This is a genomic window from Nocardia sp. NBC_01009 (genome assembly GCF_045208035.1).
Classification (GTDB): domain Bacteria; phylum Actinomycetota; class Actinomycetes; order Mycobacteriales; family Mycobacteriaceae; genus Nocardia.
This window is the reverse complement of sequence record NZ_CP108695.1, coordinates 6,668,051-6,725,470: the sequence shown is the minus strand read 5'-3', so window position 1 is coordinate 6,725,470 and position 57,420 is coordinate 6,668,051. Positions and strand designations below refer to the sequence as shown.

The window sequence follows — 57,420 nt, the reverse complement described above, 5'->3', positions numbered from 1 at the left end:
ACGGTGTCCGGAGTCGGCCCCCGGCTTGCCATGGCCGTGCTGGCCGTACTCGAACCGGAGGCGCTGCGCAAGGCGCTCGCGGAGAGCAATGTCGCCGCACTGACCCGCGTTCCCGGCATCGGCAAACGCGGCGCCGAACGCATGGTCGTCGAATTGCGTGACAAGGTGAATCTTGTTCCGGTGCAGGCAGGTCCGCCCGGGGCTACCCCGACCCCGGTGCTCACACCGGTGCGTGAGCAGGTTGTCGAGGCGCTGACCGGGCTCGGCTTCCCACTCAAGCAGGCCGAGCAGGCGGTCGACGCGGTGCTGGCCGAACAGCCCGCCGCCGACACCGCCATCGCGCTGCGCGCGGCCCTCGCCTCGCTCGGCAAGAACCGGTAGCGCGGCATGGACTACGACGACGTCGAATCCCACATCGATGACGAATCCCAGGTCACCGCAAGCTATCTCAGGTCCGACGGTGAGATCGAGGCCAGCCTGCGCCCGAAGTCGCTCGACGATTTCATCGGCCAGCCGCGCGTGCGTGAACAGCTCGCGCTGGTGCTGCGCGGCGCCAAACAGCGCGGCGGCACCCCCGATCACGTGCTGCTGTCCGGTCCGCCCGGCCTCGGCAAGACCAGCATGGCGATGATCATCGCGGGCGAACTGGGTACCGCACTGCGCATCACCTCCGGCCCCGCGCTGGAACGGGCGGGCGACCTCGCCGCCATGCTCAGCAACCTGGTCGAAGGCGATGTGCTGTTCATCGACGAGATCCACCGCATCGCGCGGCCCGCCGAGGAAATGTTGTACCTGGCCATGGAGGATTTCCGTGTCGACGTGGTGGTCGGCAAGGGCCCCGGCGCGACCTCGATCCCACTCGATATCGCCCCCTTCACCTTGGTCGGCGCCACCACCCGCTCGGGTGCACTCACCGGCCCGCTGCGTGACCGCTTCGGCTTCACCGGCCACATGGACTTTTACGAGCCCGGCGAGCTGCTGCGCATTCTGCTGCGCTCGGCGCATATCCTCGGTCTCACCATCGAACCCGAAGCGGCCGCCGAAATCGCGGGCCGTTCGCGCGGTACGCCCCGCATCGCGAATCGGCTGTTGCGCCGCGTCCGCGACTACGCCGAGGTGCGCGCCGACGGTCTGATCACCCTGCCGATCGCGCAGGCGGCACTCGAGGTCTACGACGTCGACGTGCTCGGCCTCGATCGCCTGGACCGCGCGGTGCTCGCCGCGTTGGTCCGCAGCTTCGGCGGTGGTCCGGTCGGTGTGTCGACGCTGGCCGTGGCGGTAGGGGAGGAAGCGGCCACCGTCGAGGAGGTCTGCGAGCCGTTTCTCGTCCGCGCGGGCATGGTCGCCCGCACGCCGCGAGGTCGTGTCGCCACTGCCGCGGCATGGGAGCACTTGGGCCTGGTCCCGCCACCGGACCTGGTCTTCGGCTCGATCGAAGTCCGCGGCCGCGAACCACAACCTATCTCGGATGCCGTCGACTGACCTTGTGGCGCAGCGTGATACGCCCCACGACCCGGCGCGGCGGGTAAATGTTCAACGGTGGTGGTGTGCCGTGTGCTCGAGTGCGGTGACGACGAGGTCGAGGAACGCGTCCACCTCGCCGTGCTCGTACCCGCGGGTGCTGAGCCTGGCTTCGGTGAACCGCACCGCACGCACATCGGTGACGGTGAGGCTGCTGGGTCCGCCGTGGGCGAGGGTCGCGGCGACGAGGTCGAGGAACGCGTCGACCTCGTCGGTGTCGTAGCCGCGGCGACCGATGGGCGCCTGGGTGAATCGCATCTGGTGGATGTCCTCGGGTGTCAGCAGTGGCCCGGAGCCGTTGCCGGACGCGGGTACCGGCCGGGTGCCGAGCTGCCGGAATTCCAGCTCTATCCGAATCTGATCGAGGAATTCGTCGACCTCGTCGGCCTGGTAGCCGCGCCCGCCGAACCGGGGTGCGTCGAAGGCCACGTTCCGGACGTCGTCGGCGGTGAGGGTGCCGCGTCCGTCGAGCGTAGCGGCGACGAGCTCCAGGAAGGCGTCGACCTCATCGGCGTGATAGCCGCGGTGTCCGACCGGTGGCATGGGGAAATGGGTCCGGCTCACGTCCTCGGGGGTCACGCGCGACATTCTGTCAGGGTCATTGCCGTGCTCTGGTCGAATGCCACTTCTTCGTACTCCGCGGTCTCTTGCGAACACGTGCGACCCCCATATGGACACCGTCGATCAGTGTTCACCCTAGCCTCCGAAATCGTGCTCGTATCCAGTGAAATTCGGCCAGCTGCCTGCCGATGACCGATGGCGGCCGAGTGTCTTTGCGCCACACCGCATCTGTGGTGTGGCGACCGCGATCATTCTTTGCGGACACCATCGATGAGTAGCCTGCGGATCGCCTCGTTGAGCCCGTCGACGGCAGCGGGGTCAGGGCTGCGCAGTCCGTGCACGATGCCTGCGATGAGCATGCCGGTGACGGCCTTTGCGGTGTTGGTGGTGTCCAGATCGGCCCGCAGATACCCGAGTTCGACGCCGTGCGAGAGGTAGCCGGCGGTCAGTGCGTCGGCCATGTCGAGCAGGCCGTAGAGGCGGGCGGTGAGTTCGTCGTCGATGCCGGTCGCGTGGAAGAGCAGCAGCTGGGCCACCCTGCGGTCCTCGACGAGGATGTGGTGCAGCGCTACGCCGATGCGGTCGAGTTGAGCGCGGTAGTCGTCGAGCGAGGTCGCGGCGTCCGGGGCGTTGTCGGTGCCGAGGGCGGCCACGATGCGCCCGGCGAGGTCGTCGATGACGTGATCGATGATGTCGCGCTTATTGCTGAAGTAGCGGTAGAAGGTGCCGTGCCCGATGCCGAGGACGCCGGCGATGTCCGCGATTCCGGTGCCGTGATAGCCCTTCTCCGCGAAACAGACGAAGGCAGTGTCGATGATGTCCTGGCGCAGTTCGGCTTTGCGTCGCTCAGCACGCGTGGATGGCTTCGTCACCCTCACGATGATACTGTGTTCACAAACGGAATGATGTGTCATTCCGTGAGGATTGATTCACATTCCATGAGGGAATGGTTCACTCAGCAGGAGGTTCGACGTGGCGCCTCAGTTCGATGCGGTCGTTGTCGGTGCAGGTTTCGGCGGAATGGGTGCGGGCATCGAGCTCGACCGGCTCGGTCTGAGCAATTTCGTCATCCTGGAACGCGAAGACGACCTCGGCGGCACCTGGCACGTCAATCACTATCCGGGTCTCGCGGTCGACATCGCCTCGGTGACCTACTCGTACTCGTTCGAGCCCAATCCCTACTGGACGCGCCTGTTCGCGCCCGGCCAGGAGCTCAAGAAATACGCCGAGTTCGTCGCCGACAAGTACGGCCTGCGCCGCCGGATGCGTTTCGGCACCGTGGTCGACGGCGCCCGCTGGGACGAGGAGCACCAGTACTGGGTGGTGTCCGTCGCGGGTGGTGAAACCATCACCGGCCGTTACCTTCTCACCGCCACCGGGTTCCTCTCCCAGCCCTACACCCCGCCGTTCCCCGGCATCGACTCCTTCGCGGGCAAGATCATCCACACCACCGCATGGGAGGACGACTTCGACCTCGCCGGTCGCAAGGCCGCGATCATCGGCACCGGTGCGACCGCCGTGCAGCTGGTGCCGGAGGCGGCCGAGAAGGTCGCGGAGCTCACCGTTTTCCAGCGCACCCCGATCTGGGTGGTGCCGAAGGTCGACACCGCAATCCCCGGCCCGGTGCAGAAGCTGTTCGCCCGAGTGCCAGCCACTCAGAAGGCGGCCCGGCTGGTGAACACCGGCATGCTCGAGGCGCTGATGGTAGTCGGTGTGCTGCATTTCAAGCAGGCCAAGCCGCTGAACAAGGCCGCGGGCCTGCTCGCGAAGGCGCACCTGCGTGCGCAGGTGCGCGACAAGGAAACGCGCAAGAAGCTGACACCGCACTACGACTTCGGCTGCAAGCGCCCGACTTTCTCCAACCTGTACTTCAAAACGTTCAACCGGCCGAACGTGCGCCTCGAGACCAACTCGATCGACCACGTCGAGGCCGACGGCATCGTGACCGCCGACGGACACAAGACCGAGATCGACACCCTGATCCTTGCCACCGGCTTCAATCTGTGGGATGTGAACTTCCCGGCCATCGAGATCATCGGCCGCGATGGCGTCGACCTCGGAAAGTTCTGGCGGGACAACCGTTTCCAGGCCTACGAGGGCATCACCGTGCCCAAGTTCCCGAACTTCATCAGCCTCAACAGCCCGTACTCCTACAGCGGCCTGTCGTACTTCACCACCATCGAGGCTCAGATGAAGCACATGGGCAGGCTGCTGAAGGAGACCTTCCGTCGTGGCGAGACAACCTTCGAGGTGACCGAGCAGGCCAACGCACACTTCCTGAACCGAGTGACAGACAAGCTCGGCTCCTCGGTGTTCTACGGCGGCGATTGCTCGACCGCGCGCAGCTACTACTTCAACCAGCACGGCGAGGCCGCGCTACTGCGCCCGACCAGCACCATCAACGCCCACCGTGAGGCAATCAGCTTTCCGCTCGACGACTACACCTATGGCAAGTCTGCCTAAAGACGCCCTTTGGGCGAGCCCGCGGTCGAATATGTCGGCCGCGGGCCCGCCTGCATCGCTACTCGGCGATCTTGCGCAGGATCCATTCCGCGAGTACCGGCGTTACTGCGGAGTGCTCCGAATTGGTGTCGTTGCACAAGGGCGTAGCGGGTGACCAGCCCACCCATGCTGACGCCGCCGGTGATCAGTGGCGCGTTGCCCTCGCGTTCGGGTTCGTCGCCGTCGCCCGGCAGCGCGCCGAACTGCCCGCCAGAGCGCGAATCGGGACGTCAAGGGTGTGCCGGTGTGGCAGTGGTGACACGAGCTGGCAGACTGTTGAGATACCTGTCCAAACCCACCCACAGACTAGGGACTGACTTCGACGATGGAACTTCTGTTTCCGCTAGTGCTGGTAGGCCTGTTCGTGTCGATGTACCTGATGTCTCGCCGCCAGAAGCGCGAGGCACAGAAGGTCACCGACATGCAGGGCAGCCTGAAGGTCGGCGATCAGGTCACCACCACGTCGGGGCTGTACGGCACCGTGGTCGATCTCGACGACACCACCGTCGACCTCGAGATTGCCGAAGAGGTCGTCACCACGTGGCTGCGCCTGGCCATCCGTGAGGTGCGCACCGAGGACGAGACCACGGATGAGGCCACGGACGAGACCGTGACCGACGAGGCCGTCGAAGAGTCCGCGGAACAGACCGAGACCCGGCTGACCAAGGACTGACCGGCCCGACCGGTTATCGGTGAGCCCGCGTGCCTGATGATGCCGCGGGCCGCACTCCCGGGTACCCGGCGCCGCTGGTGCGTGCCCGTCCGTTCCACCTCGACTTCCCGCCTAGGAGATGACGTACTGTGCCACCTTCCCAAGGATCGGCGCATCCGCTCCGGCTGCTCGGCGTCTACGCCGCGCTGCTGGCCGTGATCTATGCGTTGGTGTTCTTCACCGGTGACAAAGACCCGACCCCCAAGCTCGGCATCGACCTACAGGGTGGCACCCGGGTCACGCTGACCGCGCGCACCCCCGACGGCAGCAAGCCGGGCCAGGACAGCCTGCGGAAGGCGCAGGAGATCATCGAGAACCGGGTCAACGGACTCGGCGTCGGTGGCTCCGAGGTCGTGATCGACGGTGACAACATCGTCATCACGGTGCCGGGTGACGACGGCCAGCAGGCGCGTGCGCTGGCGACCACCGCCAAGCTCTACATCCGGCCGGTGCTCTCAGCCGAATCGGTGGCGAGCCGGGGCGTGCCGCAACAGCCGGCGCAGTCGCCCGCCGCAACACCGTCGAGCCCCGCACCGGAAACACCGGAAGAGGTGTCGCCGGAGCCCGCGCCGCAGCAGCGGGTGTTCCCCGCGCAGGCGCCGACCGAGCCGCCTGCGCCGCCCGGTTCCCCGCAGGAACAGGCACAGCAGGAAATTGCCACGGCCAAGGCCGTCCGGCAGAGCACCGACCCGACCATCCAGAAGGCCGCGATGGCCGCGCTGGATTGCAGCAAGCCCGACCCGCTGGCAGGCAATGACGATCCGAACCTGCCGCTGGTCGCCTGCTCCACCGACGGCACCGAGGTGTTGCTGCTCGACAAGAGCCGCATCGACGGCCAGGAGATCAAGAACGCGAGCTCGGGGCTCAATCAGCAGCAGGCGCGGCATGAGGTCAACCTCGAGTTCAAGTCCGGCGGCAGTGACGCTTGGGCCACGCTTACCGGCGAATACCTCTACAAGCGAGTCGCATTCGTCCTCGACTCGAAGGTCGTCAGCGCGCCCGTCGTGCAGGCGGGACCGCAGCAGGGCGGCCGCACCACCATCAGCGGCAATTTCAACGCCACCAGTGCGAAGGAACTCGCGAACACGCTGAAGTACGGTTCGCTGCCGCTGTCGTTCCAGATCTCGGAAGCCGAAACCGTCTCGGCGACGCTGGGCCTTTCCTCGTTGAAGGCGGGTCTGCTCGCGGGCGCGGTCGGTCTTGTCGTGGTCCTGCTCTACTGCCTGGCCTACTATCGGATGCTCGGTTTCCTGACCGGCTTGTCGCTGGTCGCCTCCGGTCTCGCCGTATACGGCATCATGGTCCTGCTCGGGCGGTGGATCGGCTTCACCCTCGACCTCGCCGGCATCGCCGGCCTGATCATCGGTATCGGCATGACCGCCGACTCGTTCGTGGTGTTCTTCGAACGCATCAAAGACGAGATGCGTGAGGGCCGCAGTTTCCGCTCGGCCGTGCCACGCGGCTGGCAGCGCGCACGCCGGACGGTCCTGTCCGGCAACGCGGTGAGCTTCATCGCGGCGGCGGTGCTCTACGCGCTGGCCGTCGGCCAGGTGCGCGGCTTCGCGTTCACCCTCGGTCTCACCACCGTGCTCGACGTGGTGGTGGTGTTCCTGGTGACGGCGCCGCTGGTGTTGCTGGCCTCCAGGACGGCCTTCTGGTCGAGCCCGTCGGTGAATGGTCTCGGTGCGATCCAGCAGGTCGCCCGTGAGCGCAAGGCGGCCGATGCCGCATTCGGGGAAAGCGTGAGGACGCGATGACCAACAGCCAGATCACGCCCTCGTTGCATGAGGACGATCCCGAAACCGATGACGTGCGGTACGCCGCACAGCCCAAGCACAGCTTCCTCAACCGGCTCTACACCGGCACCGGCGCCATCGACGTCATCGGCAAGCGCCGGATGTGGTACCTCATCACTGCGGCCATCGTGCTGATCTCGTTGGGCAGCATCGTTTTTCGCGGTTTCACCCTCGGCATCGATTTCGAGGGCGGCTCGCGGATCCAGTTCCCGGCGGGTAACGCGACCACCAGCCAGGTGGAGGACGTCTACCGCGGCGCCATCGGTACCGACCCGGTGTCGGTACAGACGGTGGGCACGGGCGCGTCGTCCACCATGTTGATCCGCTCCGAGGCGCTCGACAAGAATCAAGTGGAAGCGCTGAACAACGCGCTGTTCAGTAAGTTCCAGCCCAAGGACCGGGACGGGAATCCGAGCCGCGCCGCGATCAGCACCTCCGACGTGAGCGAAACCTGGGGCAGTCAGATCACCCGCAAGGCCCTCATCGCACTCGCGGTGTTCCTCGTGCTGGTCGCCATCTACATCACCATCCGGTTCGAGCGGGACATGGCGATCGCCGCCCTTGCCGCATTGGGCTTCGATGTCTCGGTGACGGCGGGCGTCTACTCGATCGTCGGCCTGGAGGTTACGCCGGCCACCGTGATCGGCATTCTCACCATTCTCGGGTTCTCGCTGTACGACTCGGTCGTCGTCTTCGACAAGGTCGAGGAGAACACCAGGGGCATCCTGCATTTGAACCGTCGGACCTACGGCGAGCAGGCCAACCTCGCGGTGAACCAGACGCTGATGCGTTCGATCAACACCGCGCTGATCGGTATTCTGCCGATCGTCGGCCTGATGGTGATCGCGGTGTGGATGCTCGGCGTCGGCACGCTCAAGGACCTGGCGCTCGTGCAGCTGGTCGGCCTGCTGGTCGGTACCTACTCCTCGATCTTCTTCGCCACCCCGTTGCTGGTGTCGATCAAGGAACGCTGGGGTCCGGTCGCGGCGCACACCAAGAAGGTGCAGAACAGGCGGTCCGGCGTGGCCGCGGCCCGTGCGGGCGCCGAGGCCGAGCGGCGCGCGGTGGCCGCGACCGGCCGGGATTACTCCGAAGCGCCGCGACGGGCGCGGGAACCGGGCGATGCTCCGCGGCCTGGCGCCCGGCCGAGCGGGAAACGGTACAAGAAGAGGCACTGACCTACAGGCAGGGGTTTCCTTCCATGCGCAAGCAGTCACTGGCGCGTCTGATCGGATCGGTGGCTGCGGGCACCCTGGCGGCCGGGATGGTCGCCGGGTGCTCCGGTCAGAACCAGGTGCCGTCGATCGGCTACGCCGTCGATGCTGTGATCGCCAGCTACAACGGTGGCAGCACGCTCGGTGCGAGCAGCGGCTCGGCGGCCGTGTTCGGGCGGGTGCTGACCGGGTTCTTCTACACCGGACCGGACGGTCAGCAGGTCGCCGACACCGACGCGGGTACCGCGAAAGAGGTTCCCGGCGAGGCCCAGACCGTGCAGTACCGGCTCAACCCGGATGGTGTGTACTCCGATGGCGTGCCCACCTCGTGCGACGACCTGGTGCTGGCCTGGGCCGCGCGCAGCGGTCGGTTCACCAAACCCGGTGACCGCGGCCCCGCGCCACTGTTCGACGCGGCCAACAGCGCCGGGTACGCCGACATCGAGCGGGTGGACTGTCAGCCCGGCTCCAAGGACGCCACCGTGGTGTTCCGGCCCGACCGGCATTTCCTGCCGTGGCGCACCCTGTTCACCGCAGGCGAGCTGATGCCCGCACACGTCGCGGCGCGGGTGGCCAATGTGCCGAATGCGGTGTCGGCCTTGCAAACCGGTGATCCCGGCGCGATCCAACGGCTGGCCGACTTCTGGAACAACGGCTGGGCCATGAGTTCGGGCAGTCTCGATTTGTCCCGCTTCCCGTCGTCCGGGCCCTACCGGATCGAATCCTATTCCGCCAAAGACGGTTTGGTGCTCGTCGCGAACGAGCGCTGGTGGGGCAACAAGCCCGAGACCGGGCGGATCGTGGTGTGGCCCAAGACCGTCGACGTGCAGGCCAAGGTCGCCGACAATGCTGTCGGTGTAGTCGATGTCGGCGCTGGATCGGTGAAAGATCTGAACCTGGACGGTTTTTCGGTACGGACCGTGCCGGGCCGCGGTGTCGAGCAGCTGGTGCTCGGGACCGGGGGAGTGTTCGGTTCGGTGGATGCGCGCCGTGCGTTCGCTCTGTGTGTGCCGAGGCAGGCGCTGTTCGACAAACTCGGCAAGGCGAAGGACGCGCCGAAGAGCGGTCTCGGCACCGCACCGCTGAATTCCCGCATCGTGCAGCAGGACTCGCTGTACTATCCGGCGGTCACCGGTCCGGCCGAGAAGTATCGCGGCACCGACGTCCCCGCCGCCACCGCGGCGCTGGCCTCCTCCGGCGCGGGCAAGCCCACCGTTCGCATCGGTTACCTGCAGCCCGATGAGCGTCGCGCACAGATCGTCGCGATGATCGCCGAGGCGTGCAAACCCGCCGGCCTCACCGTCCTCGACGCAGGCGCGGCCGATTTCACCCCCGCTCAGCTCACCGAGGGCAAGGTCGACGCCGTCCTCGCGAGCACCGCGTCGGCGCCGGGTCCGGCCGGATCACTGGCCGGGATTGCCGCGACCAGCGCGTTGCGCACAGGTAGCGGGCTCAATTTCGGTCGCTTCGGTAACGGGCGATACGATGCGATCACCGATCAGCTTGCGGCCGACGACAACTCGACCACAACGCTGAATCTGCTGACCGAGGCCGAAAACCTGCTGTGGTCGGAGATGCCGAGCGTCCCCCTGTTCGCCAATCCCCGCATCATCGCCTTCGGCATCGGTCTGCAGAACGGCATCGCCGGCCCCACGCAGGGCGGGACCGGCTGGAACATGGACCGCTGGGTGTTGAAGCGGTGACAAGGTGTTGTGGGTGATGGACCATGGAGAGGTGTCGATGAGCAAGCACGCGGCGGTCGAATCAGACGACCTGGCAACCGAGCGGACCACAAAGGCCGCCGAGCTGGTAGAGCGTCTTACCCGGTGGCGCGACGATTTCCCTACTCCTGGTGTTCGTTTTGCTGATCTCAGCCCCGTTTTTGCCGATCCGGAGGGCTTCCGTGCCGTCATCGACTGCCTCGCGGATTGTGCACCGCAGGCCGACCTGGTCGCCGGCGTCGATGCCCGCGGCTTCATTATCGGCGCGGGCGTCGCGGCCACCCTCGGCACCGGCGTCCTCGCGGTCCGCAAGGCGGGCAAGCTGCCCCCGCCCGTGATCACCCGCGAATACAGTCTCGAATATGGCACCGCGGCCCTGGAGATCCCCGCCGACGGCATCGATCTGAAGGGTCGCCGCGTGCTGCTCCTCGACGATGTCCTGGCCACTGGCGGCACCCTCGCGGCCGCCGCGGCCCTCTTCGCCGAGGCGGGCGCTGAAGTCGTCGCCGCCGCGGTGGTCCTCGAGCTCGGCTTCCTCGGCGGGCGCGAGCGGCAGGGCGACTACCCGTTGACCTCGGTGGTTCGCATCTAGTCATTTCGAAAGAATCCGTCAGGACGTTGCTCCGGCGCAGGCCGGGAGAATGCCGCGCATCATCAGCCTTCCGAGCTGATGGTGCGCGGTTTCCTTGGGCGCCCGGCCGCAGCCATGCTGCCGGGCAATACCGCTCCGAGGAGCCGACCGTCGAACAGGCGCGGGCGGGGTGAACAGGTGCGCCCGGAAGCGATCCGGCACTCGGCTGACGGCGTGCGCGGGGCTCGTGGAAGGTCGCGCAGACCGCAGACCTGCGGAGAAGATGTGATCCAAATATCACTGGCGCGATCGGTCCGGTTTGCCTAATCTGGACGAGTCTTGTTCCCGTTGATCGGAGTCATGCCGTTGCTCTCATGAGGTAGCCACTCGGGCGGCCCGCGTCTCGCGCGTCGCATTCCGTTGCAACCTCTGGGGTAGGTACATGACCAATCTTTCTATTTCCGATCTCACTTTCTCGTGGCCCGACGGGACTCCTGTCTTCGATGGGCTCGACGCTGTGCTCGGTCCCGGCCACCTCGGTCTGGTCGGCAGCAACGGCGTCGGCAAATCGACGCTGTTGCGGCTGATCGCTGGTGCACTGCCGCCGGCGCGTGGCTCGATCACGGTTTCCGGTCGCCTGGGCTATCTGCGGCAGGATCTCGGACTCGGCGATGGGCTGCGGGTGGACGAAGTGCTCGGCATCGCGGATGCGCGAAAAGCCTTGCATCGCATCGAATCCGGCACGGCAGCTGACGCCGACTTCGACATCGTCGGCGGCCAGTGGGACGTCGAGGAGAGCGCCGTCGCGCTGCTCGGCCGGCTCGGTCTGCACTATCTGGCCGATTCGACAGAGCAGCTCGATCGCCGACTGGAAACCCTGTCCGGCGGCGAGACGGTACTGCTGGGATTGGTGGCGCAGCTGCTGCGCGAGCCCGATGTGCTGTTGTTGGACGAACCGACGAACAACCTGGATCATGTTGCCAGGCAGCGGCTTTATGCCGTGGTCGCCCAGTTCTCCGGCACAGTGCTCACCGTAAGCCACGATCGTGAGCTGCTGGACCGGATGACCTCGATCGTCGAGCTGCGGCAGGGCGAATTGCGGTTGTTCGGAGGAAATTTCAGCGAGTACGAGCAAATCATCGAGGCCGAGCAGCAGGCCGCGCGGGCGGCGATCCGCGATGCGCGCAGCGATGTGCGCAAGCAGGCACGCGAACTCGTGGAGGCGCGGATCAAACTGGATCGACGACTGCGCTACGGGCAGAAAATGTGGGACACCAAGCGCGAACCGAAAATCGTGATGAACGAGCGGAAACGGCAAGCGCAGGTGTCGGCGGGCAAACTGCGCAACAACCACATCGAAAAGGTCGATACCGCAAAGGAACAGCTCCAGCAGGCGCAGGAGTTGTTGCGCGACGACAGGGAGATCCGTGTCGATCTGCCCGACACCCGGTTGTATCCGGGCCAGGACGTGATCGACCTCGACGGGGTCCGGCTGGCGTGTGGACCGAAGGTGACATTGCGGGTGACCGGCCCGGAGCGTATCGCGCTCACCGGCCGTAACGGCGTCGGCAAAACCACGTTGCTGCACCGGATCGTCGAGGAATCGCCGAAGGTCGCGTGGCGGATGCTGCCGCAACGTCTCGACGTCTTCGACGAGCCGTGTTCGGTGTTCGAGAACGTGGCGGCGGCGGCACCGCACGCGTCGGCGGAGCAGATCCGGGCTCAGTTGGCGCGGTTCCTGTTCCGGGGTGCCGACGCCGATGTCGCCGCCTCGGCACTGTCCGGTGGTGAACGTTTGCGTGCCGCGCTGGCCATGCTGCTGCTGGCCGACCCGGCGCCGAAGCTGTTGCTGCTCGACGAGCCGACCAACAATCTCGACCTGCCGAGCCTGGAGCATCTGACCCAGGCGCTCGCGAGTTTCGAGGGCGCGCTGATCGTGGTGAGCCACGACCCGCGGTTCCTCGACGACATCGGAGTGACCCGTCGGGTGGAACTCACCGCCGACGGCCTGGTCGAGACCCCAGTCGGCTGATGCGGCGGCGTGGGTCGCGCAGCGCCGCACATTCCTCGGTGTCGTTCACCCGCACTGCCCTGCGGGTGTCGCGCATCAAGGGGTGTGCGGCCGCGTGCCGGCGGCTCGCCGCATGACGCCGGGGTGCCGGATGAGCCGGGGGCCCAGCCTGACCGCGAGGAAGGTGAGGGCGGGCCACGGGCGGATGTGCGGGTTCAGCTTGCGGATGCGGCCGTCCTCGTCGAGCTCGATGACCATCGCCTCGGTCATTCGGAACGGTCCGATGGATGCCTCTCCCAACAGGACTCGGTGCGCGCCGTCGCCGATCTGATCGGTCCACTGCATCGCGGAGATGCCGCGGTACACCGCGGTCAGCAGGATCCGAAGATCGTCCTGCCCGCGGAATACCAGTCGCCCGGAGATCGGGGAGGCGAGCTCGGCGTCGGGTGCGAGGGTTTCCATCAGTGCGTCGATGTCGGCGGACTCGGTCGCTTTGCGGAACTGGGGCACTGCGTCTGTCATGGCCTCGATCGCCTCTCGTGCGTGGTGTCGGTCGAGGCGAATCCTTCCCCAGTCGCTTGCAAAAAGCAATGGACTAGGATGGTCGGGTGCCCAAGGCTGCTATGTCCGACATCGTCTGCTCGATCGCGCGCACCCTCGACGTGGTCGGCGAGCGGTGGACGCCGCTGATCCTGCGCGACCTGTTCGTCGGCCTGAACCGATTCGAAGACATCCGCCGCGACCTCGGCATCGCCACCAACGTCCTCACCGCCCGCCTGGAAACCCTCCAGCAGCACGGCATCGTCGAAACCCGCGCATACCAATCGAATCCGGTCCGCTACGAGTACGTGCTCACCGATCAGGGGCGCGACCTCTATCCGGTCCTGACGATGCTCATCACCTGGGGCGACAAATGGCTCGCCCCTGAAGGTCCTCCGGCCCTGGTCGTGCACGACGACTGCGGCCGAATCACCTCCGGCATCGTCACCTGCACCAACTGTCACACCCCCCTGACCGCCGACAACGTCCACTGGCTCCAAGGCCCCGGCGCCCACCGCGCCCCAGGCACCATGCTCGTCGGCGACTATCTCCAGCCCCCGCCACGTCGAGCCGGACATGACGGTGTTCCGACCTGACCTCTGCGGCCGCCATGTCCTGCTCACGCCCTGGCTGATCGGTGGTGGCGGAACCCGGGTGTGCTGCCCCGACTTTCGGCGTTGGACCGCGGACACAAGGATGTATCCATGGGAATCGAGCTGAATGTCGCGGGGGTGTGCCGCGCGCCCACTGAAGACTTTCTGCAACGGGTCGAGCGGTGGTTGCGGACCGGGCCCGCGGGGGCGCGGATCGATTGGACCTCGACGTCGGCACCGTTCCGCAATCCGGTCGAGGTATCCGGCGACCAGCTGCTTGCCGTGCTACATCCCGCGGCCGAGCCGGTCGATCTGCGGGCGGCCCACGGTCAGGTGGTGGTGACCGCGGGATGTGCGCCGGCCGGGCCCGGCTATCACCGGCACGTCGCCGCGGTCCTGCACGAAATGGGCAGGGAGTTCGACATCGTCTGGGACGAGGGGACCGATGATCCGCTCGGGCTTGCGGATAACCGCGCGGAGGTCGAACGGGACTATCTGACGTGGATTCGAACGCTCGCGCACACCGTGCTCAGCCAGGTGCCGACCGAAGGCAATGTGGTGTCGCTCGGATTGTCTCTCGGCAGTGACCAATTCGACTACGAGGGCTTGGCCGCGACCTGGCTCGGACCCCGTGACGTCGACTGGTTCCGCGCCGTCGCCGATGGCGACGAAGCCGCCGCCGTTCGATTCTTCCCTTGGTGGGAGGACGGCTGGACGGCGCGAACCTTCCGTGACACCGCACTCGGCATCATGTGGAACGACGTGCGCTGGCGGGTTCCCACCGACGAAGACGACGCGCCGGCATTGCGTCAGGCCGACACACTGCTCGCCGAGGCGAGTCGGCTCGACCACGCACTCGAATTGCCGTGGGCGGCCTGGCACGAGCTGCGCGGACTGCTCGGCACGTTGGAACCGGTTGTCGACGACGCGCCCGCGGACCTGGCTGAACGCGCCAGCCACGATTTCGGCGCACGTCCCGGGTATCGGCGCCGGCCGGTGTTCACCTCGCTGCTGCCCGGTTGGAGTTTGCGCATCCCCGGCGATTTCACCTACGGGTGGGATGGTGACCGCTGGTGGGCGTGGGACGGCGAGCGCCAGATCGACATCACGGTGCTCCGGGTAGACGACGAAAAGACCGGTCCACCGCCCGCGGCCATGCTGCAATACGGCGCGAATGCGACCGAAGGGCACCGCGGCGAGCCGGTGCTCGGCGGGCCCGGCGACGGCTGGTGGTTGCCCTCCAGTGACACCGACGAAGCCGGTGTCCAAGGCATCGCCAGCCACCGCAACGGCGAACTGCTCCTGGTCACCATCAGCGTTCCTGACGCGGAGATGAACTGGGCGATCGAAACGTGGCGTTCCCTGCGCTATTCGCCCCGCTGAGGATCCGCCGCCACGACGATGCCCCTCAGCGTCCATCCGTCGGTCGCCGATGTCGCGATCATCGCGTACCCGGACGAGGTGATGGGCGAAAAGTGTTGCGCTGTGGTGGTTCCCGCGTCAGGATCGGCGGTGACACTGCAGGAACCGGCCGAGCATCTCCGCGCTGTGGCGGTGGCCTCGGTCACACTTCCCGAACGCCTCGTGCTCGCCACCGAACTGCCGCGCAACCCGGTCGGTAAGCCGATGCGTCGCGACCTGCGCGCCGAGCTCCTCGACACCGAAGGTTGACCCCATGACCGATGCCCCGGTCGGACTACACCGCGCAACCCCGAACATCACCGACGGCGACGCCGCCGTCCAGCTCACCGCATTACTGCAGGGCCGACTGCCGGGACTGCTCGGCGTACGCGTGCTCACCGCCGACGCTGCCCGAGTGACCGCAGAAATGGAGGTCAGGGAGGAGCTCATGGCCCCCAACGGCTACCTGCACGCGGCCACCGTGGTGGCGCTCGCCGACACCGCCTGCGGCCTCGGCACCCGCCTCAGCCTGCCCGACCGCGCCGACAGATTCACCACCATCGAGCTGAAATCCAACTTTCTGGCCACCGCGCGCGCGGGTCTGATCCGCACCGAGGCAACGCTCGTGCACGGCGGCCGTCGCACCCAGGTCTGGGATGCCGTGGTCAGCGACGGCGCAGGCAAGACCATGGCGCTGTTCCGCTGTACCCAGCTGATCCTCTAACCGCCGCATGTCCTCGAATTCGAGGAACAGCGCGACCGCGCGCTCGCCCGCGAGGCCATGAAGCGTGAGGGTCGAGCCATCTGAACCTGCCGACGCGGGGCCGGAATAGAACGATCGGCGCGGTCGGTTGCAGTAACCATGACGAGACCTGTTCTGCAGCCGGGCCCGGATCATCCGATCACCGTCACGCCACACCCGGAGCGCATTGTCGTTCGAGTACAAGGTCAGGTGGTCATCGACACGCAGAACGCACTGGTTCTGCAGGAAGCGTCCTACCCGCCGGTCTATTACCTGCCGTTGGCCGACGCCGAGGAATCGGTGCTGGAGCGCACCGACACCGCCACGTATTGCCCCTACAAGGGCGACGCGAGCTACTTCACCGTTTCGGTCGACGGTGCACAGAGCATCGACGCGGGATGGGCCTACGAGTCGCCGTACCCGGCTGTCGCCGAGATCAAGGACCACATCGCGTTCTACCCCGATCGCGTCGACGCTCCGTAACACTCGAGCCGTTGCGGCGGCGGGCTATCGCACGAGACCGAGACAGCGCTTGAAGCCAGGGGCCCCGCCCATCAGGTGGGCGCCCGCCGATTGCAGGATCCGGTCCTGAGCGACGATGTGCTGGCACATGGTGTTGGTGTCGCACAGCCAGCGATCCAGCGGTGACCGACGATAGATCGACGAAGTCCGGCGCAGGTCGTAGAGGCGCTGGACGGTCGCTGTGTGTGCAACAGGCTACACACCGCCTAAGCCTGAATCGCCTTAGAGCTGTTGGGCATTAACGGTTTTCGGGCATCTCGGAAAGAAGTACTTTTGACGACGATCGTTTTGGTCGAATCGCGTCGACCTGCCCACCGGTCTGGCCGACCTGCGAGACGTGGGCTCGACTGCCGAAGCGGCCTCCGTGGGAAAAGTGCTCGGCACCAATAGTCCTGGTATCCGAGCCTTGCCCGGCGGCCGCGGCTAGGCAGTCGATTCGAGCGGATCATCGCCGACGCGGGCTGCTGCGCCGCAGGGCCCGACATCGCCGGCCGGGCCGCCGCGTGCGCACAGGTTGCTGCCGCTCGGTGATCGATGGGACGAATCATGAAGGGGTGCAACATGTCTCAGGGGCACATCATTGTGGTCGACCTCGGGTTCGGCGATGCGGGCAAGGGGGCGACGATCGACTGGTTGTGTTCGCCGGAGGCCGAGTTGGGTGTGGCGGCAGCGGCACGCCGGATCCGTTACGGCGCACTCCATTCGACGTCACCGCTCGCAGTGTCGCCGGTCGCATGAATGCCGACGCATTGCGACCGTGCGGCGAGCGGTCCACGGTGGTGGCAAGTCGTGAAGCTTGCGCTCGGGTTTCCCGTTCGTTGGGCGGGCCCTCCATCGCGGTCTAGTGCGCAGGCTGGGGCAGGATAGGTCGACGTGGAGCAATCTGTGGTTTCGGTGGATGTGGTGGCGCTGCGATTCTGGGGTGCGGACGCGGGGGTCACGATCGGGGTTGCGCCGCGCGAGCTCGAGCCGTTCACCGGGGAGTTGGCGTTGCCTGGGGTGTTGCTGAGGCGGGGGGAGCGGTTGGTTGGGGCAGCGCGGCGGGCGGTGCATGCAAAGTTGGGTGTGCCCGAGGCCGCGATCGGGGCGGTGGGGCAGTTGGTCACCTTCGACGAGCCGAATCGCGACCCACGCGGCCCGACCTTGTCGATCGCGATGTGGGCAGTTGTCGGCCCACACGAGGGTCCGGCGCAGTGGGTGTCGTTCGACGCCGTGCCCCAGCTCGCCTTCGACCACAATCGGATCGTCGACGCCGCACAGGGCTTGCTCGCCCGCCTGCTCTGGAAGGACATTGCCTTCACCCGCGCCCTCACGGGTGATGAGTTCCCCGCCACCCGCGCCGTTGAACTCAGTACCACCCTGCAGGGCGCCAAGCCGGACCCGGCAAACCTGAACCGCACCCTCGCCGCCCTCCCCGGCCTCTACCGCACCACCGAACGCCGCCGCGTCAAAGCCACCGGCCGTCCCGCCGCCGTCTGGGCGTTCACGCCGACCGAGTAGCCCGGCCCGCCTGGCGACGCCCGCCTGACCGGCACATGGTGGAGTGTGACTGGGCCCCGATGGCAGGTCCACCGGCTATGCGAGTTGTAGCTGTTGCCGGAACTCGGTCGGTGACCATTGCTGACGGAACGCTTCAGGGCTGAGGAAGCCCAATGATTCGTGTGGCCGGTAACTGTTGTACTCGACGCGCCAGTCCTCGGCAAGGACCCGCACCTCGGTCAACGAATGAAACACCTCGCAGGACAGGAATTCGTCGCGGAAACGGCCGTTGAACGACTCGCAGACCCCGTTCTGCCACGGCGATCCAGGATCGATGAACGACGCGTCGACACCGGTGAACCGGCACCAGTCCCGCATCGCGTGAGCGGTCATCTCGGTGCCGTTGTCCATACGGATATGAGCCGGTCTTCGCCCGGTGACCGCAACGATCTCGTCGAGCACACCGACCAGCTGATCGGACGTGCACGATCGGAATGCCCTGGTGGCCAAGGCTTCCCGCGTGAACTCGTCGACAATGTTGAGAAACCGGACCTGGCGGCCGTCGACAGTCACATCGACCTGGAAGTCCAACGCCCACATCTGATCCGGGAACGACGCCCGCATCCGCTGGTTGCGGCCGGTCCCGATGCGACGTTTCTTGCGCACCCGGCTCGGTCGTTTCAATCCCTCCTCGCGCCAGAGTCGTTGCGTGCGTTTATGGTTGGCGACCAAGCCTTCGCTGCGGCACAACGCGTGGGCTTTACGCCAACCCCACCGCGGATGCTTACGCGAGATCTCACGCAATCGGGCCCGCAGTGTTCGTTCGATCTCGCCGATCGCCGGCGGTCGGCGTTGCACCGAGCGGGACTGCCCGGCCACCCGGCATGCCCGGCGTTGGGACACCCGGAATCGTTGCTGCAGAACCACTACGGCTCGGCGGCGCCGCTCCGGGCTCAGTAGTTTCCCCGGTTCAGTTCCTTGAGCATATCGATATCGAGGGCCTGCTCGGCGACCATCTTCTTCAGCCGCGCATTCTCCTTCTCCAGCTCTTTCAACCGTTTGGCATCGTCGGATTTCATGCCGCCGTATTGGGGTTGCCAGCGATGCCAGGAGGCCTCGGAAATCTCGAGGTGCTTGCACACCTCCTCGATCGAGAACTTCTCACCGATCAGCTTCTCGCCCTCACGGAGCTTGCGGATGATCTGCTCGGGGGTGTGTCGTCGTCGTGCCATGTCGTGATCTCGTCCTCCTGCACCCATTCTGGTGCATCAGAACTCTCACAACCGCTGGACCTGCTCAAAGGGCTCCAGTCAAGTGGCCCACCCACGTTCTGCCGCAGCCACGTGCCGCTCGTTACGCGGACCGTTCGGGGGCGGTATCCGATGGCTGCGGGATTGCTCGGGTGTTGGTGTCGCCGTGTGGATTCGGTGCTGGAATAACATTGTGATACTTTGATATGCGCATCTATTCATGCGAGTCACCAGGGCATTTTCAATGCTTTCTGGAAGTGGCGCCTTACAGACCGCAAGGACGCGGAAGGGGTTGCGGCTCGGAGGGTTTCGGTTGGCTAGCCGCGCGGTGCGTACATGATGATCGCCACGCCGCACAGGCAGCTGGTTGCGCCCACGTAATCCCAACGGTCGGGGTGGAATTTGTCGACGATCATGCCCCAGACGAGAGAGCCTGCGACGAAGACGCCGCCGTATGCGGCGAGGATGCGGCCGAAATTAGGGTCCGGCTGGAAGGTTGCCACGAAACCGTATGCGCCGAGGGCGAGGACGCCTGCCGCAATCCAAAGGACGCCGCGGTGTTCCCGCCAACCCTGCCAGACGAGCCAGGCGCCGCCGATTTCGGCAAGCGCGGCGAGAGCGAACAACAGCAGCGACTTGGCGACGGTCATGGCCAGAACCTACCGGCCGGGCCACGCTGGTAGCCGTTGGACTCGCCTCGCTGGGATACTCGACCGGCGCGCTGTTGCCCGTCAGGTCGGTTGCGGGAATCGGCCGCTACGTCAGCGCTACGTGGTAGACGACGTAGCTGCGGCCGATGACGGGATAGGAGACGTTGCGGACCGGGACACCGCCTGCGGTGCGGCCGAATTCGGTGCCGCCGTGTGCATGGCCGTGGATCGCCAGGGTGGCGCGTCCCGCGTCGACGGCCTCGGCCAGATCGTGGCAGCCGAGGCCTGGGTAGATCTTTCGTGGCTCGCCGACCAGCGTGTCGATGACGGGGGCGAAATGCATGAGAGCGATTCGGGTTTCGCAGGTGAGGGTGTCGAGTGCCTGGTGTAGGCGGAGCGCGTCGAGGGGGCCCCGGCGCATGCGGGCCTGGTGTTCGAGGGTGCCTTCGTCGGGTGTGCCGGGGTAGCGGGGGAATCCGCCGCTGCCACCCATCACTCCGGCGATGCCGAGTCGGGAGCCCGCCAGATCGAGGGTGACGGCGTCGCCGTCGAGCAGGTGAATGCCGGCGGCGGTGAGCATCGTGGCGATTCGGTAGCCCAGCTTGTGGTCGTGGTCGTGGTTGCCGAGCACCGCGACGACAGGTACCGGGAGAGCCGCGATTTCGGCGCAGAGCAGATCGGCTTCGCGCAGTGTGCCGCTCTGGGTGAGGTCGCCGCCGAGCAACAGCACGTCCGCGTGCTCGGCCAGGCGGGTGAAGTCGGGACGGAACACCCCGACCACCGAGTCGCGAATGTGCAGGTCTGCGACAGCCGCGACTCGGATGCTGCGATTCCCGCTGTACTGCATGTCCGTCAGCCAGCCACATGACCAGCCGGGTGTCAATCGGTATCCTGCACACCTCGTGCGGGTTAACCACTGTGAACAGGTGGAATAGCTGTCGGCTCTGGAATGTTCAGCGGTCGTTCAGCGAGGCAACGCGCGGTGGCGTGACCGATGAAACGTCTATGAACAGTGGCGCGGTGGCCTTCCGGAAGGCCGCGCGGGCCCGCATGGTTCGAACTGTGAGGGAACCCAGCGAGCGGGCCATGGACCCAGTGTCGTCGGCAGCCGACGGTCACGGGCATCGGTGGGACGCGGTCGTCGAGCCGGTCGTGGCCGAGGCGTTTCCGGGGCATCGTGGAGCCGAATGTCCGCACCGTGCGGGTGCCCGACGCGACATCGGGGGGCCGCTGCCTCCCGAGCGCGGTGCAGGTCGGCGTCCGTGGGGCGGCGCCGTGAGCCGTAGGCGGTTGCTGTCGGGTGCGGTTGCCGCCGCGGCGGTCGCGGCGCTGCCCGTCGCCGCGCCGGCCGGAACCGCGCGGGCCGATGGCCGCGTGCGCAAAGTCGTGCTGATCGGGCTCGACGGGTTGATGTACAAGAAGATTCAGCAGGTGCAGGCGCCGAATCTGTTGCAGCTCAGCGCAGAAGGGTCGCTGAGCCGAACGTCCATAGCGCCGCACATCACCATCTCCGGCCCGTCGTGGGCCACCGTGTTGACCGGTGTGTGGGACCGCAAGCACGGCATCAGGAACAACCAATTCGATGCCACGCCGTTCGCGAAGTATCCGACCGTGTTCACGCAACTCGGGCGCGCCAACCCAGCATTGAAAACCCATTCGATTGCCACCTGGGATCAGATTGCCACCATGGCCGCGAGCGGCAACCCGCGCGCCGACGTGGTCATTTCCACCCAACCCGTGCCGAACGACGCTGATGAATCCACCGTCGACGTCGCTACCGCCGATGCCGTAATCACCGCCGTTACCCGCTTCGGACCCGATTTCCTCTTCACTCACCTCGATCAGGTCGATCGGGCGGGCCATAGCCACGGGGGTGCGTCACAGGAGTATCTCAACGCCGTGACTCGCATCGATGTGCTGGTCGGCCGAATCGCCGCCGCCGTCGACGCGCGGATGCGGGCTAATCCGGCCGAGTCGTGGACGATCTTGGTCACCGCCGATCACGGGCACCTACCGGAGGGTGGTCACGGCGGCCAATCAGCCGACGAGACAACGAATTTCGTGATCGCCCGCGGTCCCGATTTTCTAGCGGGTGTCACCGACGCCCGCTACTCGCTGGTCGACATCACCCCCACTGTGCTCGACCTGCTCGGCGCGCCACCCGACCCTGGCTCCGACGGGCACTCCATGCTCGCCCACCCGCGCGGCGATGTCGGGATAGTCGAGGTCGTCGCGCCGCAAGGAGTGCGCTAGTCCTCGAGGCGGCTCACGTCCTGATTACCCAGCGGCCGCCGCTCACTGCGATGTCGGCGTCCTTCGATGCCACCAGTAGTCCCGGCCTCGGTGCGGACGGTATCGACGCCGGCGTGCGGTGCGGTCGAGGCGGGCAACGGGCTCTTGCCGATGTGATTGCGTCACCTACGCTGGGATTATCCGCGGGTGGTTCAGCCGTTGTACCGGTCGGATCGTCACCGCGGAGGCTGCGAGGTTCCGGTCGGTATTCCGCGGTACCCACACAGCCGATTTTGCGAACACGGCTACCCGGTGGAATCGAGCCCGGGTCCCCCGCAGGTGACACGAAAACTGTCTCCGCTAATCGCGGATCGGACGGACGAGTCGAGGCGGGACTAGAGTTGATGAGGGCGGTTGCAGCGGTCGGATAGGGTGGTCCGACCGCGGCGTGGAGAGGTGGTGGCATGACTCAGCATCTAGGCGAGGCGAATGTCGAGCAATCGGCGGTGGCCTCGCCCACGAATGGTGCCTCGGCCGCCCCAGGGGGAAAGGCGACACCGGCCACTCCCGCCGCACAGCCTGCGGCCGGTAATTCGGCTCCCGCGCGGCAGCCGGGAACGTCGGCGGCGGTGCCCACATCGGCGTCACGACGGGTTCGCGCGCGGTTGGCGCGGCGGATGACCGGCCAGCGCGGTATCGCGGCGGTCAAGCCGGTGCTCGAGCCGTTGGCCAGCGTGCATCGGGAGCTGTATCCGAAGGCGAACCTCACGCTGCTGCAGCGCGCGTTCGATGTCGCCGACGAGCGGCACGCGCATCAGTTCCGCAAGTCCGGCGACCCGTACATCACCCATCCGCTCGCGGTCGCCAATATTCTGGCCGAGCTCGGCATGGACACGACCACGCTTGTCGCGGCGCTGTTGCACGACACCGTCGAGGACACCGGGTATTCCCTCGAGCAGCTGACAACGGATTTCGGTGCCGAGGTCGCGCATCTGGTGGACGGTGTCACCAAGCTGGACAAGGTCAATCTCGGCGCGGCGGCGGAGGCCGAGACGATCCGCAAGATGATCATCGCGATGGCGCGGGATCCGCGCGTGCTGGTGATCAAGGTGGCCGATCGGCTGCACAACATGCGCACCATGCGTTTCCTGCCACCGGAGAAGCAGGCGAAGAAGGCGAAGGAAACTCTGGAGGTGATCGCGCCGCTGGCGCATCGCCTCGGCATGGCCACGGTCAAGTGGGAGCTGGAGGACCTCGCGTTCGCGATCCTGCACCCGAAGAAGTACGACGAGATCGTGCGACTGGTCGCCGACCGGGCACCCTCACGTGACACCTATCTGGCGCGGGTGCGCGCGGAGATCGTCAACACCCTGGCCGCCTCCCGGATCAATGCAATCGTCGAGGGCAGGCCCAAGCACTACTGGTCGATCTACCAGAAGATGATCGTCAAGGGTAAGGATTTCGACGACATCCACGACCTGGTCGGCATCCGCATCCTGTGCGACGAGGTCCGCGACTGCTATGCCGCGGTCGGCGTCGTGCACTCGCTGTGGCAGCCGATGGCGGGCCGGTTCAAGGACTACATCGCCCAGCCGCGCTACGGCGTCTACCAGTCGCTGCACACTACGGTGGTCGGACCGGACGGCAAGCCGCTGGAAGTGCAGATCCGCACTCAGGACATGCACCGCACCGCCGAGTTCGGCATTGCCGCGCACTGGCGCTACAAGGAGACGCGCGGTAAGCACTCCAACGACTCCACCGAGGTCGACGACATGGCGTGGATGCGCCAACTGCTCGACTGGCAGCGGGAGGCCGCAGACCCGGCCGAGTTCCTGGAGTCGCTGCGCTTCGACCTGAAGTCGCCGGAGATCTTCGTGTTCACCCCGAAGGGCGATGTGATCACGCTGCCGCAGAAGTCGACGCCGGTCGATTTCGCGTACGCGGTGCACACCGAGGTCGGGCACAAGTGCATCGGCGCGCGGGTGAACGGCCGGCTCGTCGCGCTGGAGCGTCAGCTGGAGAACGGCGAGGTCGTCGAGGTGTTCACCTCGAAGGCGCAGAACGCGGGACCGAGCCGCGACTGGCAGAACTTCGTGGTGTCCCCGCGTGCCAAGGCCAAGATTCGGCAGTGGTTCGCGAAGGAACGCCGCGAGGAGGCGCTGGAGAGCGGCAAGGAGCAGATCGGCAAGGAAGTCCGCAGGGTCGGGCTGCCGTTGCAGCGCTTGATGAGCGTGGACGCGATGACCGCGGTCGCGCACGAGCTGCACTACACCGACATCTCGATGCTCTACACCGCTGTCGGCGAGCACCAGGTGTCCGCGCATCACGTCGTGCAGCGGCTGATGGCGCAGCTCGGCGGGATCGGCGACGTGGAGAACGAGCTCGCGGAGCGTTCCACCCCGTCGACCACGCCCAGCAGGCAGCGCGTCACCGGCGATGCCGGTGTGCTGATTCCCGGTGCGCCGGGCACGGTGGCCAAGCTGGCCAAGTGCTGCACCCCGGTGCCGGGCGACGAGATCATGGGCTTCGTGACCCGCGGCGGCGCGGTCAGTGTGCATCGCACCGACTGCACCAATGCTGGTTCGCTGCGCGAGCAGGCCGAGCGGATCATCGACGTGGAATGGGCGCCGTCGCCGTCGTCGGTGTTCTTGGTGGCCATCCAGATCGAGGCGCTCGATCGCACCCGCCTGCTGTCGGACGTGACGAAGGTGCTCGCCGATGAAAAGGTGAACATTCTGTCCGCCTCGGTGGCCACGCATGGCGATCGGGTCGCGATCAGCAAGTTCACCTTCGAGATGGGCGATCCGAAGCATCTGGGTCACCTGCTCAATGTGGTGCGCAATGTGGAAGGCGTGTACGACGTCTACCGCGTTACCTCGGCCACCTGAGTGACCGGTTTTCGTCAAGATAGCTGAACATCGCCGCAGGTCACCGGGTTTGACCCGGTGACCTGGCTATTTTTCGGGCACAAACGTTCGCGCCGGTCGGGCGTTCGCCGGAATGCGAAGTCCGGGTTGACGATTCGAATCCTCGGGGGTCGCCGCGGGATTGCCTTCGACTGATCATGATCGGAAAGTTGTCGGCAGGTCCGGCACGCCACGCCAAGCCGTGTCCGGGATCGTCCGGCGGTTCCCGGAAACTTTTCGCGGGCTCAGCGATGTTTGCCGGATTCTGTTACGGTTTAGTGCGTTTCATGGCGTTGAGGATGGCTGCGGCAACACGGATGATTGCGGATCGCTATGGCAAAGTACTCGGCACGAACCTCGGGAATGCTGGTCGCGTTCACCGTTGCTGTGGCGACCGCTACGACCGGCGCGGCGGCCGCAGCGCCCGCGAATCCCGCGGGACCCTCGACGAATGTGCCGATCGATAGCTGCCCCGCGCTGTACGCGTTGGGAATTCAGGGCACGGGGGAATCCTCGCCCGACGCGGCACCGACCACCGACACCGGGATGCTGTCGACGGTCTTTCGGCCGATGCTGGCGAAGGCTCCCGATCCCGGACTGGTCGATCGTGCCTATGTGCCCTACGAATCCGGATTCGGCGGCGCGACCGCCGGTGGCGCGGTGCCGTATTCGGAGTCTGTTGCCGGCGGGCTGACCAGGTTGCGGAGCATGGCCGCGACGGTCGCCGAGCGGTGCGGGAACACCCGGTTCGCGGTGGTGGGGTATTCCCAAGGCGCCCATGTCGCATCGATGTTCGCGCAGGAGATCGGCCAGGGCCGCGGTGTGCTGCCTGCCGAGAAGGTCGCTGCGGTAGCGCTGTTCGGCGATCCGACGCGCAACCCCGGCGCCCCGCTGTTCCCCGGCTCGCCCGGCAAGGCGACGCCCGATGCCGCGCCCGGCACCACCGGTGATCAGCTGGCCTCGATCGCCGCGCTGGCCCAAACGCCCGCGGCGGGCGGTGGTATCGGTCCGGACCGGGACAGGGCGGCGAATTTCGGCGCGCTGACCGGCCGCGTCGCGAGTTTTTGTGCGGCGGGCGATCTCGCGTGCGACGCACCACAAGGGGCGCCGATTCTGAAGGCCGTCGCCAATGTCGTCGGGCAGGCCAAGCTCAGTGGCGGCGACCCGATCGCCTCGTTGGTATCGATCGCGCAGGCGTTGGCGTTCACCTCGATCAAGACGGCGACCAAGGTCGCCGGCGAGGACATCCAAGGCAATTCGATCGCGAATCTGTCGCTCTCGCCGCGGAAGTCGATCTCCCAGCGGCTGGCCGACGCCGCCGACCCGCGCACCCCGCCGGAGATTCCCGGTGCGATCCAGGGCCTGCTGAAGGTCGGCATGATCGGTCTGAACTCGGTCGTCGCCGTGGTCAGGGCGGTCCTCGATCCGGCGAGCATCGGTCAGCTCGCCGGCGCGGGGTTGTCGGATCCGGTGTCCGGTCTGCTGTTGCTGGGAACGAAGCTGATCGGCGCGGTTCCACAATTGATTCCGCCGACCACCGGCGTTCGTCTTGTCACGCAGGCCTTCGACGCGGTTGTACAGAACATCACCGACAACAGCGAATTGCTCAACATCACCACCTGGACGCGGTACTGGGACACCGTCCAGCGCCACACCGGATACGGCACCGCGGCGATGTCCGCCAACGGGGAAGCACCGACTCAGTTCGTCGCCGACTGGTTCGCTGCGGTCGCACGCGATGTGGCAGGCACGTTCGGCAGTGGCGCCACGCCGCAGGGCGGCAGCGACAGGCCGCCGACCGGATTCTTCGGCGAAAGCTCCGGCGCGTCGACTGTGCCGAATTCGTCCGGTACGGGACAATTTCCGTTTGGGACGGGAGCCGATGGCGCCTCATCCGGAGGCGAGCCCTCGGTGCCCCCCGCCGATCGGCCCGGCACCGCCAACACCTACCCGTTCTCCACGAACTGATCGCCGAGAGGGTCTGACGATGCGCCATGTGCCTCGCTCCGCGGGACGGGGGGAATGTTGAAGTCGTACAAACAGCTGTCGCGTTGGTACGGCCCGCTGGAGCCGGAGACGGGCTCGGCCGCCCCGGCCTACGCAGACGAAGTGGGTGCTTCCGTCCTCGACGACGATGGGTCCGCGCGATATCCGCACTACATTCTCGACGACGATCCCGACGAGATCCGAGCGCGCGCGGACGTGCCGACCGATCTCCCGTCGGGCCGTAGCGAATTCATCGGTGGCTGGTCGGACTGGGTGTCCGGCCGCGCACCCGGCCCCGACGACGACTACGCACCGCCGCTGGATGGTGGCGTCGTGCGCTTCCCGTGGCCGGAGGACGAATTCGACAACGACCGCGCGGATTGGGCCGCCGCGGCGGCCTCACGCGCACTGCGCCAGGAGGCTCGCGATCATCCGGCTGCACGCCGCGCCAGGGTGATCGCGGTGCTGATCGTCGCGGTGGTGCTGCTCGGTGCGGCCGTGGCGGGTGTGCTGTTCCTGCTGGACTCCTCCGACGATCGCAGCGCGGCCGGTCCCACGTCCTTGCCCCTGCATTTCGCCGCGGGCACCGTCCAAGCCGACGACATCGGCGCAAAGCCGGTTTACGCGACCCGACCGCAACCCGGCACCGGTGCGAGCGCGGCCGGCGCCTGCCCCACCGAACGTGCTGATCGCGTGGTGCGTAGCGCAGAATCCGGCAGTACTGGGTCGGGGCCGGATGCGGTGCTGTCGTTCCAGTACGGCTACTACGTGGAACGCTCCGGTGAGCGGGCCAGGGCAGCGGTAGCACCCGAGGCCACCGTCTCGCCCGCGTCGGTGATCCAGCGTGGTATCGACTCCATCCCGGTGGGCACCACGCACTGTGTGCGCATCGTGACGCTCACCGACACTCGGTACTTGGTGGAGATCACCGAGTACCGGCCCGGCGGTGTGCCCGCCACGTACAACAAGCAGACGGTCACCACAGCGGTGGTCGACGGCCGCACCCTCATCACGGGTATCGCGGCCGGATAAGAGGAGAGCTGAGGCGATGGGAGAGGACTGGAGTCGCTGGCTCGACGAGGCGCCCGCAGAGGGCGAATCGGCGAGCCGACCTACGCGCACGAGGGCTCCGGTAGTGCGGTTACGGCGCGGCAAGCGCGCGGAGAGCGGTGCGGAGGCCGTGGAACCCGCGCAGCGGCCGATTCTGGTGGTCGGCGGCTGCGGCGGCGCGGGGACGACAACGACGGTGCTCGGGATCGCGGGCGAGCTCGCGCTGGGGGGTAATCCTACGGTCGCGGTGGACTCGACAGCGGCGGGCAGTGATCTCGCGCTGCGCGGCGCCGACGAGCACCTGTACCCGATCAGCCTGCAATCGTGGTTGTACGGCCGTGGCAACGACGAGCCGGCGCCGTTGAAGGAGTGCATGTCCCAGGCGAGCTCGGGGGTCGGGCTGCTGTGGCGCGATGCCGCGCCGCTGCGTCGCAGGGCCACCTATCTGACCGTGGCGCGGGCAATCTACGACGCAGGCTTCACCGGCGTCTACGACGGCGGCAGCCCGATTGCCGGGCGTCAGCTGCGGCCGCTGCTCGACGACTCGGATGTTGCTCTGGTGCTTGCCATTCCGGCGCGCGCCGACGCTGCCAACCGCCTGCGGGTGACCTTGGAATGGCTCGACGACCAGTTCGGCGACTCCGCGGATGGGCAGGGCAGCGGCATCGTCGGTGACACGACGATCGTTGTCTCACACCAGCAGCCGGGCGGCGAGTCGCGGGTTGCCGATCATTTGCGTTCGCATCTTTCCGGTTGGGTCCGTGACATCAGGGAGATTCCGTACGACCCGCACCTGGCCCGCGGTGAACTCGTCCGGCACACGTCGCTGGCCGCGGAGACGCGCCGAGCGTATGCGCGCCTGCTCGCCGGGGTGGCATCATGACCGCCGCTATGAAACTTCGTCGTCAACCCGAGCCCGCGCAAGCCGGCGTGGTCGCGCCACCGGAGTCGCGCCGCGCCCTGATCTGGGAACGTCCGGTGCCGGGCATCGGCAGGGCGCCACTGGTGTGGTTGCTGGGTGTGCACGGTGGTGCCGGAGCCAGTACCCTCGCGCATGTGCTTGCGCCCGCGGCGGATTCGGGCCGCCGCTGGCCCGGCGTCTTCGACCGCGAATCGCCCTTCGTCGTCCTGGTCGCCAGAGAGACCATCGCCGGACTGACTCGCGCCCACGACCTACTGCGCCAACATCATTCGGGGTTCGCCGGCGCCACCGAGGTACTCGGGCTCATCACGGTCGCGGCCCGGCCCGGCCGGTTGCCCGCCGAGATCCGGCGCTACCGCGAGGTGGTCGGATCGCTGGCAGGCCAGGTGTGGGAAGTGCCGTGGTACGAGGAGTGGACGCTCGTCGAGCCGGAGCAACTGCCGGTGTGGGCGCCGGGTGACGCACTCCCGCAGAAGAAGCGAAAGATCGACCCGCTCGAGGAGGTCCCACTCGAAGTCCGGGAACTCGGCACCGACATCGTCGCTGCGGTGCGTGAAAACCTGGATGCCGCTTCATCATTCGACGAAGGGCCTGAATAATGTTGATATTCAGCGCCGTACCGGACCGTTGACAGCACACTTTTTCGAGAAAGGCACCCGATGAGCACGATCCTCCTCGCCGTGCAGGACACGTACGGCACTGTCCTCGCTCAAGTCGGTAACCCGACACCGGAGGCGCCTCCCGGCTCGGAGAAGATCCTGCAGCTGGTCAGGTACCTCACCTGGTTCGTCCTGCTGTCGGGGGTCTGCGGCATCACCTACGCGGGCGGCAAGTTCGCGTGGGAGAAGTGGACCGGTGGTGGGCTCGAGTCGCCGAAGATGGTGGCGGGAGCCATGATCGGCGGCGTGGTCGCCACCAGCGCCGGCACCATCATGAACGCCGTCATCGGCACCTGATGTCGGCGATGTCTACCGTGCGAATGTCGGCAGGCGAGGTGCTCGCCTACAAGCAGATGCCTGCCGAGGTGCTGCAACCTCTGATGCACCTGCTGAATTGGCTGCTCTGGTTCGTGCTGCTGGTATGCCTCGCCTGGATGATCGTGTCCGCGGGCCGGTTGTGGATCGCATTCCGCAGCGATCTCGCGATGAACGACGCCTCGCACGGCGTACTGATGAGCCTGCTCGGCGCATCGGTGGCGAGCACGGCGTCCGGGATCGCGCTGGCCTTCCTACCGACGTGAACGACCGGTATGGGGATGGGAACGGCCCTGCGATGAAATCCACAGCGACGCGTCCGCAGCACATCGCGACCCGACAGCCCGCCCGCTCGTCGCGGCGGGGCGCCCGCGGGCCTGCCGTGGGTGCGGTCGGTGTCGCGTTGCTGATGGCGGCGGTCGGTTGCGGTGGTGACAGCGAGTCGGGCCCTGACCTGGCCGCGGCGCCGACGCACGTGCGCTGGCAGCCGTTCCAAGGCGTGGCACTGCCACACGCGGACCAAGGTCCGAAGAAGGAAGCCGACGGTGCCGCAACGGGTTTCGAGCATTCACCGCCCGGCGCAGCGCTCGCCGCGATCGTCCACACCGTGCGGTTGTCGGTAGCCGCGGACAACCAGTGGTCGAAAGTGGTTGCCATGGAAGTCGTGCCGGGCCGGGCCAGGGACGAGTGGTCGGTCAACCGAGTGCAGTTGTCGATCACCGGGCCCGCTTCGGCCGAATACGCGCCGCAGTTGCTCGGCTACAAGATCACCGACTACACCGATCAGAAGTCCGGCGTCGACGTCTACACCGAGTATTCGGACAACTCGAGAGCGGTGAACCACACCATCGTGGAGTGGTTCGGCAACGACTGGAGGTTACGACTGCCCGACCCGGAATCGACTGCACGTCCCATCGAGGCGGTCGACGAATTGCCCACCGACATTGTGAAATTGGAGGCACCTACGTGAGGGAGCGCAGCGAGCGAATCATGTCGCGGCGGCTCTCGGGCATGACGGAGCCGCGTGCCGGCGAGGTGGAGTCGTGACCGAGAAGGAGTCGTACGCACGCGATCGCGTCTCCTTCGGTGCCGTCGCATCGGCCGCGGTGCTCGCACTCATCGTGATCGTCGGTCTCGTCGTGTATCTGGGCCGCGATGATTCGAGTTCGGGCGGTGGGGCGGCCGCGTCCGGGGGTTCCGGTGCCGAGGGATTCACCGAACCCGAGATCGACATCTTCGGCAGGCGTGTCGATGTCCCGAATAACCCTGCCGGACAACCACTTCCGCAGGAACCGAGCGATCAGCGCAAGTCCTCGGACCCGGATTGGCTGACCGCCGCGCCGATCGGCACGGCCACACCACATGGTTGGCAGCGGGTGTACGGCGCCTCGGTGCCGTTCTCCACCTCCGACGGGCCCACACGCATCGAAGATGGTCTCGCCGTTGGCTATTCGCACACTCCGCAGGGTTCGGTGCTCGCCGCGGCGCAGATCACCTACCGGCTCAACGCCAGGCCCGCCGACCGCGATCTGTACGTCCGCCAGGTGCGGGTCTCGGCCCAGCAGATCGCCGCCTACGACAAGGCCTTGTCGCAGGACCGGTTGCCGCAACAGCAGCCGGAGACGGTGACCAAGTACTTCGTGGCCTCCGATGCGTTCAAGGTGGAGAACTACGCCGACGACCTTGCCATCATTCGGCTCGCCTCGCGCGGGCCCGTTGTCGACGGCAAGCAGCTGTGGGCGGCACTGCGACTGGTGATGGTATGGGACGCGGGGGACTGGCGGCTCAAGCCCGCCACCTCCAGCAGCGCACAGACCGAATACATCGAATCGCTGGCGGGGTGGACGAAATGGTAACGGTAGGGCCCGGATCCGGGCCGGAGCGTAAGGGTTCGCCCTTGGTGCTGGTCGGTCTCGGCGCGGTGCTGGCGGTGCTGATCGCGGTCGTGGTGACCGTGGGTGCGGTGCGCAACAATGCCGCAGAGGGTGACCAGGTGTCGAAGACGGGCACCACCTCGGAGCGTGTTCCCGTCCGAAATCCGAACGGGTCGGCAGGATTCGGCCAGTCGGATGTCGATGTGTTCGGCCGCCGGGTGGACGTCCCGGACAACCTGGCAGGTGTTGCGCTGGAACAGAATCCGACCGCGCAGCAGCAGTCCGGCGGACCTGGTTGGTTGACGGCTGCGCCGCAGCCTGCGACCGGAGAAGGTGTGTGGCAGCGAGTATTCGGCGGCCCCGTGGTTCGATTCTCGACGTCCGACGGTCCGGCACGCATCGAAGGTAAGGCCGCCGTCGGATTCGCCCATACGCCGCAGGGTGCAGCACTGGCGGCCGAGCAGATCTACTGGCGTACCAACGCGAATCCGCGGGACCGGGACATGCTGGTGCGCTTGGTCCAGGTCACGCCGCACTATCTGGCGGACTACGACCGCCTGGTCGCCGAGGGGAAGGTGTCGGATCGACTGCCAGAAAAGCTGAGACCACTGCTGTTCGCTTCGGACGCTTTCCGAATCGAAAGCTACGCAGAAGAAACCGCGCTCATTCAGTTTGCGAGAAAGGCCCGAGAAACAGTTGATGGCCAACCAACATGGGTGGGCATGCGCCTGGCAGTCGTGTGGCGAGACGGAGATTGGAAGCTCACCGCGGTGAGCGGCGAACAGCAGGTCCAGATTGATTCCCTGCGAAGCATCGAGGGGTGGACACAATGGTGAGACGTGTCGTCACAATTCTCGCGGTCATCTTCACGGTGATGATCGCGACACCGACCGTGGCCTACGGCCAGACCTACGGTTTCGATCAGACGTGCAATGAACTGCACGACACGCTCGACAACGTCGGTCTGCCCGGGATCTCGCTCGGTGACGCCGCGTCGGCCGCATGCAAGGCGGGCAATGCCGCCTCGCATCCCCGCAGCGCGGCCGACGCGGTCAAGGACAAGGCCTGGGATTCGACCTTCGGCAAGGTCGTCGATTCGCTGATGAAGGGCCTCGGCGAGGCCATCATTCTGGCGTTGACGTTCTGGATGAAGGTGCCCAACGAGGTGGCCAGCGATGGGGGGTCGTTGTTCACCAAGATCAACGATTACACCTATCAGGTACAGATATTGCTCTTGATAGCCTCGGTGATCCTCTCCGGCGCCAGATTGGCCGAGGCCAGACGTGGCGCCGCGATGAACGAAGCGGCCGAATCGTTCCGGATGTTCGCCCGAGTGGTGTTCAGCTCGTGGATGCTCGGCGCCGTGATCGTCGCGGGCACCCAGGCTTCGGACAAGTTCTCCGAGTGGATCATCAACGACTCGACCGATGGCAACGCCAAGGATCTGGCCGAGCTTATGGTGAAAACCAGTAAGCTGCAGGCGTTTTCGCCGGGTCTGGTGCTGATCATCGCGATCGTCGGACTGCTCGGCGCGCTCGCGCAGATCATCCTCGCCATCGTCAGGCAGGGTTTGCTGATCATCGCTGCGGGCGTATTGCCTTTGGCTGCAGCGGCTTCCGGGATGAACGTCGGTAAGACGTCGTATCAGAAGCTGGTCGGCTGGATCATCGCGTTCATGCTGTGGAAACCGGTCGCGGCCATCGTCTACATGATCGCGTTCACTACCGCGGGTCATGTGGACTCGCTGACCGACACCTCCGGACTGCCGGAAGGTGAACAGGCACAACGCATGCTGGTCGCCATCGTGTTGCTCTGCAGTGTCGCGTTCGTGCTGCCCGCACTGATGCGCCTTGTCACGCCCGCGATCGCGGTCGTCGGCAGCGGCGGTTCCGGTCTCACCGCGACCGGCGGCACGTTGCTCGCCGTCGCGGGTCTCGGGGCCATGGGCACCAAGGCCGTTGCGGTCAAGAGCGCGGCTGCTCCTGGCTCGGCGGGCTACGTCGGCGGTGCGGGAAGTCCGCCGCCCACCCGAGGCGGTGGCGCCGGTCCGCGTCCGGCCCCACCACGTGGCGGTGGTGGCGGCGGCGGTGGCGCCCCGGGCGGCGCACCGCGCGCCTCCGGGCCCGGGGGCGCGGCGGGAGTACCGTCCGGTGCGGCCAGAGCGGCGGGCCGGGTCGGCGCGGCGCGCGCCATGACCGCTCCGCTGACCGGGGCCGATCAAGCAATGGGTGACGTGGCCGGCGACCGCTGGGCCAATCGTTCACCCGACCTCGGGAGGAGCACCATTCCGCGATGACGATGACGACGAGCGATACCTACGAGCGCCGCGCGTACGGACTGTGGCAGAAACCTCGCAGCGCAGGCCTTTTCGGCCTGCGCTGGGAGGAAACCGTGCTCGGCTTCGTCGTTGTGATCACGGCCCTGATCTGCGCCATGGTCGGCGGGTTCACCTGGGGTCTGATCGTGGGCGGCACCGGCGTTGTCGTGATGGTTCCACTGGTGTGGCGGACGGGGGGCCGCTCCGGCTACGAGAACGGAATAATGATGTTCAACTGGATGCGCTCGCGTAAGCGCGGCGAGCATGTGTACCGCGGCGGCCGTTTCTCCCGGATTCCCGGTGGCGTCACCCGACTGCCCGGGTTGCTCGCGCCCTCGAAGTTGTATGAGGGCATCGACGCGGGTGGCTACAGCTTCGGCATGATCCACCTACCGCAGTTCGCGCAGTACACCGTGGTGCTACGCGCGTGGCCGCAGGGCCACGAGGCGGTCGACCAGCCGGTCATCGACCGCTGGGTGTCGGCGTGGGGCACCTTCCTCGCCTCGGTGGGTCAGACCAGTGACATCGTCGCCGTCGTCCCGGTGATCGACACCGTGCCGGAGACCGGAAACCGTTTGCTCACCGAGGTTTCCACCATCACCAGGCCCGATGCGCCGGAGCTCGCCCAGCAGGTGATGTATGAGCTGGCCACCGAGCTGCCGCAGGAGCGGGTGCAGCTGTTGCCACGGGTGGCGATCACCTTCAAGGCCACCACTGCCGAGCGCCGCAAGAACCCCGCCGAAGAGGCGGTCGAGATCGGCCGCAGGCTGCCCGGCATCTGCGCCGCACTGGCCGAGGCCGGTGTGCGGGCACAGCCGATGTCGGCCGATGAGGTCATCTCGTTCATCCGGCGCAGCTACGACCCGGCCTCGCAGGCCGACCTCGAGGTTGCGGCGGGTGAACCCGAAGGGCACGGCCTGGACTGGGCCGACGCCGGGCCGGTGTCGCACGACGAGAAGTGGGATCACTTGGTGCACGATGGTGGCCGCTCGGTCACCTGGGAGATGGACGCCGCACCCGAGGGCGCGGTGGACGAGCGCGTGTTGCAGCGGCTGCTCGCGCCGAATCCCGAAGTGCCGCGTAAGCGCATCGCCATCGTCTATCGCCCGCACTCGGCCGCCGACGCCGCCGAGATCGTGGACGACGATTTCAAGAACGCACTCGTCGCTCAGCAGAGCGAACGCGGGGTCGTCTCGGCGGCCGCCACCCTGCGGGTCGGGGCCACCCAGCAGGCCCGCGAGGAGCAAGCCAGGGGTCACGGTGTGACCCGCTTCGGGGCGTTGGTGACCATCACCGAGCCACTGCGCGGCGATCTGCCGCGTATCGAAGCCATCACGCGCGACCTGTCCACGCAGGCGCGGCTGAAGATCCGACGGTGTTACCGCTATCAGTCGGCGGCTTTCGCGGCTTCGCTCGGCTGTGGTGTGATCCTGCCGGAACACGCGACAATTCCGAAAGCACTTGCGGGGTGAGCGATTCATGGCACGTGACTACGAGCCACCCGTACGGGAACGGGACGGGACGCCGGTTCGCCGCGGCACGCGGCAGCCGGAAGGGGAGCACGACTGGGCACACCGGCCCGCGGTCGATGCGCCCCAGCAGCGTCCTGCCGGGGATACCGCGCGGGGCCGCGGTGCGGATGGCACGAGGCCGCGTGGCGGCGAACGCAACGGCCTGGAGGAAATACCCGACCGTCCGCGTCGCCCCGCACGGGACGCGGCGCGGGTGACCGGCGACGATCGGTCGGGCCTGGAGGAAATGGCCGATCGGGAACGGCGTTCGGCGCGGGATGCGGCGGAGCGTCGCGCCCGAGCCGGAGCCGGTCGCGCCGACGGCGCCCGTCCCGAGCGGGCGCACACCGACCGCGTGCGCGCCGATCGACCCCATGCCGAGAACGGTCGTGGCGAGCGCACTTCCGCGGATCGTGCCGAGGGCAGGCCGCCGCGCCCGCGCGAGGGCGAACGTCCGGTGCGCAGCAATCGGCCGGTACCGCCCCAGCGGACCGGCGCAATGGCCGATCGCGCCGGCGCCAGGGGTGAGCGGATCGGTCGCGGTGTGCCGCGACCGGTCAAGGCCGACCGGGTCGCCGACCGTGCAATGGGCACGCCCCAGATGGAGCGGGCGAGGCTGAAGGCGGACAGGCGCAAACAGTCCGGTCCGCAGCTGCTCGACGATGTCACGAGGACCAGGCTGGAGGGGATCAGCCGCGAACAGACGGGGCTGCGCGCGGCGTGGGCGACCTTCCGGTTGCGCACCGACGAGATCCGCCGCCGCAATTACGCCGCCCGCGCCGAACAGACCTTCGAGGACGGATTCGACCGCAGCACTGCGCAACTCACCGATCGCGGCTACGCAGGTGCGGGCGGCGGCCGCATGAACGTGGTCGGTCGCCCGGTCGAATACCGGGCGACCACCGCCCAGGTCGCGGGCCTGTGGCCGTGGTCGGTGGGCGCGGGCGCGCCGTTGATCGGCACTCCGCTCGGATCGCACCTGCACACCGGCGCGCCGGTGTGCTTCGACCCGATGAACTGGTTCATGCGCGGCAGCTTCATCACCGCACCGAGCCTTTTCGTCCTGGGGCTCAATGGTTTCGGCAAGTCCTCGCTGGTGCGCCGGATCGTGCTCGGCGGCATCGCGCAGGGCATCACCCCGCTCATCCTCGCCGATGTGAAACCGGATTACCGCAAGATGGTGGAACTGGTCGGCGGCCAGGTGATCGACCTCGGCTACGGGCACGGCAAACTCAATCCGCTCGCCGCGGGTGTGCTCGGTTCGGTGGTGCCGCGCCTGGACGCGCTGCCTGCGTTGCAGACCCAGGTGCTGCAGGATCTGCGGGCCAGGCAGGTGACGTTGGTCGCGGGTCTGGTCGAGTTGGTGCGCGGCGCGCGGGTGCGCGACTACGAGGAGACACTGATCTCCACCGCGCTGCGCGTGCTCTACCGGCCGGGCAGCGGCTACACCCCCGACCAGCCGCCCATCATGGAGAACCTGCTCGAGGTGATCGTCGGTGGCGGTGAGGAATTGATGCTCGACGCGGGCGCCGACAACCCCGACGAGTACCAGGTCTCGATCAAAGGCCTGCGCCGGTCCCTGCGTGCGCTCACTCAGGGCCCGTTCGGCGCGATCTTCAACGGCCAGACCACGGTGCCGATCGACACCGGCGCGGTCGCGGTCTGCATCGACGTCTCGCACATCCCCACCGGCGACAAGAAGCTCAAGGCCGCCGTGATGCTGGCCTGTTGGGCGGACGGATTCGCCTCGGTGGAGGCCGCACACGTGCTCGCCGACGCCGAACTCGGCGCGCAGCGCTACTTCCAGGTGGTGATGGACGAGCTGTGGCAGGTGCTCGGCCTCGGCGACTTCATGATCGACCGGGTCGACGAGCTCACCCGCCTGCAGCGCGGCATCGGCACCGCACTGATCATGATCAGCCACACCATCAAGGACCTGCAAGCACTCGGATCCGAAGCGGCGATTGCCAAGGCACTAGGTTTCCTGGAGCGGGCGCGCGCCAAGATCTTCGGCGCGCTGCCCGGCGAAGAGATCAAACGCCTCGACAGCACCATTCCGTTCACATCCGCCGAGGAGGAGATGGTGACCGGATGGTCCGCACCGCAAGCGCTGACGGGCGAGGCGCTCAAGCCCGGCCAGCAACGGCCGTCACCACCGGGCACCGGCAAATTCCTCCTGAAAATCGGTGAGGATCGTCGGCCCGGCATCCCATTCCATATGGAGTTCACCCTCTCGGAGAAGGAAAGTGGAATCCACGACACCAATCAGCGGTTCAGTGAGTTCACCGAATCCACCACGCGTGGCTCGAATTCGCCGAGCGGGAGTGCCGCATGAGAGTTGGTGCGACGGTCGCGAGATGGTGCAGACCTGTGCGTGCCAGCGGGAGGTGGACCGCATGATGCCGCATCGGTCCTATCGGAGAGTGTCGCCGGAGGTGCGCAATGCCGCGGTGGAGCAGGTCATGGCGTTGACCGGCAAGCTGCGCAGCGAATCGGAGGCATGCAGGGTAGTCGCCGAACAGATCGGTGTGCATACGAATTCGGTGCGCAATTGGGTGCGCGCCGCCGAAGGACCGAGCTTGGAACGGCTGGACGCGACCGCGCTGCGCCGTAAAGTGGCACTGCTGCAACAGCAATTGGCTGCGGCCGCCGAAATGAATCGTACCCTCGCCGACACCCTCAACGAATCCCGGCGCCAACGGTGACCTGCCCCGGCGTGCGGGGCCTGCTGCGGCCTACGCAGGTAGTGCCGAATCCACCTCGACGGGTGTCGAATCCGGCTGTGCGGGCGTCACGGTGACCGGCCGCTCCATCCTCTGGTTTGCCCTCGGCGCGGTGCTGGCGCTGATGACCCTTGTCGTAGTGATCGTGATGCCCGCGGTGGATGAGGACTGTGAGGGTTACTCGGTGCTCGGGCCGTCGCAGACCGCGCTGCCGTCGCTGGGTGGTTTCGCGCCGGGTGATCCTCGCACCGCAGCCTCGATCGCCACCTCTACGGCAACGAATCCTACTGTGACGCAGACGAACCCCACCGCTACCGGGACGCCGTCGCTCGCGGCCGGTAGCGGGCCGATCCGTCGCACCTTGCCACTGGCGGTGGGCACCTTCACCGTGTCCGATGTGTTCGGTGCGCGCGGCGGCGCTCATCTCGGCGTCGACCTGGCTGCCACCGACGGCACCACGATCTACTCGGTGTCCGAAGGCCGCGTCGTGGCGGCCGGTCCCGCATCGGGTTTCGGTAACTGGATCGTCGTCGACTCGGTCGACACCAACGGCCGCTCGTATTCGGCGGTGTACGGCCACATGTGGGACAGCGGTGTGCACGTGCGCGTCGGCGACACGGTGACTGCGGGCCAGCCGATCGCTCAGGTGGGCTCGGCGGGTGAATCCAGTGGTCCGCATCTGCATTTCGAGATCGTGCCGGGCGGTCGCTTCACCGGGGGGCGTCAAATCGACCCACTGCCGTGGCTCGACGGTGCGCCGACGCCGGATGTCGGTGGTGCGCGGGCGTTTTCGAACGATCCACGGTGCAGCCGTGGCTTCGGCACCGCAGGCGGCGCGCTGGCCGCGGGCAAGGTGCCCCCGGAGCTCGAAATCTGGTATCGCCGTGCGGGTTCGCTGTGCCCGCAGATCACCCCGTCGCTGTTGGCTGCCCAGGGTAGGCAGGAGTCCGGATTCCAGCGCGGCGCGAACTCACCGGCCGGTGCGCAGGGCCTCGCGCAGTTCCTGCCGGGCACCGCGGCGAGCACGAACCCCGACGACGGCCGCCCGTATGTCGTCGACGCCGATGGCAACGGCGTTGCCAGCGTGTGGGACGACGGCGATGCGATCGTCGGCCAGGGCCGCTATATGTGCGCCATCGCGCACAAGATCATGGCCTGGCAGGCCGAGGGGCGCGTGCACGGCGACATCACCGCGTTGACCCTGGCCGCCTACAACGCCGGTGAGGGCGCGGTGCTTGCCTCCGGCGGCATGCCGAATCAGGTGGCGGCGCACTACTCCGAGACCCAGCCCTATGTCGCGAACATCCTCGCGATGGAGCCGCAGTACCGGGCCCCGGGTTCGCTCGGTCGCTTCACGCCGAAGGACGGGTCCAGTGGGGAGAACATCGTGGAGGCCGCGCACGAATGGCTCGGTCAGCCGTATGTCTGGGGCGGCGGTGGTCCGCAGGGACCCAGCGGTGGCGGTCTGGACGGTCCCGGCTTGACCTCGGCGGCGGTGTTCGCGGCCTCCTCTGGGACCGTGACATTGCCGCGGACCGCCGAACAGCAGTGGGAGGCGGGTGTCGAGGTGCCGATGGGCAAACTGGCGCCGGGTGATCTGGTGTTCAGTGCCTTCGGCCCGCGGGGTCCCGCGCAGGTCGGAATCTATTCCGGCAATGGACGAATGATCCAATCGATGCCAGGTACGGAGGCGCGCTCGCGCGGCGGCGTGACCCAGGTCGCGGTGCCCGGCGACGCGCGAGCCAGGAGGGTACTGTGAGCAGCGGGACCAGCAGGCGGAGTGAACACGTCCAGGCGCCGGAGGCTGTCGGAGCGCCCACGTGTCGGTCACGGCGGTTAGCCTTGAATGACCGATTAGTCTTGAATGACAAAGCGAAAGCCCGCGCGATACTGGTGGTGATGCTGGTGGTGAGCGTCGCGATGCTTGGTGCCGCCTGCGGTCGTGGAGAGGGTGGCGACGTGAATTCCGGTGTGTCACACCCACCCACGTCCACGACCAGATTGCTGGAGGAGGCGCCCGCACCCGACCCGGTGACGCCGGATGGTGTCGCGGTGGCCGCGCTGAAGGAGATCTATACCTGGCAGCCTGCCACCGAGGATCAGGGCGCCTCGTTGACTCGGGCCAGGAAATGGCTGGGCCCCAGCATGATTCGGATGTTGGACAGTGCACCGACCGGGCTGGAGACGCCGAAGGCGACACTGCAGTGGGCGCAGTGGGCCACGGCGAAGGCGCGCGTGGAGGCGTTCACCTTCGCGTCCGGGGACAAGCCGCCGGTAGGCGCGGACCCGAATATCCAACAATTCAAGGTCGGCATCGAGCAGACGGTCGTCTACCCGAATGGGCGCAAGGAAAAGCTGCCGCCCGCTACGGTCATCGCCACCGTCGTCCGCACATCGGACGGCTGGCGGCTCGACGCGTACCGCTGATCCAGCGCAGACCACACCGCACGGTCCCGACAGGAGGCAGACATGGCGAAGAAGAAGAAGGTGCAGGATCCGGCCGTGGCCGGACCCGACGTCACCCTGTACATGATCTACGCCGGTTTCGCGATCCTCGGGACCCTGTGGATCGCACTACATCTCGGCAACGCGATGGCGGTCACCCGCCAGGACGTCCCGATCAATCCGATCGCCATCGTCGCCGACCTCGCGCGCGGCAAACTGCACTGGCCCCGGGCATCCACGGTGCTCGTGCTGTTGGTGATCGCGCTCTTGCTGGTCTACCTCTACGTGCGCAAGCAGCTGCAGAAGCGCCAGGGCAAAGGACGCCTGGCCATCGACGATAAGGCCGATGTGATGGGCAACGGCAGCGCCATCGCCTCGCTCACCGAGGCAGGCGTGCGGGCCAAGGCCGAAACGCTCGGTGTGCGTCTCGGTTACAACGACGCACCCGGTGTGCCGATCGGCATCGGTGTCGCCGACGGGGTGATGCTCTACGGTTCCTACGAGGACCTGCACCTGGATATCTGGGGTCCACGGCAGGGCAAGTCGACCTCACGGGTGATCCCGGCGATCCTGACCGCGATCGGTCCGGTCCTTGCCACCTCCAACAAACGGGACGTGGTGGACGCGACCCGGGATGTGCGTAAGGCCAAGGGAAGTCCGACATTCGTCTTCGACCCACAGGGCGTGGCGGGCGAGGAGCCCACCTGGTACTGGGATCCGTTGGCCTGGGTGGATGCCCACCACGACGGCGCCGAAATGCGGGCCGCGCGACTGGCCGGGCACTTCGCCGACGCCGACAACGGTTCGGACTCCACGAAGTCGGATGTGTTCTTCGACCCGGAGGCCGAAGATCTGCTGGCCGGTCTGTTCCTGGCCGCGGCACTCGGCGGCCTGCCGATCGTGCAGGTGTGGGACTGGGTGACCAACCCTGGTGACTCGGAGCCCATCGAGCTGCTGCGCAATGCCAGCAAGCACTACACGGCCTCGGGTCTCGCCATGCAGTACAACGCCGATCCGCGAACCAAGAGCGGCATTTTCGGTACTGCGAAGAAGATGATCCGGTGTCTGCAGCTGTCGAACGTGCACTCTTGGATTTTGCCCGGCGACAACAGAGAGCAGTTCGACGAACTCGCCTTCATCGAGGGCAACGGCACCCTCTACAGCCTCTCGCTGGAGGGTCGCGGCTCCGCGGCGCCCCTGGTGAGTGCGCTGACCGAGGCGGTCATCGACGTGGCCATGCGTAGGGCGTCGCGCTCGCCGGGCGGTCGCCTGCCCATTCCGATGCTCGCCGTGCTCGACGAGGCGGCAAACGTGGTGCGCTGGAAGGATCTGCCCAAGCAGTACAGCCACTTCGGATCGCGTGGCATCGTGGTGATGACGGTGCTGCAGTCCTGGGCCCAGGGTGCGCGCTGCTGGGGAGACGCCGGCATGCTCGCGCTGTGGTCGGCGGCCAACGTCAAGGTGCTCGGCCCCGGTGTGGACGATATGAATTTCCTGCGGGACCGCTCCGAGGCGATCGGCGAATACGATGCCGTGTCCTCGTCGGTCTCCGAATCCAAAGGCGGCAAGAGCTATTCGCGCTCGCTCGGCTCGTCGAAGACGTTCACCGCGCACGGGTTGGCAACCCTGCCGCAGGGCCGTGCGATCGTCTTCACCTCCGGCCAGCCTGCGGTGCTGGTCCGCACCGTGCCCTGGTGGGAGGGCGAGTACTCTGCCGACGTGAAGAAGTCGATCGAGCACCATCTCCCGGGGCGCAAGACCGAAATCATCGACCTGATTGGCTCACCTTCGCTGACCAAGGTCACTCCACCACCTGAATACGGCCAATCCGAGGAGGTCCGGCCGCTGTGACCGAACAGCAGCAACAGCCGATGATTCACACCAGCGTGGTGGAATTCGTCGAGAACTATCTGAGTCTCGTCTACCGCCGCCAGGTGACCGACATCAGTGAAACGGTGTGGTGCCCCGAATGGTGGAAGCATGCCGAGGCGGTGGCGCGGCTGGATGCGCTGTGGCGGGCGTGGGAGCACTACCGGCTGCAGCCGAGCACTGGACTGAGCGTGTGGTTCCTCGACCATGCCGACCCGCATATGACGAAACTGTTCGATCCCCGTGGGCCGTTCAAGTACTGCAGCGTGCGCAACGGGCACAAGGACATGCTGAGCCCGCTGCCGCTGAAGTCCCCGGCCCAGGGGATGTTCGGTGATCCGACCGTCGGCGACTTCCGAATGTGAGCGAATCCTGAAGGCGCAGCGGACATACCGGTCTGCGGAATGACGAAACGCCCGCTGGATCAGCGGGCGTTTTCTCGTGGCTTACTGCCGGACGCGCTCCAGGCCGCGGGATTCCTGCTCCCGGCCCCTGGCTGCGGTCGCTCGGGCCTCTTCATTGCGGACGCGGACCGCTTCTTCCGGTGGCAGCGCCTGCCCGACCTCGATGAGCATCCGTACCGCCGCCAATTCCGGTGCGATGCCGATCCTGGCGAGGTGGGCCGCGATGGCCGTGCGCCGTTCGGCGGAGTCGTAACGGACGAGCGGCTTGGCCGCGGCGGAGGCGGTGGCGGCCATGCGGCTGGCTTCGGCCTGTGCCGCGAATCGGTCCTTCTCCAAGGAGATTCCCTTGGCGGGCACCGTCTTCTCGACCATTCTGGCCAGTTCCAGGTTGCGCGGATCTTTTGATTTGGCGTCGCGGGCTTCGCGGATCTGAAGCTCTCTGGCTTCCTTGACCCGAGCCTCGGTCACCTTGACGCGCGCTTCGGCTTCTTTCTGACCACGTTCCCGGGCCCGCAGCGCGACCAGGGTCGCAAGCTGCAACATAGTCTTTACCATGGCCGCGGTTTCCCGGCCGATGTCGTCCAGTTCCTCGGACATGGCTGCTCCCCGATGCTGCAGTGATCACTATGGATGTTGTGGTGCTTCGTCACGGACACCGCCACGCGAACTGTAGTCCGTCGGACGCTGCCCCGCCTGCAAACGTGGACACCAAGAGCGCTCGTGGCGTGGCATTCCCCGAAGGGGATCACCCTGTTTCAGGGTTCGACTACGCTACGGGAACTCCTTGTTTCGAGATTACCCGAGAAAGCTCGACACAACCGTACGGCCGTGCCGCTTAACAGCATATATCGCACAATTCCGGCACGTGGCGCAAAGCGCCGGAGGATCTCCTGTTTTAGCTCACCCTTACCGGATGATTAGGGTCGCCTACCTTGGCCGGCTCCAGTCCACCGCCGAGGGGCAGTGGACTGGAGCGGGCGGCGGGTCCGATGACTCAGTCGAGGCGCATCGAGGAGATGGTCACGGGAAGCTTCGGCTTGCCGTCGCCGGGGCCGTTCGCGTTGTCCTGACCACCCTTGGCGATCTTGTCCAGCGTCGCGAGGCCGTCCTGGTCGACAGTGCCGAAAATGGTGTACTGCGGCGGCAATTCGGAATCGCCGTAGACGATGAAGAACTGGCTGCCGTTGGTGCCGCCGCCATCGGGGCCGGGGCCCGCATTGGCCATCGCGAGCACGCCGCGCTTGTAGGCGACCGGCTGCGATTCTGCGGCCGGATCGCCGGGCGCGTACTGATCGGTCGGGTACTCGTTGGCGAATTCGTAACCGGGACCGCCCATTCCGGTGCCGGTCGGGTCACCGCACTGCAGCACCTTCAGGCCCTCGCCCGCGGTCATGCGGTGGCAGCTGGTGCCGTCGAAGTAGCCCTGGCTCGCCAGGCTCGCGAAACTGTTGACGGTGCAGGGTGACTCGGCGTTGTTCAGCGTGAGGCCGATGGGGCCCTGGCTGGTTTCCATGCTGACACTCAACTTGGCATTGGGGCCGTCGGTCAGGATGCCCTCGGTGCGCGGCTTGTTCACCGGCTTGTCCGCGGGCCGCTGGCCGTCGCGGTAGGTGCAGTTCACCGAGGCGGGCTTGGCCTGCGCGGCCGGCGGCGCCGCGGCCGAGAGCGAGGCGTCCTTGGTCTCGGAGGCGGCGTTGTTCTCGCTGTCGTCGCCACGGGTCAGGAAATAGACGCCGGTGACCGTCGCGACCGCGACGACGACGCCGAGCACAGACCCGGCGATCGCGAGTTGCTTGCGCTTGCGCGCCCGATCGGCCCGGTTGGCGAGCTGGCGTTCCAGCTTGCGTTTGGCCGCTGCTCGCCGCTGTTCGTTGCTCGGCACTACCACGTTCCTCCCGTATCCGTTACTTCCGGAATAGAACACCCGAAATGCGGCGATTTCGCAGCAAGCGTGTGTTCATGCGGCCACCATACCGTCAGCATTCCGGCGGCCACGAAGCGCTTTGGCGCGACCGTGTGTGACGGAGTGTCGTGCGGCGAGAGTGCGCCGCAGCCGTCTAGCGTTCCGACGTCTCCGCCGAAGGTGGAGCCATCCCAGCGTGTGTAGCTCTGCCACGCCGGGAAGAAGTCCGCCGAGAATATATAAGGCCCGGTGCGGGTGACCGGAGTTGATCATGCCGCGGGCGCGCAAGGCTAACCGGTTGGACTTGACGGGCGGTGGTGGTGGAAACTGGACAATCGTGACCAAGACCAGCAGCTTCTCCGCCCCGAAGGGGGTACCGGATTACGTGCCACCCGGCTCGGCCGAGTTCGTCGCGGTGCGCGATGGCCTCATTCGCGCCGCCCGCCTCGCCGGGTACGGGCATGTAGAGCTGCCGGTCTTCGAAGACACCGAACTGTTCGCGCGCGGTGTCGGCGAGTCGACCGATGTGGTGAGCAAGGAAATGTTCACCTTCTCCGATCGCAGCGATCGCAGCGTGACGCTGCGTCCCGAAGGCACCGCCGGCGTGATGCGCGCGGTGATCGAGCACAGCCTCGATCGTGGCCAATTGCCGGTGAAGCTGGTCTACGCGGGACCGTTCTTCCGGTACGAGAGGCCGCAGGCGGGCCGCTACCGGCAGCTACAGCAGGTCGGCGTCGAGGCGATCGGTGTCGACGATCCGGCGCTGGACGCCGAGGTGATCGCGATCGCCGATGCCGGATTCCGCGAGCTCGGCTTGACAGGCTTCCGGCTCGACATCACCTCGCTCGGCGACGAGACCTGCCGCCCGCAGTACCGCGAGCTGCTCCAGGAGTTCTTGTTGAAGCTCCCGCTCGACGAGGAGACCAAACGGCGGGCGCAGATCAACCCGCTGCGCGTGCTCGACGACAAGCGCCCCGAGGTGCGGGAGCTCACCGCGAACGCACCACTGATGATCGATCACCTGTCGGAATCGGCGAAGACGCACTTCGAGCAGGTGCTCGGCTACCTCGACGCGCTCGGTGTGCCGTACGTGGTGAATCCGCGCATGGTCCGCGGCCTGGACTACTACACGAAGACGACCTTCGAATTCGTGCACGACGGTCTCGGCGCGCAGTCCGGCATCGGCGGCGGTGGTCGCTACGACGGCCTGATGGCCGAACTCGGTGGTCAACCGCTGTCCGGCATCGGCTTCGGTCTCGGGGTCGACCGCACCGTGCTCGCGCTGGCCGCGGAGGGCAAGTCGGTGGGCGATCCGGCGCGCTGTGAGGTCTTCGGGGTGCCGCTGGGTGACGCCGCCAAACAGCGCCTCGTGGTGCTGTCCGCGCAGTTGCGCGCCGCGGGCATCCGGGTGGATCTGGCCTACGGCGGGCGTGGTGTGAAGGGTGCGATGAAGGCGGCCGACAAGTCCGGGGCGAAGCTCACCCTGGTTCTCGGCGACCGCGACCTGGCCGAAGGGACGATCGGTATGAAGGACATGGCGACCGGTGATCAACGTCAGATCCCATTGGACGAGACGGTTACCGCCGTCGCAGCCGCGCTCACCCGCTCCGAGTAGTACGGTGCCCGGGTACACCGCCACCCGTACGAATGTGCTGCCGTGACTGTAGAACCGTCGAATCCTGGGGATTCTCAGCCTGTTTCACCGGTCGGACTCGACCTGGTCGCGCCGGAGACGTATGCCCCCATGCTGCGGCGACTCGCACTCGCCGCGGTGGGGGTCGGAGTCGGCGCCACACTGTTGGCGGCATTGTTGGTGAGCTGGCCGATCGCGGTGCTGATCGGCTTTGTCGTCGGCGCGCCCACCGTCGGGTATGCGATGGCGTTGCGGCGGCGGCGAATGTGGCTGGCCGGGACCACGATTCACGCGCGGCGATCGTTCGGTGCGCGGCGCGTCGACATCGCGGCCGCGACCGGTGTCGAGATTCTCGTCTTTCCGGCCCGGCTCAGCCGCATCGTGTTGCGGGTGACCGCGGGGGCCGACACCCAGATCATTCCGCTGGCGATGTACACCGACACGGGCAGTGGCCGCGAACTACACCTGATCGGCCTCCGCAAACTGGCCGACGCTCTTGCCTCGTGCCCATTGGCTGCGGCCGTTGCGGTTTCGTCGATGCTGGTCCACCAGCTCCGCGCCGAGGCGCGCGACGCGGGGCTCGAGGAACGGCCGCTGTATCGGGCCGTGCAAATGGCACGGGAGAAGGACTATGTGTCGCCGATCGTGCTGACCGACGGCGAGGTCGCGGCGTTGTGCTGACCTGTGCCGGCTCCCGCGAAGTCCGGGCGTCGCTCGCCCGACCACGGTGAGAATTGCCGAGGGTGCACCAGGCGTGGAGGCCCAGAGCTTCGGTAGGGCAACTGTCTGGTAGCTCACCACCCGGGCTCGGGAGCGGTGAGACTCGATAGGGTGGGGCTCGAGTGTCCGCCTACCGCAAGGAGTTCGTCGTGAGCACCGCGCCCGTCACTGTCGCTGTTACCGGAGCTGCGGGGCAGATCGCCTATGGTCTGCTGTTCCGGATCGCGTCCGGGGCGATGGTCGGGGCGGATACGCCGGTGCGGTTGCGATTGCTGGAGATTCCGGCTGCCGTCGCTTCGCTGGAAGGTGTAGCGATGGAACTGGAGGACGGCGCGTTTCCGCTGCTGGAATCGATCGACATCAGCGACGACCCGTGGGTGGGTTTCGAGGGCGCGAATGTGGCGTTGTTGGTCGGTGCGCGGCCACGGACAGCGGGGATGGAGCGCTCTGATCTGCTGAACGCCAACGGGCCGATCTTCACGGATCAGGGTGCGGCGATCAATGCCAGCGCCGCCGACGATGTGAAGGTGCTCGTGGTCGGCAATCCCGCCAACACCAACGCGTTCATCGCAATGAGCAACGCCCCCGACGTGCCCGCCGAGCGCTTCACGGCGATGACTCGCCTCGACCACAATCGGGCGATCGCGCAGTTGGCCAAGAAGACCGGCGCGTCAGGATCCGACATCGCCCGCGTCGCGATCTGGGGCAATCACTCGGCCACTCAGTACCCGGACATCACCCACGCTACCGTCGGCGGTCGGCGCGCCCTCGACCTCATCGACGATGCGGCCTGGTTGCGCGAGGAGTTCATCCCCACCGTGCAGCAGCGCGGCACGGCGATCATCCAGGCCCGCGGCGCTTCGTCGGCAGCCAGTGCGGCCAGCGCCGCCATCGACCACATCCACGACTGGGTGCTGGGTACCCCGGACGGCGAATGGACGTCCATGGCCGTCCCGTCCGATGGCTCCTACGGTGTGCCCGAGGGCATCATCAGCTCGTTCCCGGTCACCTGTGCCGACGGCGAGTACACCATCGTGCCGCGCCTGGAACTCGACGATTTCTCCCGCGCCCGTATCGACGCCAGTGTCGCCGAGCTAGAGCAGGAACGCGACGCGGTCATCGACCTCGGCTTCGCCAAGCGCGCCTGACGCCTGCCGAGCTGGTCGGCTACTCGCCGATGGTCCAAGTTTCGGAGCCGTTGAGCAGCGATTGCAGCGAATCCTGATCTACCGGTTTACGTTCGCGGGCCAGCGCGGCCTGGGCGCGGACGCCGTCATCGTAGGTGGGACGGGTGACGGCGCGGAAGATGCCGGTGACCACGTGGCCGAGGTCCTGGTCGGAGAGGCGGGAGAGGGCGTAGGCGTATTCGGGGTTGTCGGTGTAGGCATCGTGCACGACGATGTCGGACGCCGCGACGGCGTCGGTGCGGGCCACTTCGAGCGCGAAACCGTTGCGCACCACCGCGAATTCACCGTCGGCGCCGAAGCGGATCGGCTCGCCGTGCCGTAGCGGGATCAGCCGGGATTCGGCGTCGCCGCGGCGCAGCACATCGAAGGAACCGTCGTTGAAAATGGGGCAGTCCTGCAGGATTTCGACGAACGAGGTGCCGCGATGATCGGCGGCGGCACGCAATACCTCGGTGAGGCCGGGGCGGTCGGAATCCAATGCGCGCGCGGCGAATCCGGCCTCGGCACCGAGCGCGACCGACAGTGTGTTGAACGGGTGGTCCACCGACCCCATGGGGGTGGATTTGGTGATCTTGCCCGGTTCCGAGGTCGGCGAGTACTGGCCTTTGGTGAGGCCGTATATCCGATTGTTGAACAGCAGGATCGTCATGTTCACGTTGCGCCGCAGCGCGTGGATTAGGTGGTTGCCGCCGATGGACAGCGCGTCGCCGTCACCGGTGACCACCCACACCGAGAGATCAGGGCGTGTCACCGCGAGACCGGTGGCGATGGCGGGTGCGCGGCCGTGGATGGAGTGGATGCCGTAGGCCTCCAGGTAGTACGGGAAACGACTGGAGCAGCCGATCCCGGAAACGAACATCAGATTCTCCCTGCGTAACCCGAGTTCGGCCAGGAAACTGCGCACGGTCGCCAGGATCACGTAGTCGCCGCAGCCGGGGCACCAGCGGACCTCCTGATCGGAGGTGAATTCCTTCACCTTCTGCGGACCGTCGGCGGCCGGCACGCCGGACAGCCCGGTCAGGCCCAGATCTGTTCCGACAAGCGAGGTTTCCAGGATGGTCATTCGTTGCCCCCGATGCTAGTGGCGCGGTAGGTGGCCCCCGCTCGCGCGGCGAAGGCCTTGTCGTTTTCCATCTCCTCGATCGAGCCGTCCAGCGCGGCATCGATCACCCCGACGAGCTCCTGGGCGGAGAACGCGGTGCCCGCGATCTTGGTCCAGGGCTGCACGTCCACCAGATATTTCGCGCGCAGCAGCATCGCCAGCTGGCCGCCGTTCATCTCCGGCGTGACGACGGTGCGATAGCGGCGCAGCACGGCACCGAGGTTGGCGGGCAACGGATTCAGATGGCGCAGGTGCGCCTGGGCAACCGGGACGCCGCGACGGCGGGCCCGGCGACACGCCTCACCGATCGGCCCGAACGAACTGCCCCAACCGAGCAGCAGCAGTTCGGCGCGCTCGTCGGGATCGTCGACCTCGACATCGGGAACGGCGATCGCATCGATCTTGGCCTGGCGCAGGCGCACCATCAGCTCGTGGTTGGCCGGCTCGTAGGAGATATTGCCGCTGCCGTCGGCCTTTTCGAGTCCGCCGATTCGGTGAGCGCGACCCTTGGTGCCCGGTACGGCAAGCGGGCGAGCGAGGGTGTCGGGGTCGCGGGCGTAGGGCTGGAAGCCACCCTCCTCGTCCGCGTCCGGCTCGAACGCCGGATCGATCGGCGCCAGCTCGGACACGTTCGGAATCGACCACGGTTCGGAGCCATTGGCGATGGCGCCGTCGGAGAGCAGCAGCACCGGGGTGCGATAGGTGAGCGCGATCCGTGCGGCTTCTACGGCGGTCGCGAAACAGTCGGCGGGGGAGCGGGGCGCGAGCACCGCGACGGGGGATTCACCATTGCGGCCGTAGAGCGCCTGCAGAAGGTCGGCCTGTTCGGTCTTGGTCGGCAGCCCGGTGGACGGGCCGCCGCGTTGCACATCGATGACCACCAGCGGCAGTTCCGTCATCACCGCGAGTCCGATGGTTTCGCTCTTGAGCGCCAATCCAGGGCCCGAGGTGCTGGTGACCCCGAGCGCACCGCCGAGCGCAGCACCGAGCGCGGCACCGATACCGGCGATCTCGTCCTCGGCCTGGAAGGTGGTGACGTCGAAGTTCTTGTGTTTGCTCAGCTCGTGCAGGATGTCCGAGGCGGGCGTGATCGGGTAGGTGCCGAGGAAGACGGGCAGGCCGGCCAGCTGTCCGGCGGTCACCAGTCCGTACGCGAGTGCGGTGTTGCCGGTGATCTGCCGATAGGTGCCCGGCGGCAGTGCCGCGGGGGCGACCTCGTAGGTGGTGGCGAAGGCCTCGGTGGTCTCGCCGTAGTTCCAGCCAGCGCGCAGTGCGAGCAGGTTCGCCTCGGCGATATCGGGTGTGGCGGCGAACTTCTCCTGGACGAACCGCTCGGTGCCGTCGATCGGGCGGCCGTACATCCATGAGATCAGCCCGAGCGCGAACATGTTCTTCGCGCGCTGGCCGTCTTTCTTGCCGACGCCGGTGGGCTCGGTGGCGCCCAGGGTCAGCGAGGTCATCGGAACCCGGTGCACCACGAAATCCGACAGGGAGTTGTCATCGAGGGGGTCGGTGGCGTAGCCGACCTTGGCGAGGGTGCGTTTGGTGAACTCGTCGGTGTTCACGATGACGGTGGCGCCGCGCGGCAGGTCCTCTACATTGGCCTTCAGGGCCGCCGGGTTCATCGCCACCAGCACGTCGGGCTGGTCGCCCGCGGTGAGGATGTCGTAGTCGGCGATCTGGATCTGGAAGGACGAAACGCCCGGTAGCGTGCCCTGTGGCGCGCGAATTTCCGCGGGAAAGTTGGGCTGGGTGGCGAGGTCGTTACCGAATGCGGCCGCTTCGTGCGTGAAACGGTCACCCGTGAGCTGCATTCCGTCCCCGGAGTCGCCGGCGAACCGAATTACGACCTTTTCCAATTTCGCTGTGCCGACATCATTTTGGTGCGAAACCATATGCCTGCTTCACTTCCTCGTCGGTGAGAGGGTGCCAATGGCCAACCTACTCCGCCGCGCAGGCGATTGAACGTGAAGCGCGCGGTCCGATGAGAATTGTTCGGTGTAACCATGGTGACCAGGTGTTCGAGGGAAATAGCGCTCAGGCGAACAGCGACAGTTGTTCGTCGGTCGGGTGCGGGCGCTGTGGCGGCGCCTGCGGTTGCGGAGGTTGTTCGCGGGTCAGGCCGTGCTGTTGCAGCAGCGGCCGGGTGCGTTCGCGCAGCCAGGTCGAGTACTCGGGCGTGACATAGGCGCCGCGGCCGTACAGCTGCCGGTAGCGGCGCAGCAGCGCTGGGTGGGCTTCGGCCAGCCAGCCGAGGAACCAGCCGCGGGTGCTGCCGCGCAGGTGCATCGGGAACGCGATGGCAGAAGCGGCTCCCGCTGCGGCGATCTCGCCGAACAGCTCGTCGAGGTGGGCCTTGCTGTCGGTGAGGTACGGAATCACCGGCGCCACCATGACATTCACGTCGAATCCGGCGTCGGCCAGTGCACGCACCATGTCCAGGCGCGCCGTCGGTGACGGCGTGCCCGTCTCGAGACTGCGGTGCAGATCGATGTCGAGGATCGCGATGGACACCGCCACACTCACCCGAATCTGGCGCGCTGCCAGTGTCAGCAGCGGCAGATCGCGGCGCAGCAGGGTGCCCTTGGTGAGGATGGAGAACGGCGTGCCGGAATCGGTGAGTGCGCGAATGATTCCCGGCATCAAACGATATCGGCCCTCGGCGCGTTGATAAGGATCGGTATTGGTGCCGAGCGCGACCGGTTCCTGATGCCAGGACCGTCTACCGAGTTCCTTGCGCAGCACCGCGGCGATATTGGTCTTCACCACGATCTGCGAATCGAAATCGCGGCCCGCGTCCAGCTCCAGATACTCGTGCGTGCCGCGTGCGAAGCAATAGCGGCAGGCGTGCGAGCAGCCGCGCATCGGATTGATCGTCCAATGGAACGGCAGGTTCGCACCCTCGGGCATCTTGTTCAGTGCGCTTTTGCACAGCACCTCGTGAAAGGTGATGCCGTCGAATTCCGGCGTTTGCACGGTGCGCACGAAGCCGGCCCGGTCCAGGCCGGGCAAGGCGCCATCGTCGGCGTCCAGGGTTTGGCTTTGCCACCGCACCCCTTCAGTCGAACATGCGTTCTAATGCCTGTCAAGCGGCGAGGGTCAAGCGATCTGCCTGGTGTCGGGCGGTGTCAGCTGGGCCGGATCGGCGAAGAAGGTCACCAGATCGCGCACGGTTTCGTCGATGGGGCGCGGTTGGTAGTCGATTTCCCGCGTCGCTTTGTCGTGGTCGACGACGGGCGCCGAGAGCAGTGCGCCGAGTGCGGCGCGCGACATGATGTCGGTGCCGAGCATCTTGCCGATCGGCTCCAGCACTGGAATGAGGCCGCCGACAAGGCGGGGCGAGATGGTGAATTTCGGGCCCTTTCTGCCGCCGTGACTTGCAGCGAGGCGACACAGGTCGAGCATCGAGATCATCGACCCGCCGAGCAGGTAGTTCTCGCCGGTGCGCCCGCGCTCCGAGGCCAGGATCAGGCCCTGTGCCACGTCGCGTACGTCGACGAGGTCGAAGCTGCCGCCGATCATCGCGGGCACCCGGCCGCGCGCGGCGTCCTTGAGGGTGCGATTGATGCGCGAGAGGGGGGTGCTGTGGTCGACCGGGCCGAACACGCCGGTGGGATTGCAGATTACCGCGTCGAGGCCCTTGTTGATCACCTTGCGCAGTTCGACCTCGCCCGCCCATTTGGAGCGGTCGTAGACGGGCAGGCTGTCCGCAGTGGAGCGCGGTGAGCCCTCGTCGATGCGGCCGCCGCAGCTGTACTGGTTGAAGGCGTGGATGGAGCTGGCATGCACCATTCGGCGCACGCCGAGGTCGAGCGCGGCCTCGGCGACCACGCGGACACCCTCGGTGTTCACCTTCCATGCCAGGTCGTTCTTCTCGGCCAGGGTGATCACGGCGACCAGGTGGTACACGATCTCCGCGCCTGCGAGCACGGTGTGCATCGACTCCGGATCCAGCACGTTGCCCGACATCCAGGTGACGCGGGGATCCGCGGGGCCCTCCGGGACCACGCGGTCGATGGCGACGACTTCGTGCCCGCGCCCGACGAGCAGGCTGAGCAGGTTCGTGCCAAGGTAGCCGGCTGCGCCGGTCACTGCGACCTTCATGGCACCGAGAATATAGAACTTGTTCTAATTTGCAACACGTTCCAGTTCCTTCTCGGCGGCGATCGGTTCGTTTCCGGGGGCCTGTTCGGCTCGAAACTTGCCGGTAGGGTCCGCTATATTGGGCCCATCCGCGGCGGCGTTGTCGCTCGGGCAGGGAGTTGACGTACGACCGAGCCAGTGCACGAAACTGATGTTCACGATGATTGGGGGGCAGCTCGATGAGTGATTTCTCGATGGATACCGAAGGGGTTGCGGCATTCGCCGCGACGAATGCCGGGATCGCCGGCGAGATCGCGGGGGCGGGAAATTTAGACGCGGTCGGCAATGTCGTCGCGATGACGCCGGTCTTCGGATTGATCGGCGCCGACTATCTGGTGGCGTTCGCCGCCGCGCAGGTGTTGCAAGCCAGGGATATCAATGATCTCTCGGGGAAGTACGCCAAGTTGTCGGAGGCCACCTTCAGCACGGTTGCCACCATCAACAGCACCGATCTCGGCAACGCGGGCTCGATGGCGTCGCTCGGCAACCAGATCGGAGGCGCGGTATGAAGCCGCTGGACACGGCGAATTCGGGTGTCATCGCACCCGCCGACCTGACCGCGAGCGCGGTCGATCACACCGCGGGCGCAGCACAGCAGTCGGCGATCAACGCCGCGCAGAGCGCACCGTCGCAGGGTCTGATCGACGTGCCGTTGGGGCAGTTGCCCGCCGACATGCCGCCGATCGAGGCGCCCGAGTTCTATCTCGCGCGCAAGATCAGCGAAGACTCGCAGACCCTCGGCGCCGCCCCGGCCGGGATGCCGGGCCTGTCCGGCAATCCGGCATCCGACCCGAACGACATCCTCGCCGGCATTCCGTCGGACGTGTCGAGCATGCTCGACAGCGCCAACGCGGCGATCGGTCACGCAGCGGCTCCCGTCCTCGGCGCGGCGCAGGGCGTGCTCGGTCAGGCCCATGGCGTGCTCGGTGGTGGCGCTGGTGCCGCGGCTGCCGCAACTCCGGCTGCCGCCGCAGTGCCGGATATATCCGCACTGCCTGCACTGCCCGCCGATCCGGTCGCGGCGTTGATGAGCGGATTGTCCTTGCCCGCACTGCCCGGCGTCGACATGCTGTTCAAACCGATCCTCGATCTGCTCGGCAGTTTCGGCACCGGCATCCTCGGCGCCATCGACCCGACCAAGATTCTGGCCGAGTCCTCCAAGGTCATCGAATCGGCGATGCAGGTAGGCAAGGGCAGCATGGCGACCGTCGACCAGCTGTGGCAAGGGCAGGCCGCGCGCAATGCGCAGGTCGCGGGACAGAAGGCGAACACCGAGGGTCAAGACACCAGCCAGCGCGGCTTCGACATCTCCGATCTGACCACGAAGGCCGCCGCAGTGGTGCAGCAGGGCAACGTGCAGCTGACCGGGATCGCGACCTCGTTCGCCACCCAGGCCGCCGCGCTCGCGCCGCTGATCCTGACCCCGCCCGCGCAGGCTTCGCTGATCGCCACTGCCACCGAGCATCTCGGGCAAGCGGTAGGCGTTGCCAACGCGACCCGCGGCGATCTGGCCGGCAAGACGGCCGAGCTGACCGGCCTGGTGAACCAGCTGATCGCACCGGGTGGGTTGCCGCAGCCGCAAGAAGTGGCGCAAGCGGTGATGCAGAACATCGGTGAGCCGATCATGGCTCAGGCCCAGGAAGTCGCGCAGGACACCGGGACCAAAGCGGCCAGCGCGCTCGACACGGGCGGTTCAGGTCTCGGCGCCTCGACGAATCCGGCCTCGGCGAATCCGAGTTCGCCGGGCGGAACGGGCTCGCCGAGCGGCGCGATCGGTTCGCCGGGCCGCTCCGGCAGCCCGAGTCGTTCCGGCTCGCCGAGCAGCCCGAGCTCACCCTCGACGCCGAAGGTGGGTGGATTGCCTGGTGCCACGGTGCCGCCCGCGCTGCGGCCGGTCGCGGGTATGCCGGGTTCGCCGCTCGGTTCCGGCTCGAGCACCACCCCGGCCGGAGCAGGCAACTCCAGCTTCATGGGCGGTGGCTCTCCCGCCGCGGCAGGGCAGCGCGGCAATGACAACGACGAACACTCGCGCAACGTGGACCCGTACCAGAGCCGCATCGGCAACGACGACCTCACGGGGCCGCTCGGTGAGTCCACGCCGGACGTCATCGGTGCGACGCATTCGGACGAGATGGTCAGCTCCGATTACGAGCAGGACCAGTTCTGACCCGAAGGTAGACAAGAGTATTCACGACAGTGCCCTCCTCCCGGCTCGGGAGGAGGGCACTGTCGTTCGTCGGATTCTTCCGAGCTGCCGGCGATCTCACCTGGCCGACGAGTCGGCCGGCGACCTGACCTGGGTCAACCACAGTCGAACTCTTGGCAGTGCGGCTGGATCTTCGTGGCGGCCGCCCACCGGCCTGCTCAGCTCTGCACGAAGGAGCCCACGAGTTTGCGGTACAGGTCGCCGAAACGTTGGCGCGCGGCCTTCTGCTCGCTGGTCAGGCCGTCGGTGAGATCCGGGGCATACATGATCACGTGCACGTCCTGGTCCGGCTGCTGCGGCATGACATCGATGATCTGGGTGCCCTGATCGGTGGCGCTCGGCATGCCGAGATCCAGCGTCGCCAATGCCCTGATCTCGGCAAGCGCCGCGTTCAGCACATCCGGCGAGACCGTCCCGTTCAGTCGTTGCGGCGGCGTCGTGGGGACCCGATCGGCGGCCGTGGCGTCCGGCGTCTTGATCGCGCGGCCGTCGGGGTACACCTCCAGCGCCGGGCGCAGGTCGATGCGGCTCTGCCAGCCGCTGGGCATGGTCGTCAGCGTGAGCAGGGCGACGGCGGGCACCGCAGGCGTTGGTGCATCCGGTGCCGGCTCGGCGGAGGCGAGGCCCCAGCTGCCCGCAAGTGCCGCTACGAGAATCAGCAGTGCCGATGTCATTTTTCGCATGAAATCCCCATCTTCGGTGTGCGCCGGGCAATTCGACATCGATCATTACAGCGTGCCGAATTGCTGCGGCCCTACCCGGCTGTCGTGTCGAGCATCCGTCGCCGGGCAGAGTTGTTGTCGGAGTGGTTCGTTCAGCGCAGCCCAGGCGGATTGTTCAGGTCCGGTGCAGAATACGTGTCGCAGGCGTTGACCTCCCCGGTGCGGTAGCCGGTGAGGAACCACTTCTGACGCTGCTCGGAGGATCCGTGAGTCCAGGCTTCCGGGTTCACCCGGCCCTGCGCCGCGCGCTGGATGCGGTCATCACCGACTGCGGACGCGGCAGAGAGCCCGTCGCGAATGTCGTTGTCGGACAGCGGCTTCAGGAACGGCCGATCACCGCCAGGTGCGGGCGTCTTGTCGGCGAAATGCGCCCAGATGCCCGCGTAGCAGTCGGCCTGCAGTTCGGTGCGCACCGCTCCGGACTCGGGCCCGCGCGGATCACGTTGGGCGCGACCGATATCGCCGAGCAGGTTCTGGATGTGGTGGCCGAATTCGTGCGCTACCACGTATTCCTGAGCGAGCGGGCCGCTGCTGGCGCCGAATCGGTCGACGAGTTCCCGGAAGAAACTGATGTCGAAGTAGGCGGTCATATCGGCCGGGCAGTAGAACGGGCCGACCGCGCTGGTCGCATTGCCGCAGCCGGTCGAGACCGCGCCGGAGAACGGCACCACCTTCGGGTCGACATAGCGCTGGCCGGTCTGCTTCGGCAGTTCGGTTTGCCACACCGCGTCCAGGCTCTCCACGGTGAGTGCGACCCGGCAGTCGACGTACTTGTTTGCGCTCGCGCTATCCGTGCAGCGCTCCG

General features: G+C 66.9%; 54 protein-coding genes (2 of these 54 only partly in view). 40 read left to right on the top strand and 14 right to left on the bottom strand.

Annotated elements, in window-relative coordinates; translation table 11 throughout:
• Both ruvA and ruvB read left to right on the top strand, forming a co-directional pair.
• Positions 1–381, top strand: partial view of a Holliday junction branch migration protein RuvA gene (gene ruvA, locus OHA42_RS30160; protein WP_406231152.1) — the 3' portion only. Its footprint begins 225 nt before the window's first position; only the last 381 of its 606 coding nucleotides appear in the window; its start codon lies off the left edge, out of view; the stop codon is at positions 379–381.
• A 6-nt stretch (positions 382–387) separates the two neighbouring features.
• Entirely contained in the window at positions 388–1,482 is a 1,095-nt protein-coding gene (gene ruvB, locus OHA42_RS30155) for a Holliday junction branch migration DNA helicase RuvB (RefSeq protein WP_406231151.1), read from the top strand.
• Positions 1,483–1,533: 51 nt separating this feature from the next.
• Here ruvB and OHA42_RS30150 read toward each other — a convergent pair whose 3' ends face one another.
• Both OHA42_RS30150 and OHA42_RS30145 read right to left on the bottom strand, forming a co-directional pair.
• On the bottom strand, positions 1,534–2,109 hold the full coding sequence (locus OHA42_RS30150) for a DivIVA domain-containing protein (RefSeq protein ID WP_406231150.1): 576 nt from the start codon (positions 2,107–2,109) through the stop codon (positions 1,534–1,536).
• A 221-nt stretch (positions 2,110–2,330) separates the two neighbouring features.
• Complete coding sequence (locus tag OHA42_RS30145) at positions 2,331–2,996, bottom strand: TetR/AcrR family transcriptional regulator (RefSeq protein ID WP_406231149.1); 666 nt, start codon at positions 2,994–2,996, stop codon at positions 2,331–2,333.
• A 58-nt stretch (positions 2,997–3,054) separates the two neighbouring features.
• On the opposite strand from OHA42_RS30145, the gene OHA42_RS30140 reads away from it, so the two are divergent.
• From OHA42_RS30140 to OHA42_RS30110, 7 genes are all read left to right on the top strand, one after another.
• Complete coding sequence (locus OHA42_RS30140; RefSeq protein WP_406231148.1) at positions 3,055–4,545, top strand: flavin-containing monooxygenase; 1,491 nt, start codon at positions 3,055–3,057, stop codon at positions 4,543–4,545.
• A 364-nt stretch (positions 4,546–4,909) separates the two neighbouring features.
• The gene (gene yajC, locus OHA42_RS30135; protein ID WP_406231147.1) at positions 4,910–5,257 is read left to right on the top strand and encodes a preprotein translocase subunit YajC; all 348 of its coding nucleotides are present in this window, start codon (positions 4,910–4,912) and stop codon (positions 5,255–5,257) included.
• Between the two features lie 128 nt (positions 5,258–5,385).
• Positions 5,386–7,053, top strand: a complete 1,668-nt coding sequence (gene secD / locus OHA42_RS30130; RefSeq protein ID WP_406231146.1) for a protein translocase subunit SecD — start codon at positions 5,386–5,388, stop codon at positions 7,051–7,053.
• Positions 7,050–8,270, top strand: coding sequence for a protein translocase subunit SecF (gene secF, locus OHA42_RS30125; protein WP_328403238.1), 1,221 nt, complete (start codon positions 7,050–7,052; stop codon positions 8,268–8,270). Before secD ends, secF begins: the two co-directional genes overlap by 4 nt.
• Before the next feature lie 23 nt (positions 8,271–8,293).
• Entirely contained in the window at positions 8,294–10,009 is a 1,716-nt protein-coding gene (locus OHA42_RS30120) for an ABC transporter substrate-binding protein (RefSeq protein WP_406231145.1), read from the top strand.
• A gap of 37 nt (positions 10,010–10,046) precedes the next feature.
• Positions 10,047–10,619 carry an adenine phosphoribosyltransferase gene (locus OHA42_RS30115; protein ID WP_328413183.1) on the top strand — a complete coding sequence of 191 codons (573 nt, stop codon included), beginning with the start codon at positions 10,047–10,049 and terminating at the stop codon, positions 10,617–10,619.
• A 421-nt stretch (positions 10,620–11,040) separates the two neighbouring features.
• Positions 11,041–12,630: an ABC-F family ATP-binding cassette domain-containing protein gene (locus tag OHA42_RS30110; protein WP_406231144.1), complete on the top strand. Its 1,590-nt coding sequence runs from the start codon at positions 11,041–11,043 to the stop codon at positions 12,628–12,630.
• 75 nt (positions 12,631–12,705) lie between these two features.
• Here OHA42_RS30110 and OHA42_RS30105 read toward each other — a convergent pair whose 3' ends face one another.
• Entirely contained in the window at positions 12,706–13,131 is a 426-nt protein-coding gene (locus tag OHA42_RS30105; protein ID WP_406231143.1) for a nuclear transport factor 2 family protein, read from the bottom strand.
• An 86-nt stretch (positions 13,132–13,217) separates the two neighbouring features.
• Here OHA42_RS30105 and OHA42_RS30100 point away from each other — a divergent pair, with 86 nt between their 5' ends.
• From OHA42_RS30100 to OHA42_RS30070, 7 genes are all read left to right on the top strand, one after another.
• A complete protein-coding gene (locus OHA42_RS30100; protein WP_406231142.1) occupies positions 13,218–13,745 on the top strand; it encodes a winged helix-turn-helix transcriptional regulator in 528 nt (175 codons plus the stop codon).
• 108 nt (positions 13,746–13,853) lie between these two features.
• The gene (locus OHA42_RS30095) at positions 13,854–15,125 is read left to right on the top strand and encodes a hypothetical protein (protein ID WP_406231141.1); all 1,272 of its coding nucleotides are present in this window, start codon (positions 13,854–13,856) and stop codon (positions 15,123–15,125) included.
• 18 nt (positions 15,126–15,143) lie between these two features.
• Entirely contained in the window at positions 15,144–15,413 is a 270-nt protein-coding gene (locus OHA42_RS30090; protein WP_406231140.1) for an AMP-binding enzyme, read from the top strand.
• A 4-nt stretch (positions 15,414–15,417) separates the two neighbouring features.
• Complete coding sequence (locus OHA42_RS30085; protein WP_406231139.1) at positions 15,418–15,867, top strand: hotdog fold thioesterase; 450 nt, start codon at positions 15,418–15,420, stop codon at positions 15,865–15,867.
• Between the two features lie 138 nt (positions 15,868–16,005).
• Positions 16,006–16,368, top strand: coding sequence for a DUF427 domain-containing protein (locus tag OHA42_RS30080; RefSeq protein ID WP_406231138.1), 363 nt, complete (start codon positions 16,006–16,008; stop codon positions 16,366–16,368).
• A 600-nt stretch (positions 16,369–16,968) separates the two neighbouring features.
• The gene (locus tag OHA42_RS30075; protein ID WP_406239925.1) at positions 16,969–17,145 is read left to right on the top strand and encodes a hypothetical protein; all 177 of its coding nucleotides are present in this window, start codon (positions 16,969–16,971) and stop codon (positions 17,143–17,145) included.
• A 135-nt stretch (positions 17,146–17,280) separates the two neighbouring features.
• Positions 17,281–17,907 (top strand): NUDIX hydrolase, encoded by a 627-nt coding sequence (locus tag OHA42_RS30070; protein ID WP_406231137.1) that lies wholly within the window; start codon positions 17,281–17,283, stop codon positions 17,905–17,907.
• Positions 17,908–17,982: 75 nt separating this feature from the next.
• On the opposite strand, the gene OHA42_RS30065 is transcribed toward OHA42_RS30070, so the two are convergent.
• From OHA42_RS30065 to OHA42_RS30055, 3 genes are all read right to left on the bottom strand, one after another.
• A protein-coding gene (locus OHA42_RS30065; protein ID WP_406229487.1) for an IS3 family transposase occupies positions 17,983–19,118 on the bottom strand; the annotation gives its coding sequence in 2 pieces (ribosomal slippage) (positions 17,983–18,854 and positions 18,854–19,118; 1,137 coding nt in all).
• 335 nt (positions 19,119–19,453) lie between these two features.
• Positions 19,454–19,786 carry a YnfA family protein gene (locus OHA42_RS30060; protein ID WP_406231136.1) on the bottom strand — a complete coding sequence of 111 codons (333 nt, stop codon included), beginning with the start codon at positions 19,784–19,786 and terminating at the stop codon, positions 19,454–19,456.
• A 106-nt stretch (positions 19,787–19,892) separates the two neighbouring features.
• Positions 19,893–20,633 (bottom strand): metallophosphoesterase, encoded by a 741-nt coding sequence (locus tag OHA42_RS30055; protein ID WP_406231135.1) that lies wholly within the window; start codon positions 20,631–20,633, stop codon positions 19,893–19,895.
• Positions 20,634–20,848: 215 nt separating this feature from the next.
• Here OHA42_RS30055 and OHA42_RS30050 point away from each other — a divergent pair, with 215 nt between their 5' ends.
• From OHA42_RS30050 to OHA42_RS29960, 19 genes are all read left to right on the top strand, one after another.
• Positions 20,849–22,039 carry an alkaline phosphatase family protein gene (locus tag OHA42_RS30050; protein WP_406231134.1) on the top strand — a complete coding sequence of 397 codons (1,191 nt, stop codon included), beginning with the start codon at positions 20,849–20,851 and terminating at the stop codon, positions 22,037–22,039.
• A gap of 443 nt (positions 22,040–22,482) precedes the next feature.
• A complete protein-coding gene (locus OHA42_RS30045) occupies positions 22,483–24,906 on the top strand; it encodes a RelA/SpoT family protein (RefSeq protein WP_406231133.1) in 2,424 nt (807 codons plus the stop codon).
• Positions 24,907–25,257: 351 nt separating this feature from the next.
• Complete coding sequence (locus OHA42_RS30040; protein ID WP_406231132.1) at positions 25,258–26,892, top strand: cutinase family protein; 1,635 nt, start codon at positions 25,258–25,260, stop codon at positions 26,890–26,892.
• A gap of 54 nt (positions 26,893–26,946) precedes the next feature.
• Entirely contained in the window at positions 26,947–27,942 is a 996-nt protein-coding gene (locus tag OHA42_RS30035) for a hypothetical protein (RefSeq protein WP_406231131.1), read from the top strand.
• A 16-nt stretch (positions 27,943–27,958) separates the two neighbouring features.
• The gene (locus tag OHA42_RS30030; RefSeq protein WP_406231130.1) at positions 27,959–28,843 is read left to right on the top strand and encodes a MinD/ParA family protein; all 885 of its coding nucleotides are present in this window, start codon (positions 27,959–27,961) and stop codon (positions 28,841–28,843) included.
• A complete protein-coding gene (locus tag OHA42_RS30025; RefSeq protein WP_406231129.1) occupies positions 28,840–29,481 on the top strand; it encodes a DUF6668 family protein in 642 nt (213 codons plus the stop codon). Before OHA42_RS30030 ends, OHA42_RS30025 begins: the two co-directional genes overlap by 4 nt.
• Before the next feature lie 60 nt (positions 29,482–29,541).
• A complete protein-coding gene (locus OHA42_RS30020; RefSeq protein WP_328403199.1) occupies positions 29,542–29,838 on the top strand; it encodes a hypothetical protein in 297 nt (98 codons plus the stop codon).
• Between the two features lie 8 nt (positions 29,839–29,846).
• Entirely contained in the window at positions 29,847–30,122 is a 276-nt protein-coding gene (locus OHA42_RS30015; RefSeq protein ID WP_328403197.1) for a hypothetical protein, read from the top strand.
• 32 nt (positions 30,123–30,154) lie between these two features.
• Positions 30,155–30,826 (top strand): hypothetical protein, encoded by a 672-nt coding sequence (locus OHA42_RS30010; protein WP_406231128.1) that lies wholly within the window; start codon positions 30,155–30,157, stop codon positions 30,824–30,826.
• A gap of 73 nt (positions 30,827–30,899) precedes the next feature.
• Positions 30,900–31,712 (top strand): hypothetical protein, encoded by an 813-nt coding sequence (locus tag OHA42_RS30005; protein ID WP_406231127.1) that lies wholly within the window; start codon positions 30,900–30,902, stop codon positions 31,710–31,712.
• Positions 31,706–32,566 carry a hypothetical protein gene (locus OHA42_RS30000; protein ID WP_406231126.1) on the top strand — a complete coding sequence of 287 codons (861 nt, stop codon included), beginning with the start codon at positions 31,706–31,708 and terminating at the stop codon, positions 32,564–32,566. Before OHA42_RS30005 ends, OHA42_RS30000 begins: the two co-directional genes overlap by 7 nt.
• Positions 32,560–34,026, top strand: coding sequence for a hypothetical protein (locus OHA42_RS29995; RefSeq protein WP_406231125.1), 1,467 nt, complete (start codon positions 32,560–32,562; stop codon positions 34,024–34,026). Before OHA42_RS30000 ends, OHA42_RS29995 begins: the two co-directional genes overlap by 7 nt.
• Positions 34,027–34,028: 2 nt before the next feature.
• The gene (locus OHA42_RS29990; RefSeq protein WP_379065983.1) at positions 34,029–35,519 is read left to right on the top strand and encodes an SCO6880 family protein; all 1,491 of its coding nucleotides are present in this window, start codon (positions 34,029–34,031) and stop codon (positions 35,517–35,519) included.
• Positions 35,520–35,526: 7 nt separating this feature from the next.
• Complete coding sequence (locus OHA42_RS29985) at positions 35,527–37,893, top strand: hypothetical protein (RefSeq protein ID WP_406231124.1); 2,367 nt, start codon at positions 35,527–35,529, stop codon at positions 37,891–37,893.
• A 61-nt stretch (positions 37,894–37,954) separates the two neighbouring features.
• The gene (locus OHA42_RS29980) at positions 37,955–38,263 is read left to right on the top strand and encodes a transposase (protein WP_364901592.1); all 309 of its coding nucleotides are present in this window, start codon (positions 37,955–37,957) and stop codon (positions 38,261–38,263) included.
• A gap of 91 nt (positions 38,264–38,354) precedes the next feature.
• Positions 38,355–40,040, top strand: coding sequence for a peptidoglycan DD-metalloendopeptidase family protein (locus tag OHA42_RS29975; RefSeq protein WP_406231123.1), 1,686 nt, complete (start codon positions 38,355–38,357; stop codon positions 40,038–40,040).
• A gap of 101 nt (positions 40,041–40,141) precedes the next feature.
• A complete protein-coding gene (locus OHA42_RS29970; RefSeq protein WP_406231122.1) occupies positions 40,142–40,708 on the top strand; it encodes a hypothetical protein in 567 nt (188 codons plus the stop codon).
• Between the two features lie 42 nt (positions 40,709–40,750).
• Positions 40,751–42,577, top strand: a complete 1,827-nt coding sequence (locus tag OHA42_RS29965; protein WP_406231121.1) for a type IV secretory system conjugative DNA transfer family protein — start codon at positions 40,751–40,753, stop codon at positions 42,575–42,577.
• Positions 42,574–42,960 (top strand): DUF4913 domain-containing protein, encoded by a 387-nt coding sequence (locus tag OHA42_RS29960; protein ID WP_379065788.1) that lies wholly within the window; start codon positions 42,574–42,576, stop codon positions 42,958–42,960. Before OHA42_RS29965 ends, OHA42_RS29960 begins: the two co-directional genes overlap by 4 nt.
• 81 nt (positions 42,961–43,041) lie before the next feature.
• Here the strand turns inward: OHA42_RS29960 and OHA42_RS29955 are convergent, their stop codons facing one another.
• Together OHA42_RS29955 and OHA42_RS29950 are read right to left on the bottom strand one after the other, a co-directional pair.
• Positions 43,042–43,596: a hypothetical protein gene (locus tag OHA42_RS29955; protein WP_406231120.1), complete on the bottom strand. Its 555-nt coding sequence runs from the start codon at positions 43,594–43,596 to the stop codon at positions 43,042–43,044.
• Positions 43,597–43,993: 397 nt separating this feature from the next.
• On the bottom strand, positions 43,994–44,881 hold the full coding sequence (locus OHA42_RS29950; RefSeq protein ID WP_406231119.1) for a peptidylprolyl isomerase: 888 nt from the start codon (positions 44,879–44,881) through the stop codon (positions 43,994–43,996).
• Between the two features lie 358 nt (positions 44,882–45,239).
• Here OHA42_RS29950 and hisS point away from each other — a divergent pair, with 358 nt between their 5' ends.
• The 3 genes from hisS to OHA42_RS29935 all read left to right on the top strand — a co-directional run bounded on the left by hisS (position 45,240) and on the right by OHA42_RS29935 (position 48,403).
• Positions 45,240–46,517, top strand: coding sequence for a histidine--tRNA ligase (gene hisS / locus OHA42_RS29945; protein ID WP_406231118.1), 1,278 nt, complete (start codon positions 45,240–45,242; stop codon positions 46,515–46,517).
• Between the two features lie 42 nt (positions 46,518–46,559).
• On the top strand, positions 46,560–47,216 hold the full coding sequence (locus OHA42_RS29940) for a hypothetical protein (RefSeq protein ID WP_406231117.1): 657 nt from the start codon (positions 46,560–46,562) through the stop codon (positions 47,214–47,216).
• 188 nt (positions 47,217–47,404) lie between these two features.
• Positions 47,405–48,403, top strand: coding sequence for a malate dehydrogenase (locus tag OHA42_RS29935; RefSeq protein WP_406231116.1), 999 nt, complete (start codon positions 47,405–47,407; stop codon positions 48,401–48,403).
• 19 nt (positions 48,404–48,422) lie between these two features.
• Here OHA42_RS29935 and OHA42_RS29930 read toward each other — a convergent pair whose 3' ends face one another.
• From OHA42_RS29930 to OHA42_RS29915, 4 genes are all read right to left on the bottom strand, one after another.
• A complete protein-coding gene (locus OHA42_RS29930) occupies positions 48,423–49,505 on the bottom strand; it encodes a 2-oxoacid:ferredoxin oxidoreductase subunit beta (protein WP_406231115.1) in 1,083 nt (360 codons plus the stop codon).
• Entirely contained in the window at positions 49,502–51,439 is a 1,938-nt protein-coding gene (locus OHA42_RS29925; protein WP_406231114.1) for a 2-oxoacid:acceptor oxidoreductase subunit alpha, read from the bottom strand. Before OHA42_RS29925 ends, OHA42_RS29930 begins: the two co-directional genes overlap by 4 nt.
• 142 nt (positions 51,440–51,581) lie before the next feature.
• Entirely contained in the window at positions 51,582–52,598 is a 1,017-nt protein-coding gene (locus OHA42_RS29920) for an Rv2578c family radical SAM protein (protein ID WP_406231113.1), read from the bottom strand.
• A gap of 45 nt (positions 52,599–52,643) precedes the next feature.
• The gene (locus tag OHA42_RS29915; protein WP_406231112.1) at positions 52,644–53,648 is read right to left on the bottom strand and encodes an NAD-dependent epimerase/dehydratase family protein; all 1,005 of its coding nucleotides are present in this window, start codon (positions 53,646–53,648) and stop codon (positions 52,644–52,646) included.
• A gap of 218 nt (positions 53,649–53,866) precedes the next feature.
• On the opposite strand from OHA42_RS29915, the gene OHA42_RS29910 reads away from it, so the two are divergent.
• The gene (locus OHA42_RS29910; protein WP_328403155.1) at positions 53,867–54,196 is read left to right on the top strand and encodes a type VII secretion target; all 330 of its coding nucleotides are present in this window, start codon (positions 53,867–53,869) and stop codon (positions 54,194–54,196) included.
• Entirely contained in the window at positions 54,193–55,854 is a 1,662-nt protein-coding gene (locus tag OHA42_RS29905; protein WP_406231111.1) for a hypothetical protein, read from the top strand. The genes OHA42_RS29910 and OHA42_RS29905 overlap by 4 nt, the downstream gene beginning before the upstream one ends.
• A 197-nt stretch (positions 55,855–56,051) precedes the next feature.
• Here OHA42_RS29905 and OHA42_RS29900 read toward each other — a convergent pair whose 3' ends face one another.
• Positions 56,052–56,567 carry a hypothetical protein gene (locus OHA42_RS29900; protein ID WP_406231110.1) on the bottom strand — a complete coding sequence of 172 codons (516 nt, stop codon included), beginning with the start codon at positions 56,565–56,567 and terminating at the stop codon, positions 56,052–56,054.
• A 140-nt stretch (positions 56,568–56,707) separates the two neighbouring features.
• A protein-coding gene (locus OHA42_RS29895; protein WP_406231109.1) for a neutral zinc metallopeptidase crosses the window boundary here: on the bottom strand, positions 56,708–57,420 show its 3' portion. Its footprint extends 211 nt past the window's final position; only the last 713 of its 924 coding nucleotides appear in the window; the start codon falls outside the window, past its right edge; the stop codon is at positions 56,708–56,710.

Bases quoted from the DNA above. Each gene is read 5' to 3' on its own strand.
- ruvB (WP_406231151.1), top strand. From the start codon at position 388: ATGGACTACGACGACGTCGAATCCCACATCGATGACGAATCCCAGGTC.
- OHA42_RS30150 (WP_406231150.1), bottom strand. From the start codon at position 2,109: ATGTCGCGCGTGACCCCCGAGGACGTGAGCCGGACCCATTTCCCCATG.
- OHA42_RS30145 (WP_406231149.1), bottom strand. From the start codon at position 2,996: ATGACACATCATTCCGTTTGTGAACACAGTATCATCGTGAGGGTGACG.
- yajC (WP_406231147.1), top strand. From the start codon at position 4,910: ATGGAACTTCTGTTTCCGCTAGTGCTGGTAGGCCTGTTCGTGTCGATG.
- secF (WP_328403238.1), top strand. From the start codon at position 7,050: ATGACCAACAGCCAGATCACGCCCTCGTTGCATGAGGACGATCCCGAA.
- OHA42_RS30120 (WP_406231145.1), top strand. From the start codon at position 8,294: ATGCGCAAGCAGTCACTGGCGCGTCTGATCGGATCGGTGGCTGCGGGC.
- OHA42_RS30115 (WP_328413183.1), top strand. From the start codon at position 10,047: ATGAGCAAGCACGCGGCGGTCGAATCAGACGACCTGGCAACCGAGCGG.
- OHA42_RS30110 (WP_406231144.1), top strand. From the start codon at position 11,041: ATGACCAATCTTTCTATTTCCGATCTCACTTTCTCGTGGCCCGACGGG.
- OHA42_RS30105 (WP_406231143.1), bottom strand. From the start codon at position 13,131: ATGACAGACGCAGTGCCCCAGTTCCGCAAAGCGACCGAGTCCGCCGAC.
- OHA42_RS30095 (WP_406231141.1), top strand. From the start codon at position 13,854: ATGGGAATCGAGCTGAATGTCGCGGGGGTGTGCCGCGCGCCCACTGAA.
- OHA42_RS30090 (WP_406231140.1), top strand. From the start codon at position 15,144: ATGCCCCTCAGCGTCCATCCGTCGGTCGCCGATGTCGCGATCATCGCG.
- OHA42_RS30085 (WP_406231139.1), top strand. From the start codon at position 15,418: ATGACCGATGCCCCGGTCGGACTACACCGCGCAACCCCGAACATCACC.
- OHA42_RS30080 (WP_406231138.1), top strand. From the start codon at position 16,006: ATGACGAGACCTGTTCTGCAGCCGGGCCCGGATCATCCGATCACCGTC.
- OHA42_RS30075 (WP_406239925.1), top strand. From the start codon at position 16,969: ATGTCTCAGGGGCACATCATTGTGGTCGACCTCGGGTTCGGCGATGCG.
- OHA42_RS30060 (WP_406231136.1), bottom strand. From the start codon at position 19,786: ATGACCGTCGCCAAGTCGCTGCTGTTGTTCGCTCTCGCCGCGCTTGCC.
- OHA42_RS30055 (WP_406231135.1), bottom strand. From the start codon at position 20,633: ATGCAGTACAGCGGGAATCGCAGCATCCGAGTCGCGGCTGTCGCAGAC.
- OHA42_RS30045 (WP_406231133.1), top strand. From the start codon at position 22,483: ATGACTCAGCATCTAGGCGAGGCGAATGTCGAGCAATCGGCGGTGGCC.
- OHA42_RS30040 (WP_406231132.1), top strand. From the start codon at position 25,258: ATGGCAAAGTACTCGGCACGAACCTCGGGAATGCTGGTCGCGTTCACC.
- OHA42_RS30035 (WP_406231131.1), top strand. From the start codon at position 26,947: ATGTTGAAGTCGTACAAACAGCTGTCGCGTTGGTACGGCCCGCTGGAG.
- OHA42_RS30030 (WP_406231130.1), top strand. From the start codon at position 27,959: ATGGGAGAGGACTGGAGTCGCTGGCTCGACGAGGCGCCCGCAGAGGGC.
- OHA42_RS30025 (WP_406231129.1), top strand. From the start codon at position 28,840: ATGACCGCCGCTATGAAACTTCGTCGTCAACCCGAGCCCGCGCAAGCC.
- OHA42_RS30020 (WP_328403199.1), top strand. From the start codon at position 29,542: ATGAGCACGATCCTCCTCGCCGTGCAGGACACGTACGGCACTGTCCTC.
- OHA42_RS30015 (WP_328403197.1), top strand. From the start codon at position 29,847: ATGTCTACCGTGCGAATGTCGGCAGGCGAGGTGCTCGCCTACAAGCAG.
- OHA42_RS30010 (WP_406231128.1), top strand. From the start codon at position 30,155: ATGAAATCCACAGCGACGCGTCCGCAGCACATCGCGACCCGACAGCCC.
- OHA42_RS30000 (WP_406231126.1), top strand. From the start codon at position 31,706: ATGGTAACGGTAGGGCCCGGATCCGGGCCGGAGCGTAAGGGTTCGCCC.
- OHA42_RS29995 (WP_406231125.1), top strand. From the start codon at position 32,560: ATGGTGAGACGTGTCGTCACAATTCTCGCGGTCATCTTCACGGTGATG.
- OHA42_RS29990 (WP_379065983.1), top strand. From the start codon at position 34,029: ATGACGACGAGCGATACCTACGAGCGCCGCGCGTACGGACTGTGGCAG.
- OHA42_RS29985 (WP_406231124.1), top strand. From the start codon at position 35,527: ATGGCACGTGACTACGAGCCACCCGTACGGGAACGGGACGGGACGCCG.
- OHA42_RS29980 (WP_364901592.1), top strand. From the start codon at position 37,955: ATGATGCCGCATCGGTCCTATCGGAGAGTGTCGCCGGAGGTGCGCAAT.
- OHA42_RS29965 (WP_406231121.1), top strand. From the start codon at position 40,751: ATGGCGAAGAAGAAGAAGGTGCAGGATCCGGCCGTGGCCGGACCCGAC.
- OHA42_RS29955 (WP_406231120.1), bottom strand. From the start codon at position 43,596: ATGTCCGAGGAACTGGACGACATCGGCCGGGAAACCGCGGCCATGGTA.
- OHA42_RS29930 (WP_406231115.1), bottom strand. From the start codon at position 49,505: ATGACCATCCTGGAAACCTCGCTTGTCGGAACAGATCTGGGCCTGACC.
- OHA42_RS29925 (WP_406231114.1), bottom strand. From the start codon at position 51,439: ATGGTTTCGCACCAAAATGATGTCGGCACAGCGAAATTGGAAAAGGTC.
- OHA42_RS29915 (WP_406231112.1), bottom strand. From the start codon at position 53,648: ATGAAGGTCGCAGTGACCGGCGCAGCCGGCTACCTTGGCACGAACCTG.
- OHA42_RS29910 (WP_328403155.1), top strand. From the start codon at position 53,867: ATGAGTGATTTCTCGATGGATACCGAAGGGGTTGCGGCATTCGCCGCG.
- OHA42_RS29905 (WP_406231111.1), top strand. From the start codon at position 54,193: ATGAAGCCGCTGGACACGGCGAATTCGGGTGTCATCGCACCCGCCGAC.
- OHA42_RS29900 (WP_406231110.1), bottom strand. From the start codon at position 56,567: ATGACATCGGCACTGCTGATTCTCGTAGCGGCACTTGCGGGCAGCTGG.